At 64.2% G+C, this 42,183-nt stretch carries 9 protein-coding genes; 3 read left to right on the forward strand and 6 right to left on the reverse strand.

Annotated elements, in window-relative coordinates:
• Nucleotides 1-172 precede the first annotated feature (172 nt).
• On the reverse strand, nt 173-727 hold the full coding sequence (locus CER19_RS02700) for a hypothetical protein (protein ID WP_116665302.1): 555 nt from the start codon (nt 725-727) through the stop codon (nt 173-175).
• Between the two features lie 72 nt (nt 728-799).
• A complete protein-coding gene (locus CER19_RS02705; protein WP_116665303.1) occupies nt 800-2,611 on the reverse strand; it encodes a monovalent cation:proton antiporter-2 (CPA2) family protein in 1,812 nt (603 codons plus the stop codon).
• A 426-nt stretch (nt 2,612-3,037) separates the two neighbouring features.
• On the opposite strand from CER19_RS02705, the gene CER19_RS02710 reads away from it, so the two are divergent.
• Nucleotides 3,038-14,425, forward strand: coding sequence for an autotransporter-associated beta strand repeat-containing protein (locus tag CER19_RS02710; RefSeq protein WP_116665304.1), 11,388 nt, complete (start codon nt 3,038-3,040; stop codon nt 14,423-14,425).
• 204 nt (nt 14,426-14,629) lie between these two features.
• Here the strand turns inward: CER19_RS02710 and CER19_RS02715 are convergent, their stop codons facing one another.
• The 4 genes from CER19_RS02715 to CER19_RS02735 all read right to left on the reverse strand — a co-directional run bounded on the left by CER19_RS02715 (nt 14,630) and on the right by CER19_RS02735 (nt 17,460).
• Nucleotides 14,630-15,019, reverse strand: a complete 390-nt coding sequence (locus CER19_RS02715) for a hypothetical protein (protein WP_116665305.1) — start codon at nt 15,017-15,019, stop codon at nt 14,630-14,632.
• Nucleotides 15,016-15,261, reverse strand: a complete 246-nt coding sequence (locus CER19_RS29330; protein ID WP_330211271.1) for a PAAR domain-containing protein — start codon at nt 15,259-15,261, stop codon at nt 15,016-15,018. The genes CER19_RS02715 and CER19_RS29330 overlap by 4 nt, the downstream gene beginning before the upstream one ends.
• Nucleotides 15,262-15,676: 415 nt before the next feature.
• On the reverse strand, nt 15,677-16,069 hold the full coding sequence (locus CER19_RS02730; RefSeq protein WP_116665307.1) for a hypothetical protein: 393 nt from the start codon (nt 16,067-16,069) through the stop codon (nt 15,677-15,679).
• Nucleotides 16,066-17,460: a PAAR domain-containing protein gene (locus CER19_RS02735; protein ID WP_116665308.1), complete on the reverse strand. Its 1,395-nt coding sequence runs from the start codon at nt 17,458-17,460 to the stop codon at nt 16,066-16,068. The genes CER19_RS02730 and CER19_RS02735 overlap by 4 nt, the downstream gene beginning before the upstream one ends.
• Nucleotides 17,461-17,825: 365 nt before the next feature.
• On the opposite strand from CER19_RS02735, the gene CER19_RS02740 reads away from it, so the two are divergent.
• On the forward strand, nt 17,826-30,749 hold the full coding sequence (locus CER19_RS02740) for a non-ribosomal peptide synthetase (RefSeq protein ID WP_116665309.1): 12,924 nt from the start codon (nt 17,826-17,828) through the stop codon (nt 30,747-30,749).
• Complete coding sequence (locus CER19_RS02745) at nt 30,746-42,073, forward strand: non-ribosomal peptide synthetase (RefSeq protein ID WP_116665310.1); 11,328 nt, start codon at nt 30,746-30,748, stop codon at nt 42,071-42,073. The genes CER19_RS02740 and CER19_RS02745 overlap by 4 nt, the downstream gene beginning before the upstream one ends.
• The last annotated feature ends 110 nt before the right edge of the window (nt 42,074-42,183 follow it).

Raw genomic sequence — 42,183 nt, forward strand, 5'->3', positions numbered from 1 at the left:
GTAGGAGCGAGCTTGCTCGCGAAAAACGTCAACGATAACGCGTGCTCGCTGAATGAACGCGGCGCCTGTAAGTTTTTCGCGAGCAAGCTCGCTCCTACAAAAAAGCCTTAACTGACTGGCATTAGGGCAATCCCGCTCCCACATGGGTTTTGTGTTGGCTGGTAGAGGGGGGTTACTTGCCGCCCGTAATCTGTTTCACCAACTGCGCATGCCCCTTCACATCATCCGCCCGGGAAATGGCCTGGATCACCAGCAAGTGGTTGCCCGAACCACCCAGGAATGTGGAGTTCAAGGTCTTGCCACCACCTTGGGTGGCGCTGCTGTCCACTTGGCGCAGGCCCAGGCCCTTGTAGGTGAGTTTCTTCTCGCCCAGTTTCTTGAAGTCAGGCAGCGCAGCGCTCTGGTCCTTGACGAAATCGGCCACGGCGCCGTCTAGGAACTGCGGGTCGTTATCCTGGATAGTTGCCCCATCGTTGCGCACGGTTTCGGCGACGATCACTACACTTTTCGTCGTCGAGTTGGCGTACAGGGTGCCTTGGGTGTCGGCGGTGCCGTCTTGCGCCGTGCCGGAGGGCAGGGTGTCGGCGCTGTAGGCCTTGGGCAGTTTGAAGGTGAACTTGCCACCCAAGGTGGAGATGGTCTGTGTGGCGGGCTTGGCAGCAGCGAACACGCTGCCGGCGGTCAGGGCGAGGGCCGGCAGCATTGCGGTCTTGGTGAACGTGGCCATGAAGCACTCCGGGGATGAACGAAATTGCGGCGTATTCTGTCAGAAAATTCGCAATCTCGTTCATCGGCCCCGTCACACTTTGTCGGAAGATTCTTCCTCAAGCCTGTCCATTTCAAACAAGCGCGCCAGTTCCGCACGGGCTTCCTGGGCGGTTTGCATGACCTTGGCCGCGTCGTCGTACACCGCGTGTTGGGCGGCGAGTACCTGCTGGTCATGGGTCTTGAAGCGGTTGATGCGCGCATCGGCCTGGGCCTGGCTCAAACCGAGACCGACCAGGGTACGGCGGCTCATTTCCAGGCTGGAGTAGAAGGTTTCGCGCACCGGTGAAGCGTCCAGGTCCACCAGGCGGTGTACGTGCTGGCGGTTACGCGCACGGGCGATGATCTTCATGTGCGGGTAGAGGTTGCGCACCAGCTCGGCGGTCTTGATGTTGATCTCCGGGTCGTCCATGGCGATGACGAAGAACTCCGCTTGATCGACTTTGGCCGCATGGAGGATTTCCGGGCGCTGGGGGTCGCCGTAGAACACCGGCATACCACCGAAACTGCGGGTCAGCTCGATGGTTTCCACCGAGGTGTCGAGGGCGATGAACGAGATGTTCTGCGCGCGCAGGATACGCGCCACGATCTGGCCCATGCGGCCCATGCCGGCGATGACCACGCGGGGCGCATCGCTTTCGATGGCGCGGTATTCCTCGGGCACTTCCACCGGCTTGGCCTTGGGCTTGAACAGCTTGGGGCACACCAGCAACAGCAGCGGGGTCACGGCCATGGACAGCGTGATGGTGAGCACCAGCACGTCGTACAGCTGCGGTTCGAACAGGCCCTGGTCGCGGCCGATCTTGAACACCACAAAGGCGAACTCACCCCCCGCCGCCAGCACCACGCCCAGGCGTAAAGCGCTTTCGCGGTTGAGGTCGCCCACCATTCGCCCGACGGCGTACAGCAGCGGCAGCTTCAAGCCGATCAGCAGCAGGGTCAGGCCGATCACCACCAGCGGTGTGCTGAGCAGCAGACTGAGGTTGGCGCCCATGCCCACGCTGATAAAAAACAGCCCCAGCAGCAGACCCTTGAACGGCTCGATTTGGGATTCCAGTTCGTGGCGGTATTCCGAATCCGCCAGCAGCAGGCCGGCAAGGAAGGCCCCCGGGGCCATGGACACGCCCACCAATTCCATCAGCCAGGCGGTGCCGATCACCACCAGCAGCGCGGTGGCGGTGGACACTTCGCGCAGGCCGGTCTTGGCGACAATGCGAAACACCGGGCGCAACAGGTAGCGCCCGCCGATGATCACCACGGCGATGCTGCCCAGGATCTGCAGCACATGTTGCAGGCCTTGGGCCTCGGTGGTCGGATGATCGCTGCCGGCCAGCAACGGCACCATGGCGATCAGCGGGATGGCCGCGATGTCCTGGAACAACAGGATGGCAAAGGCCAGACGCCCGTGGGGTTGGTTGAGCTCCTTGCGCTCGGCCAGGCTTTGCAGGCCAAACGCCGTGGAGGACAGCGCCAGACCCAGGCCCAGCACGATGGCGCTGTTCCACGACTGGCCAAACAGCCACAGCGCGACCGCACCCATCACCACGCCGGTGAGCAGTACCTGGGCCAGACCGACGCCGAACACCGCCTTGCGCATTACCCATAAACGTTTGGGTGACAATTCCAGGCCGATGATGAACAGCAACAGCACCACGCCCAGTTCAGAAAACTGCGCCACGCTTTGCGGGTTGCCGATCAGGCCAAGTACCGACGGGCCGATGATCACACCGGCGAACAGATAGCCCAGCACCGCGCCCAATTGCAGGCGCTTGGCCAGGGGCACGGTCAGCACGGCGGCGAACAGGAACACCACGGCTGCTTGTAACAGGTTGCCTTCATGGGGCATTACGAACTCCATCGTTTACGTGGATCAACTCGGGGGGCCATTGTGGCCAGAGATTGCTCCCGCTGGGCTGCGAAGCGGCCCCAAAAAACTGCGGGCGCTGCGCACCCGAGCGGGAGCAATCTCTGGCCACAAAAGTGTTCCACAGCAGGGGAAATAGAGCGCTATTAGAGCGCTTTTTCACATTTTGAAACTTGTATTTTTGTCGCGACAGTCAATGGATGTTGGCTCTCATCCCATTCTTACGCCGGTTTTACGAAAGTATTAATACCATTTAATTCAATGGCTTTCGCGCAGGTCTACTAACGTTTCGAAAAACTGGATCAGTAGTCACCACGGTCAGGTGTTTCGAAGTCGATGCGTGTGGATCGTTGAAGCAAGGCGTGCACGCAGTCACGGACGAAAGGCTTGGACCACAAGGAGTAGGACGTGGATAGAAGACTTGCGACTGCCGCTTTACCTCGTATTTCTGCACTTTCTCTCGCAATCCGCCTGGGAGTGGCCGGGCTGGTGATGGGGCTGGCGAGCCCGGATGTGTTTGCCGCCTGTAGCCCGGCAAGTCCTACGGCCGGCGCGACGGTGACCTGTACGGGCGTGCCGTCATTGCCATTGTTCCTCAACACCTTCAGCAGCGCGGTCAACAACCTGACGGTCAACGTCAACGCCGGGGCGCAGCTCAACGCAACGCTGGGCGGCAAAGCACTGACCCTGACCGGCAACAACGCCACGTTGAACAACTCCGGCACTATTGACCCGGCACTCCTGGGATTGGTTTCAGTGTTGAGCGGTGGGGTGGTGATCGGCAACACGGCAGCCAGCGTGTTGAACATCACCAACAGCGCCACCGGCATCATGCGCGGTACTGGCGCGTTGCTGGGGCTGAACCTGGCCTCGCTGGACGGCATGGCCCTGAACGCCACCAACGGCGCAGGCGGCACCACCACGATCGTCAACAACGGGGTCATTGGTTCTTCCTCGTTGCTCGGCCTGTCGCTGTTCACTTCCGATACCCCGGTGGTGGCAGTGCAGGGTGGCGGGCAGGTCAATATGACGAATAATGGCACCCTGACCGGGCGCGTGGCGTTCGAGAGCTCCACTACAGGGAACACGTTCCGCAACACCGGCACGATCTCTGGCGGCGTGTCGATGGGGACCGCCAGTACCAACACCTTTACGGCAGTCACGGGCTCGCAAGTGACCAATGGCGGCGGCCTCGGCGTAAGCCTGGGCGGACTGATCGGCGTGAACCTGACGTTTGCGCCCACCGGCCAGGTGGACGGCGGCGCAGGCGGCAGCAACTCGCTGATCCTTGAAAACACGACGGGTGTCGGTGGTGGCAGTACAGGCACCGGCACGGCTTCCAGCGCCAACTATGTCAACTTCAACAACCTGGCCATCAACAGTGGCACCTGGACGTTGCAGGGGCCGTTGGTCAGCGGCAGCACTACGCTCAATGGCGGTGTGGCGCAATTCAATAACAACGCGACATTTGGCAGCGGTGTGCTCACGTCTAACGGCGGCGCTATCGAGGCCACCGGCAACGGCTTGACGCTGGCTAACCTGACGACCCTCGGAACCGGTGGCCTGACGGTGCAGGGGGCTGCTACCGGGCTGACTTTGAGTGGCCTGATCTCGGGCACTGCTGGCCTGAACAAAGCCGGTACCGGCGAGTTGATCCTTAGCGGCGCCAACACCTTTCAGGGCGGCACCACCTTGAATGCCGGGACGCTCACATTGGGCAATGCCGCAGCGCTAGGCTCCGGTGCCTTGACCGTAGCGGGTGCGGGTACGTTGCAGAGCAATGCTGCGCTGACCACCAGCAATGCGATTACCTTGAACGCCAATCTGACCGTAGACGGCGTGAACCCGCTGACCCTTGGTGGGGTTGTCAGCGGTGGTTCCGGGCTGATCAAGGAAGGCGTATCGAGCCTGGCGCTTACGGGCAACAATACTTACACCGGCGCCACGGCCCTCAACGCCGGTTCGCTGGTGGTTGGCTCCAATACTGCGCTCGGCGCCAGTGTGTTGAACGCCTCGGCGGGTACCACGTTGGATGCCAGTGCAGCAGTGAGCCTGGGCAATAACCTCAACCTGGGCGGTAACCTGACCCTTGGCGGCAGCAACGCGCTGACCCTTGGCGGCGTGGTGGCGGGCCTTGGCGGGTTGATCAAAAACGGCCCGGCTGACCTGATCCTCAATCAAGCGAACACTTACCTGGGCAACACGGCACTCAACAGCGGCAAGCTGGTGATTGGCGCTACCGGTGCCTTGGGTGCGGGTACGTTGAATGCAGCCGCAGGCACGACCCTGGACGCCAGCACCAGTGCTACGCTGGCCAACGCGATCAACCTGGCCGGTAATCTTGGAATCGGTGGCAGCGCCAACCTGACCCTGGGCGGCACGGTCAACGGTGCAGGCAGCCTGACCAAAAACGGCACGGCCGGCCTGACACTCAGCGCCAGCAATAACTTCCTGGGCGGCACCACGCTGAATGCGGGCAGCCTGACCGTCGGCAGCAACACGGCGCTTGGCCTGGGCAACTTGACCGTCGGCGGCGCCGCCACCCTGGACAGCACCTCGGCGGTGACGCTCGGCAATGGCATTGCCCTCAACGCCGGGCTGACCGTCGGCGGCACCAATGGGCTGACCCTGGGCGGTGTGGTCAGCGGCGCGGGTGCGCTGATCAAGGATGGCCTGGCCAACCTGACCCTTAACGGCACCAACACGTTCACCGGTGGCACCAGCCTCAACGCCGGTACGCTGACCTTGGGCACGGGAGGCGCATTGGGCGCAGGCCCCTTGACGGTCGGCGGTGCGGCAACCCTGGATAACAGTGCGGCCCTCACCCTGGGCAACGGGATTGCCCTGAATGGTGACCTGACGCTCGCGGGCAACAATGACCTGAACCTCAGCGGCGTGATCAGCGGCGCCAGTGCGCTGATCAAAAATGGCTTGGCTGACCTGACCTTGAGCGGCAGCAACACTTTTACCGGGCCATTGAATATTGTCTCCGGCAGCGTCACCACCGGCAGCACCGGTGCATTGGGCAGCACCTCCGGCGTTGATGTCAGCGCTGGCGCTGCGCTGAACCTGGGTGTCGATTCCAGCCTGGCTGGCCTCAGCGGTGCAGGTGGCGTGGCAGTTGGCGGCGGTTTTAACCTCACTGTGGGTGGCGTCAGCACCAGCAGTACCTTTGACGGTGATCTCAGCGGCGCTGGCGGCTTGATCAAGGTCGGCACCGGCACCCTCACGCTCAACGGAATCAATGGCATCACCGGTAACACGGCGATCAACGCGGGTACCCTGGATGTCGATGGTTCTCTGGGCAGCGCGTTGGTTAACGTGAATAGCGGCGGCACCCTCACCGGCAGTGGCTCGCTATTGGGTACGGCGAATATCAATAGCGGCGGGCACTTGGCGCTGGGCAGTGGCACGACCTTGTCGGCCGCTGGCCTGAACATGAGTGCCGGGGCCAGTCTGGATGTGGCCCTTGGCGCACCGTCGCTGACCTCGCTGATGAATGTCGGTGGCAACGTGAATCTGGCCGGTGACCTTAATGTGAGCGATGCCGGTGGCTTTGGCGCCGGTGTGTATCGCTTGATCAACTACACCGGCGGCTTGACCGGTGCGTTGAACGTCAACACGGTGCCGCTGGGCTTCGGCCTAGGTGATCTGCTGGTACAAACCTCCGTGGGCAGCCAGGTCAACCTGGTGGTATCGGCCCCGAACATTCGGTTCTGGGACGGCAGCAACGCCATTGCCAACGGCACTGTTGACGGTGGCAACGGCACCTGGACAGCGGGGGGCACCAACTGGACCTCGGCCGACGGCCTTTCCAACCAGACCTGGGGCGGCGGCTTTGCGGTGTTCCAAGGCGCGGCGGGTACTGTGAGCGTGGATGGCGTACAAACCATCACCGGTCTGCAATTCGCCACCGATGGCTACAGCCTGGTCAATGGCACCGGTGGGCAGTTGAGCACTGGCAGCGGCAACTTCGCCGTGCGCGTCGACCCACTGGCGACTGCCACCCTGGGCGTTGATATCACCGGCGCGGGCGTTCTGAACAAACTCGATACCGGCACGCTGGTGCTCAATGGCGCCAACAGCTACACCGGCGGCACCTTGCTCAATGGCGGTACGTTGGTGGTGGGCAGCAACACCGCGCTGGGCACTGGCACGCTGACCGCTGCGGCGGGCACCACACTGGATAGCAATGCCCCGGTGACCCTGGGCAATGATGCGGTACTCAGCGGCACCCTGACGGTCGGTGGCAGCAACGCATTGGCGCTCAATGGCGCCATCAGCGGCATCGGTGGCCTGGTCAAGAACGGCGCGGCAGACCTGACACTCGGCGGCACCAACACCTTCCTGGGCCCTGTGGCCTTGAACGCAGGCGGGCTGATCCTGGCCAGCAATACGGCGCTGGGCGCGGGCGTATTGAACGCGGCAGGCGGTACCACCTTGGACGCCAGCACGGCGGTCACCACCACCAACGCGATCAATCTGGCGGGCAACCTGGGCATCGGCGGCAGCGCTGACCTGACCCTCGGTGGCGCAATCAACGGTGCGGGCAGCCTGACCAAGGAGGGCACGGCCAATCTGATCCTCAGCGGCGCCAACGCCTACCTGGGTGGCACCACCCTGAACGCCGGTACGCTGACCTTGGGCAGCGCCACCGCCCTTGGTCTGGGCAACCTCACCGTTGGCGGCGCGGCGACCCTGAATAACGCGGCACCGCTGAGTGTGGGCAATGGCGTCGTGCTTAACGCCAACCTCGCCGTCACCGGCAGTAACGACCTGACCCTCAATGGCCTGGTCACCGGCACGGCTGGCCTGAGCAAAGACGGCGCGGCCAACTTGACCCTCAATGGCGTCAACACCTTTCAAGGCGGCACCACGCTCAACGCCGGCACGCTGACCCTGGGCACGGCAGCGGCCCTGGGTACCGGCGCCTTGAACGTAAACGGCGCGGCCACTCTGGCCAACAGCACACCGCTGGTATTGGCCAATGCGGTCAACCTCAACGCTGGGCTGACCGTGGGCGGTCTCAACAATAACCTGACCCTGGCCGGCGTGCTGGCCGGCAGCGGTAGCCTGGTAAAAACCGGCACGGCGGATGTGAGCCTCACCGGTACTAACACCTTCAACGGCCTGTTTGATGTGCAATCGGGCAGCCTTACCACGCTGGGCAATGGTGCACTGGGTGTCGGCGCCGGGGTCAACCTGGCGAGCGGTACTTCCCTGAACCTGGGCGGTAGCGCCAGCCTGGGCGCCCTCACGGGTACCGGGATTGCAACCGTAGGCGCCGGCAGCACCTTGAGCGTCGGCAATAATAATCTGGACAGCACTTTCGACGGGATCGTGGCAGGCCCCGGCAATCTGGCCAAAGACGGCACAGGCGCCTTGACCCTCGGCGGCCTCAGCGTGGTGACCGGGGACGCCCAGGTCAACGCCGGCAGCTTGCTCGTCAATGGTTCCCTGGCCAGCGCCAACGTGGCGGTGGGCAGTGGCGCCACCCTCGGTGGTACCGGCACTTTGTTGGGCAACGTGACCATCGCCGACGGCGGCCACCTGGCCGTCAATTCCGGCGCGACCCTCACCACCGGTTCGCTGCTGCTCAATGCCAACTCCAACCTGGATGCGGGCCTCGGTGCGCCCGCCACGGGCGGCACGGCGCTGGTTCAGGTCAACGGCAACCTGACCCTGGACGGCACCCTCAACGTCACCGATATCGGCGGCTTCGGTGCGGGCATCTACCGCCTGATCGACTACACCGGTGGCCTGACCAACAACGGCCTGCTGCTGGGCAGCCTGCCGGTGAACATCCCGGCCAGCGACCTGGACCTGCAAACCGCCATTGGCAACCAGGTTAACCTGCTGGTCAACGGCAGCACCAACGTGCAGTTCTGGGACGGCAGCCAAACCACGGGCAATGGCACCATCGAAGGCGGCAACGGCACTTGGAGTGCAGGCGGCAGCCAATGGACCGGCGTCAACGGCGCATTCAACACCGCCTGGACCCCGAACAGCTTTGCCGTGTTCCAAGGCACGGCGGGCACCGTCACGGTTGACGGCGCGCAAGCCGTCACCGGTTTGCAGTTCGTCACCGATGGCTACACCCTGGCGGGCGGCGCAGCGGGCGCCTTGACCCTGTTCAATGGTGTGGGTGGCAACACCGCCGTACGTGTCGATCCCGGCGTCACCGCCACCCTGGGCGTGGCGCTCAACGGCGGCGGCACCCTGGCCAAGCTCGACACCGGTACCCTGGTGCTTAACGGTGCCAACAGCTACACCGGCGGCACCGCCCTCAATGGCGGCACCCTGGTGGTCGGCAATAACACTGCCCTGGGCAGTGGCGCCCTGAACGCGGCCGCCGGCACCACCCTCGACAGCAGCACGGCGGTCCCCCCGGCCAATGCACTCAACGTCAACGGTAGCCTGACCTTCGGCGGCAGCAATGCCCTGACCCTGGCCGGCACCGTGGCGGGCACGGGCAGCCTGATCAAGAATGGCATCGCCAACCTGACCCTCAGTGGCAACAACACCTATGCCGGCCCAACCGCACTCAACGCAGGCGGCCTGATCCTGGCTTCCAACACTGCCCTGGGCAGCGGCGCCCTGAACGCGGCCGCCGGCACCACCCTGGACAGCAACACGGCGGTCGCCCTGGCCAATACGGTCAATCTGGCCGGCAACCTGGGCATTCTGGGCACCGCCGACCTGAGCCTGAACGGCCTGGTCAGCGGTAGCGGTGGGCTGACCAAAACCGGCGCGGGCAACCTCACGCTCAACGGCGCCAACGCCTACTTGGGCGGCACGCAATTGAATGCCGGCTCCCTGACCCTGGGCAATGCGTCGGCCCTGGGCAGCGGTGCCTTGGCGGTCAATGGGGCAGCCACCCTGGACACCAACACGGTGTTGGCCCTGGCCAATAACACCAGCCTGAATGCCGCGCTCACCATCGGCGGCAGCAACGACCTGAGCCTCAACGGTGTGGTGGACGGCAGTGGTTCGTTGACCAAGGCCGGTGGCGCCAACCTGACCCTCAACGGCGCCAACACCTACAGCGGCGGCACGGCGCTCAATGCCGGTACGCTGACCGTCGGCAGCACCACGGCCCTGGGCTCGGGCGCATTGACCGTCGGCGGTGCGGCGACCCTGGTCAATAGCACGCCGCTGGTGCTGGCCAATGCGGTTAACCTCAATGGCGACCTCACGGTTGCTGGCAACAACAACTTGACCCTGGCCGGTGTACTCGCTGGCAATGCAGCGCTGATCAAAAATGGCGCGGCGGACCTGCTGCTGACCGGCAACAACAGCTTCAGCGGCCCACTGACCGTGGCGGCCGGCAGCGTGACCACGGCGGGTAATGGGGCGCTGGGCACCACCTCCGGCGTCACTGTCGGCAGCGGCGCGAGCCTCAACCTGGGTGGCAATGCCAACCTCAACAGCCTGGCCGGCACCGGCACGGTGCAGGTGGCTGGCGGCGCTACGCTGGCGGTGGGTGGCAGCAATCTGGATAACAGTTTTGGCGGTGCGCTCAACGGTGCCGGCAACCTGGATAAAAACGGCAGCGGGGTGCTCAACCTGAGCGGCACCAATGGCATCAGCGGCGCGGCCAACGTCAACGGCGGTACCTTGAATGTCACAGGTTCCCTGGCCAGCGGCACGGTGGCGGTGAACAGCGGCGCAACCCTGGCCGGCAGCGGCTCATTGGGCGGTGCGGTGACCGTGGCCGACGGTGGGCACATCGGCCTGGCCTCCGGCAGCACGCTGTCGGTGGGCTCGTTGGTGCTGGGCGGCAACTCGAACCTGGATGTCGGTCTCGGCACCCCGGTGCTGGGTGGCGGCACAGGCCTGCTGAATGTCGGTGGCGACCTGACCCTGGACGGTAACCTCAATGTTACCGATATCGGCGGCTTTGGCAGCGGCGTCTACAACCTCATCAACTACACCGGGGCCTTGACCGATAACGGCCTGGCGCTCGGCACACTGCCAGGCAGCGTGGTGCCGGGCGACCTGCAAGTGCAGACCGCGGTCACCAACAAGGTCAACCTGCTGGTGACTGCGCCCAACACCACCGTGCAGTTCTGGGATGGCAGCAGCCTGATCGGCAACGGCGCGATTGACGGCGGCAACGGCACTTGGAACGCCGGTAATACCAACTGGACCAATGTCGACGGCACCCTCAACCAAGGCTGGGCCAACAGCTTCGCGGTGTTCCAAGGCGCGGCAGGCAACGTGACGGTGGACGGCACGCAAAACATCACCGGCATGCAGTTCGTCACCGATGGCTACACCCTGGGCGCCGGCACGGCGGGCGTGCTCAACTTAGTCAATGGCGGCACCGGCAACACCGCGGTGCGCGTCGACCCCAACGCCACCGCGACCCCGGGCGTGACCCTCAACGGCGCTGGCACCCTGGCCAAACTCGACAGCGGCACCCTGGTACTCAACGGCAATAATGGCTACACCGGCGGTACCGCGCTCAATGGCGGCACCCTGGTGGTGGGCAATAACAGTGCCCTGGGCACAGGCGCTCTGACGGCGGCCGGCGGCACCACCCTGGACAGTAACGCGGCGGTCAGCCTGGCCAATGCGGCCGTGCTCAACGGTGCCTTGGCGGTGGCAGGCAGCAACGCGCTGAGCCTCGACGGGGTTATCAGCGGCAGCGGCAGCCTGGTGAAAAACGGTGCGGCAGCGCTGACGCTCAATGGCGTCAACAGCTACAGCGGCGGCACAGGCCTGAACGCCGGTCAATTGATCCTCGGCAATAATGCTGCCCTGGGCAGTGGTGCCTTGACGGTCGGCGGCGCAGCGCAACTGGATGGCAGCACCGACCTGCAACTGGCCAATGCCCTCAACCTGGGCGGCCCGCTGACCCTGGCCGGCAGCCACGACCTGGCCCTCAACGGCGTGGTGAGCGGCAGCGGCAGCCTGGTGAAAAATGGCAACGGCGCGTTGTTGCTGACCGCTGCCAACACCTACAGCGGCGGTACCACGCTCAACGGCGGCACCACCACCGGCAACACCACCAGCCTGCAAGGCGCTATCGCCAACAACGCGGCGTTGACCTTTGAGCAAGCCATCGACGGCACCTACACCGGCAACCTCACGGGTACCGGCGTGCTGAACAAAACCGGCACCGGCGCGTTGCTGCTCAGCGGCACTAACACCTTCACCGGCAACACCAACGTCAACACCGGCAGCCTGCTGGTCAACGGCACCTTGAACAGCGCCGCAGTGCAAGTCGCCAGCGGCGCGACCCTCGGCGGCAGCGGTACCCTGGGCGGTGCGGTGAACATGGCCGACGGCTCGGTGCTCCAGGCCGGTGCCGCGACGCCGCTGTCGGTGGGTTCGCTGGCGTTGTCGTCGGGCACCACCCTGGACTTCGCCCTCGGTGCGCCGGGTGCCTCCAGTACAGCGGTGAACGTGGCGGGCAACCTGACCCTGGATGGCACGCTTAACGTCAGCGATACGGGCGGCTTTGGCGTCGGCGTGTACCAGCTGTTTCGCTACGGCGGCAGCTTGACCGATAACGGCCTCACCTTTGGCACCTTGCCGGTGGCGCTGGGCAACCTGAGCCTGCAAACGGCGCTGGCCAACCAGCTCAACCTGGTGGTGCAAACCGCGCCAGGGCAGATCCAGTTCTGGAATGGCGGCACCACCAACCCCGATGGCAGCATCAGCGGCGGCAGCGGTACCTGGGGCCCAGGCACCAACTGGACCGACCCCACCGGCACCCAAGGGCAGGCGTCCACCAATCAGTTCGCGGTATTTGGCGGGCAGGGCGGCACCGTGACCGTAGTCGGCAACCAAGGCTTCACCGGCCTGCAAGTGCTGGACGCCGGCTACACGCTGACCGCCGGCGCAGGCGGCAGCTTGAGCCCGACCAATGCGGCGGATGGCAGCCTGGCGCCAGTGCGGGTTAATTCCGGCGTGACTGCCCAGATTGATGCACCGCTGGTGGGAGCCGGGGGCATCAACAAGCTGGATGCGGGCACCTTGCTGCTGACTGGCGCCAATACCTACACCGGCGGCACCACCGTCAGTGGCGGTACGCTGGCGGGCACCACCCCCAGCCCGCGTGGCAGGATCCTCAACAACGCGCGGTTGTTGTTCGCCCAACGCACCAATGGCCAGTTCAGCGGTACCTTGAGCGGCACGGGTGCGCTGATTAAGCAAGGCGCGGGCGCGCTGTTGCTGACCGGCAACCAGCCGTTCAGCGGCACCGTGGCAGTGGAAGAGGGCGTGTTGCAAGTGGGTAACGCGGCCAACCCAGGCGCGGTGCTTGGCGGCCAAGTCACTGTGGCCAACGGTGCGGGGCTGACCGGCAACGGCAGTGTCGGTTCGCTGGTCAACAACGGCTCGGTGACGCCCGACGGTGGCAAGCTGACCGTGGCCGGCAACTTCACCAACGCCAGCACCGGTGCGCTGAACCTGGTGATCACCCCATCCACCACCGGCTCCCTGGCCGTGGGCGGCACCGCCAACCTGGGCGGCACCTTGAGTGTGATCAACCTGGCACCCTATACCGGCGCCACCACCTACACCCTGCTGACGGCGGGCGCGGTCAACGGCACCTTCGCCACCACCAACCTGGAGAACCTGGCATTCCTCACGACCGCGTTGAACTACAGCCCAACCCAAGTGGCCCTGGCGGTCAGCCGCAACGACGTCAGCTACGCCAGCGTGGCGGCCACCGGTAACCAACGCGGCGTGGCGGCGGCGTTGGGCACAGGTACCGCAGTCGGTGGCGCAGCGGTGCAAAATGCACTGCTTAACGGTGATGCAGCGGCGGCACGTGCGGCCTTCGACAGCTTGTCCGGCGAAATCCACGCCAGCACCGCCAGCGCTATGCTTGAAGACTCCCGTTACGTGCGTGATGCGGTCAACGAGCGCCTGCGCCAACCCGGTTGCTACCGCGAGGACGACCCGCGCAATACCCTGGCACCCAGCGAGAACCACCTGAGCAGCGCCGGTTGCCATGGCGAGATGGTCGGTTGGATGCGCGTGCTCGGCACCTGGGGCCACATGGGCGGTGACAGCAACACCGCCAAGCTGGACCGCAACCTCAGTGGCTTCCTGCTCGGTACCGACAAGCAAGTGGACGACGCCTGGCGCGTGGGCGTGGCCGCCGGCTACACCCGTAGCGACCTGGACGCCAAGCGCCGCAATTCCAGCGCCGATGTGGACAGCTACCACCTGATGGCCTACACCGCCTACCAGCAGGAAGCCTTCGCCGCACGCATGGGCGTGGCGTACAGCTGGCATGACGTCGAAAGCAAACGCAACGTGGCAGTCGGCGGCGAGGGCCAACGCCTCAAAGCCGACTACAAGGCACGCAGTGCGCAGGTGTTCGGTGAAGTCGGCTACACCATCCAAACCCCTAGCGTGGCCCTGGAACCGTTCGCCGGCCTGGCCTACGTCAACTACGACAGCGACACGATCAAGGAAAAAGGCGGCTCGGCAGCCCTGCGTGGCGATGCCGACCAGGACATCACCTACTCGACCTTGGGCGTGCGCATTGGCCAGACCATCACCCTGGGCAACGGCTCGAAAATCACCCCACGGGGCAGCATCGGCTGGCGCCATGCCTTCGGTGACACCAAGCCCGACGCCGACCTGAGTTTTATCAATGGCGGTGGCTCGTTCAGCACCCAGGGCGTGCCGATTGCCAAGGACAGCGCGGTGGTGGAAGCAGGCCTGGATTACCAGATCAGCCAGAACGGCAGACTGGGCCTGGGCTACTCGGGCCAACTCTCGCGCAACGACAAGGACCACGCGGTGACGGTGAGTTTCACCCTCGGTTTCTGATCACGGCCGAGTTTTCTTGAACCGCCCGCAAGGGCGGTTTTTTTTGCCCCATGTAGGAGCGAGCTCGCTCGCGAAAAACGTCAACGATAACGCCGGCATCCTGATTAAACGCGGCGCCTGTGATTTTTTCGCGAGCAAGCTCGCTCCTACAGGAGGTTGGACTTGGCCGTGTTGATGTGGTGCCTCGGGTGAGGCCCGTTTGGGTTACCTGAACTCCAGCAGAATGGATATAGCCGCCAACCAAATCGCAGCGGTGAGGATCATCGTCGTAACGATTGTGAGAAGACGTTTTAGATAGGGAGGGAAGTTCTCATAGTCCACCGGATCCAATTTGCCATGCCGGATATGCAACTTTGGCATCAGGATCATTCCGGCTATTTGTGACATTTCCAAAAGAGACCAAATCAAACCGCGCTTCCCAAGGCTGTCTCCCCAAAGATAGATATAACGACTGTTCTTCAACGCTTCCTTTATGGCGTTCAGATGACGATGGGTAAGATACAGGCTAAGTCCGAGACCCGCATAGCCAAGGACAAGCCAGCCGCCCGCGACAATAATCGCAACCCAGGGAGACCAATTGTCGATACTGGTCATGGTTGAGAAATCTCATAAATCTTGTCTCCCACATCCAGCGTACCGGCAGTACGCCGGCCATGACTGTGAATGAAATGAATACCTCCGACGATCCGATAGATTTGCCCATCTTTCCCGCAACTGACTCGATCCCCTGCACGGGCATGGAGCAGGCCATACATGTTGACTCTGTCATCACCGTCCAGCACTTCGTCGCCGCAGGTGGTCTTGTCACCTTTGCCAATGAGATAACCCACGCTCATTGTTTTGCCCTTTATCCATTAGAGGTTTTGGCCGCACTTTCCGAGGTGGCCGAGTAAGAGAAAGTCAGCGGCAAACCAAATTTTGGAGAGGGATTTCCTGAGGGTAAAGTCAGACGTTTCCGGGCTTTTCGTCGTACAAATCTGATCGTCCCGCAGCACCCGATACAGTCCCCCGCGCGAGCAGTACCGCTCCTTGTCCCCGCTTCCCATGTCACCCCCCAGCCCACAGATCCCTTAATTTTCAAGCCTGCCGGAAGCCCCTCCAGGCCTACGGCTGCGCCCGCAGTTTTTTACAGGCGCGCGCTACTGCCGATCCAAGCGGTAAAACTGAATACGGACAGTCTCGTCAACCGTGAATTACAGGAGATTGCACTCGGCTGTGTTGATGTGGGGCCTCGGGTGAGGCCCGTTTGGGTTACCTGAACTCCAATGCAATGGCTACAACAGCCATCCAAATCAGGGCGGTAGAGATCATCGTCGTAACGATTGTGAGAAGACGCTTTAGATAGGGTGGGAAGTTTTCATAGTCCACGGGGTCCAATTTGCCATGCCGGATATGCAACTTTGGCATCAGGATCATTCCGGCTATTTGTGACATTTCCAAAAGAGACCAAATCAAACCGCGCTTCCCAAGGCTGTCTCCCCAAAGGTAGATATAACGGCTGTTTTTCAAAGCTTCCTTAATGGCGTCCAGGTGACGGTGGGTGAGGTACATACTGAATGCGAGGCCGGCAAAGCCAAGCAGAAGCGGTCCCCCGGCAACCATCCAGAAAGCCAGCCAGGACTTCCAAAACTCTTCCGTCGTCATGGCAAAGATTTCTCATACAAAATTTCTCCGCCCATTTCGCCACCTTTGCCACCGATCGTCGTACCCGCCCAAGCGCCTGTGCCAACCAGAGCCGCTACACAGATAACGCCCCCTATACCTGTCGTAACACCCAGCCCCAGGCAGATCGTACTACCAGCAACACCACCGACCCACCCGCCAGCAGCACCGCCGCCAACCGAGCCAGCGAACTTTCCAGCCTCGGTAAACTTGATCTTTTCGCAAGCCGCTCCGGAATCGTTATTGCAAACCTGCTGTATTGCCAATGAGGCGGATACGCCGCCAAGGGCAATTCCGATATACCCACCTGCCTTCATGTATCTGGCCGCACGGCTGGTGGCTTCCACATGCGCCGAATACCCCGGAATCTGCCCAGGCCCACCCGCTTTGTCCCAGTGATGTACCAAGCTGCGACTGGATATACCTAGGGCCGTTTTCAACTTGGGGTGATCGCCCAGGGTGGTTTGGCCACGTAAGCGCGTGGAGTTAAGCAGGTGGGCATCCAGATGGTTCATAAGACGCTGTCGATCCGCGAAGAACTGGGGCGATTTAAGGTGACCGTGCTGACGATAAGTTTGTTGATGCAGGCGCTCGATGGCTTGGAGGGTGTCGCGTAGGTTGTTCATGTGCGTTTCCATCACCACAGCGCTGACGCCGAGCCAGGTTGAGGTATGACCGATAAATCCAGCGATCTCGGCACCGTGGCGATAGAGAAAGTCAGCCTCGTCCGGCGTCAGCTCCTCCAGAGATGCGCTGACGTGTTGTGCAGCCTGCATCAGTTGCGCTTCCTGATAGGTGCAGGAGTTATTGTTCGGATCGCTGAGCACGATCATCGAGCCGGCTTTGACGTGGCTCGTATTGGGATTCAGTGCTTGAAACTTGCGCATTACAGCCGTGTCGAGCGCTGGAAAAAGTATGGCTTCCAGCGCTTCGCGACTCATGCTTTTGGGCACGATGTAAAAACCTGGCTCCTGGCCCATCACACCGTTAAAGACATTCGCAGCCCCATTGCTTGAAGGGGTGTAGGTAGGCTGAGAACGCGCCACTGGGGTGCTGTTCGCCGTTTCCGCGGTGGTGGTTGGCAGGGCTGCGTTTCGGCTCCTATACGTAGCCTTGTGAACCGAAGGGATCAGCCGAGCTTTACAGGGGCAGTCACTGTGGCTGTCCAGCGTACCGGCAGTAAGCCGGCCATGACTGTGAATGAAATGAATACCTCCGACGATCCGATAGATTTGCCCATCTTTCCCGCAACTGACCCGATCCCCTGCACGGGCATGGAGCAGGCCATACATGTTGACTCTATCATCACCGTCCAGCACTTCGCCGCCGCAGGTGGTCTTGTCACCTTTGCCAATGAAATAACCCACGCTCATTGTTCTGCCCTTTATCCATTCGAGTGTTTGGCCGTACTTTCCGAGGTGAGAAAGTCAGCGGCAAACCAAACTTTGGAGAGGGATTACCTGAGGGTAAAGTCAGACGTTTCCGGGCTTTTCGTCGTACAAATCTGATCGGCTCGCAGCACCCGATACAGTCCCTCGCGCGAGCAGTACCGCTCCTTGTCCCCGCTTCCCATGTCACCCCCCAGCCCACAGATCCCTTAATTTTCAAGCCTGCCGGAAGCCCCTCCAGGCCTACGGCTGCGCCCGCAGTTTTTTACAGGCGCGCGGTACTGCCGATCCAAGCGGCAAAACTGAATACGGACATTCTCGTCAACCGTGAATTATCAGGCAGGTTCCCCATGCAGTTCAGCGACTTACTGGCAGCGATCTCCACCCACGCGATCCGTCTGCAAACGGAAGAAGACGATCTGATCGTGCTTGGCGATGACCAAGCGTTGGACGACGCGCTCTGGGATCAATTGATCGCACACAAATCCCAACTGCTGGAGTTGGTCGCCGAACATGGCGGTGACTGGCTGAGCCCGGCCTACCGCATCACCCCGGACATGCTGGCCCTGGTCAACCTCGACCAGCCGGCCATCGACCGCATCGTCGCGGCGGTCCCCGGCGGTGTGGCGAATGTGCAGGATATCTACCCCCTGGCACCCCTCCAGGAAGGCATGCTCTATCACCATCTTTCGGCGCAAAAGGGCGACCCCTACGTGCTGCACGCGCAGTTCGTGTTCGACAGCCGCGCACGCCTTGACGCTTTTGCCGAGGCGCTGCAATGGGTCATCGACCGTCACGATATTTTGCGCACTTCGATGGTCTGGGAGCGCTTGGACGAACCGCTGCAAGTGGTGTGGCGCAAGGCTGTGTTGGCCTGCGAAGAGGCGCATCTGGACGGTGCTGACCGCCTCGCTCAATTGCTCGCTCGCTATGATGCCCGCGCCTATCGCATGGACCTGGGCCAGGCGCCGCTGCTGCGCCTGGTATTCGCTGATGACCCGGCCAACCAGCGGGTGGTGGCGATGCTGCTGTTCCACCACACCATCCTCGATCACACGGCCCTGGATGGGGTGCGGCATGAAATCCAGCTGTATCTGGCCGGGCAGCAAGCCCAGGCCGCTGCACCGGTAGCGTTTCGCAGCTATATCGCCCAGGTGCGCCATGGCGTCAGCGAGCAGGCCCATGAGACGTTCTTCCGCGACATGCTGGCGGATATCGATGAACCGACGCTGCCGTTCGGCCTGCAAGATGTGCAGGGCGACGGTCAGGGTATCGACGAAGTGCGCATTCTCGTCGACAGCGCTTTGAGCCGCCGCCTGCGCAGCATGGCGCGCCCGCTGGGGGTGAGTGTGGCAAGCCTGATGCACCTGGCCTTGGCGCGGGTGCTGGGTGCAGTCTCCGGTCGGGAGGCGGTGGTATTTGGCACCGTGATGCTCGGGCGCATGGGCGCGGGTGAGGGCGGTGAACGGGCTTTGGGCATGTTCATCAACACCTTGCCGCTGCGCGTGGATGTCGGTGAGCAGGGCGTGCGCGCCGCGGTCAAGGTCACCCATGAGCGCCTCACTGGCTTGCTCGATCACGAACATGCGTCCCTGGCGCTGGCTCAGCGCTGTAGTGGCGTGGCAGCGCCTGCGCCGCTGTTCAGCGCGATACTCAACTACCGTCACAGCGCCGCCACCGATATGTCGGCGGTGATCGAAGTCGCCGACGGTATCCAGGTATTGGGCGCCGAAGAGCGCACGAATTACCCGTTGACCGTCAACGTCGATGACCTGGGGGAAGACTTCGCCCTGACGCTGATGGTGGATGCGTCCATCGGCGCGCAGCGGGTTGCGGGCTATCTGCATACGGCCTTGGAAAGCCTGGCCGACGCCCTCGAACAACGACCGGATATGCCGCTCTGCGGCCTGAACATCCTGCCTGACGCTGAACGCCATCACTTGCTGCACGCTTTGAACTACTGCCCCACGCACTACGCCGACACCCAACTGATTCACCAGCAAGTCGAAACCCATGCCGCCGCCCAACCCGATGCCATTGCGTTGCGCTTTGAGCAACACGCCCTGACCTACCGTCAACTCAACGAACGCGCCAACCAGGTCGCCCACGCGCTCCTGGCCCACGGCGTGTGCCCTGACGCGCGCGTGGCGATTTGCGTGGAGCGTGGCCCGCAGATGATCATCGGCCTGCTCGGCATCCTCAAGGCCGGCGCCGGCTATGTGCCCATCGACCCGGCCTATCCCCAGGAGCGCATCGCCTACACCCTGGCCGACAGCCAACCGGTGGCGGTGCTGGTGCAGGCCAACACGGCGCAGCGGGTCGGCGCGCTGGCCCAGATCGACCTCGACCACCTGGGCCCGTTGCCCATCACCAACCCACGGCTGCACCTGAGCCCGGCCAACCTGGCCTATGTGATCTACACCTCTGGCTCCACCGGCCAGCCCAAGGGCGTGATGATCGAACATCGCCAGGTCGCGCGCCTGTTCAGCGCCACCCAACAGTGGTTCGGTTTCAACCCGCACGATGTGTGGGCGCTGTTCCATTCCTTTGCGTTCGACTTTTCCGTGTGGGAAATCTGGGGCGCGCTGATGCACGGCGGCCAGTTGCTGATCGTGCCGCAACTGGTCAGCCGCTCGCCGGATGAGTGCTACGCGCTGCTGTGCGACGCCCGGGTGAGCATCCTCAACCAGACGCCGAGTGCGTTCCGCCAGTTGATCGCGGCCCAGGGCAACAGCGCCCAGTCCCATTCCCTGCGCCAGGTGATTTTCGGCGGCGAAGCCCTGGAACCGGGCATGCTCAAGCCATGGTACGCGCGGGCAGTGAATGCCGGTACGCAGCTGGTGAACATGTACGGCATCACTGAAACCACCGTGCATGTGACCTACCGTGCGCTGGAAGCGGCCGACGCGCACTTGGTCGGCGTGAGCCCGATTGGCGTGCGTATTCCCGATTTGCAGTTGTACGTGCTGGATGAACGCCGTGAGCCCTTGCCCCTGGGTGTGGTGGGCGAGTTGTACGTGGGCGGTGCCGGGGTGGCGCGCGGTTACCTGAACCGCGAGGCGCTGAATGCCGAACGCTTCCTTGCCGACCCGGCGACCGGCCTGCGTATGTACAAGACCGGCGACCTCGGCCGCCTGCTGGCCGACGGCAGTGTCGAGTACCTGGGGCGTAACGATGACCAGGTCAAGGTCCGTGGTTTCCGTATCGAACTGGGTGAAATCCAGGCGCACCTGGCCACTGCCAGCGGCGTGCGTGATGCGGTGGTGATAGCCCGTGAAGATCAGCCGGGCGACCAACGCCTGGTGGCCTATGTGCTCAGCGATGGCGAACTCAACGTGGCTACCCTGCGTGACCATCTGCTGGCGAGCCTGGCCGAACACATGGTGCCCAGCGCCTTCGTGCGCCTGGATAAGCTGCCGCTGACCACCAACGGCAAGCTTGACCGCAAGGCCTTGCCCGCACCTGATGCCGACGCCGTGGCCCGGCGCGAGTATGCGGCGCCCCAGGGTGCGGTGGAAACCACCCTCGCCATGCTCTGGCAAGACCTGCTCAACGTCGACCGTGTCGGTCGTGAGGACAATTTCTTCGAACTCGGCGGCCATTCGCTGTTGGCGGTCAAACTGATCGAGCGCATGCGCCAGGTCGACCTCAGCGCCGATGTGCGCGTGCTGTTCGGCCAACCCACCTTGGCGGCGCTCGCTGCGGCGGTGGGCGGCCAGCAGACCGTGCAGGTGCCGGCCAACTATATTCAAGCAGACACGCAAGCCATCACCCCGGACATGCTGCCTCTGGTCGAGCTGGATCAGGCCGCTATCGACCATATCCTTGAGGCCGTGCCCGGTGGCGTTGCCAACGTGCAGGACATCTACGGCCTGGCGCCGTTGCAGGCCGGCATTCTCTACCACCACCTGGCGACCACCGAGGGCGATCCCTACGTGTTGCAGGTGCAGTTGCGCTTTAACGACCAGGGCGCCGTCGACGGGTTTGTCAACGCGCTGCACACGGTGATCGAGCGCAACGATATCCTGCGCACCGCCATCCTCTGGGAGGGCCTGGAGGAGCCGGTGCAAGTGGTGTTGCGCCAGGCGCCCTTGGTGGTCGAACGCCTGGATGCCCTGGGCGGCGATGCACTGGCGCACCTGCAACAGCGTTTCGACCCACGCCACTATCGCCTGGACCTGTCACGCGCCTCGCTGATGCGCCTGGCGTATGCGCAGGACAGCCACGGCGTGGTCGGCATTTTGCTGCTGCACCATATCCTCCTCGACCACACGGCCCTGCATGTGCTGGTCGAAGAAATGAGTGCCAGCCTGCACGGCCACAGCGCGCAATTGCCTGACGCGGTGCAGTATCGCAACTACGTGGCCCAGGCCCGTCTCGGTGTCACCCAGGCCCAGCACGAGGCTTTCTTCAGCCAGATGCTGGGCAACATCGACGAGCCGACCCTGGCCTTCGGTTTGCAGGACGTGAATGGTGACGGCAGCGGCATCCATGAAGCGCGCCTGCCGCTGGAGCCGGCGCTCAACCTGGGCTTGCGCGAACAGGCGCGCCAACTGGGTGTGAGCATCGCGAGCCTGGTACACCTGGCCTGGGCCCAAGTGCTGGGCCAGGTGTCCGGCCAGCAGGAGGTGGTATTCGGCACCGTGTTGCTGGGCCGTATGCAGGGCGGCGAGGGCGCGGACCGGGCGCTGGGGATGTTTATCAACACCTTGCCGCTGCGAGTCAGCCTTGGCAGCGTCGGCGTGCAGGCCGGCGTGCGTGCCACCCATGCGCGCCTGGCGCAACTGCTCGGGCACGAACATGCCTCGTTGTCCCTGGCCCAGCGTTGCAGCGGCGTGCCGGGCTCACTGCCGCTGTTCAGCACCTTGCTCAACTACCGGCACAGCGCAGCCGATGAAGCCCCGGGGGACAACCCCTTTGCCGCCTCCGGTATCGAAATTCTCAGCTCCGAAGAACGCAGCAACTACCCGCTGGTGCTCAACGTCGATGACCTCGGCACGGGCATGCGCTTGACCGTGCAAGGCGTGGCTGAACTGGATGTGCAACGGGTGGGCAACTACATGCTCACTGCGCTGCGCCACCTGGTGACTGCGCTGCAACAGGCGCCGACCACCGCGTTGCACAGCGTATCGATCGTGCCACCGGCGGAGCGGCGCAAACTGCTGCTGGACTTCAATGCCAGCGCCCGTGAATTTCCGTCGCACCTCAGCGTCGCCCAACTGTTTGAAGCCCAGGCACTGGCCCGGCCTGAAGCTACGGCGGTGGTGCATGGCGAACGCGCCCTGAGCTACCGCGACCTCAACCACCGTGCCAACCGGCTCGCCCATTATTTGCTCAACCAGGGCGTACAGCCGGGTGAGCCGGTCGCCCTGGCGCTGCCGCGCTCCATCGACCTGATCGTCGGCCAATTGGCTGTACTCAAATGCGCGGCGGTCTACGTACCGCTGGACATTAACGCGCCACCTGAACGCCAAGCCTTCATGGTGCAGGACAGCGGCGCCCGCCAGCGGCTGGACAACCTGGCCGAGCTGAACCTGGACGCATTGCCAGCGAGCAACCCCGCTGTGGCCCAGAGCTCGGACAGCGTGGCGTACATCATGTACACCTCCGGCTCCACCGGAACGCCCAAAGGCGTGTTGGTGACCCATCGCGGCATCAGCCGGCTGGTGATCAATAACGGCTATGCCGACTTCAACCCCCATGACCGCATCGCCTTTGCGTCCAACCCGGCGTTCGACGCCAGCACCATGGATGTGTGGGGCGCGCTGCTCAACGGCGGCCAGGTCCAGGTGATCGACCACGCCACCTTGCTCGACCCGCTGGCGTTTGGCGCTGAACTCAAGGGTGCTACGGTGCTGTTCGTCACCACCGCGCTGTTCAACCAATATGTGCAGCTGATTCCACAGGCCTTGGCCGGCCTGCGCATTTTGCTGTGCGGCGGCGAACGTGCCGACCCGGCGGCCTTCCGCAGCCTGTTGGCGCAGGCCCAGGCTTTGCGTCTGGTGCATTGCTACGGGCCGACCGACACCACCACCTACGCCGCCACCTATGAAGTGCGTGCGCTGGCCTCAGATGCCGACAGCGTGCCGGTGGGGCGGCCCATTTCCAATACGCAGATCTATGTGCTGGACCCACAGTTGCAGCCGGTCCCGCTGGGCATCACCGGTGAAATCTGCATTGGCGGGGGGGGGGTTGCCAAGGGCTACTTGAACCGTGCGCAGTTGACCGCCGAGAAGTTCGTGAACAACCCCTTTGTCGATCAGCCTGGGGCACTGATGTATCGCACTGGCGACCTCGGGCGCTGGTCGGAAGATGGCCTGCTGGAGTGCCTGGGGCGCAATGACGACCAAGTCAAAATCCGCGGTTTCCGTATCGAACTGGGCGAGATCGAGGCGCGCCTGGCCAGTTGTGCGGGCATTCAGGAAGTTGCCGTGCTCGCCCGTGAAGACGTGCCGGGGGACAAGCGCCTGGTGGCCTATTTCACCTGGGCCGGCGCAGACCTGGGTATTGACCAGGTACACGCGCACCTGCAAGGCCAACTGCCGGACTACATGCTGCCGTCGGCCTATATGCCGCTGGCCAGCCTGCCGTTAACCAACAACGGCAAGCTGGATCGCAAGGCATTGCCGGCGCCCGACCAGGCCGCCTTGATCAGCCGTGGCTACGAGGCCCCGCAAGGCGAGGTGGAAAGACTGCTGGCGCAGATCTGGCAGGACGTGCTCAAGCTTGAACGCGTGGGGCGCCATGATCATTTCTTCGAATTGGGCGGGCATTCGTTGCTGGCGGTCAGCCTGATCGAACGTATGCGCCAAGTGGGCCTGAGCGCCGATGTGCGCGTGTTGTTCAGCCAGCCAAGCCTGGCCGCGCTGGCGGCAGCCGTGGGCAGCGGCAGGGAAATTGTGGTGCCCGCCAATGGCATCCCCGCCGGCTGCACACAGATCACACCGTCGATGCTGAGCCTGTTGCAACTCACCCCGCAGGCCATCGCGCGCATTGTTGCCAGCGTGCCGGGTGGGGCAGCGAATATCCAGGATATCTACCCGCTGGCACCGCTACAGGAAGGCATTCTCTACCACCACATCAGCGCCGAGCAGGGCGACCCGTACCTGCTGCAATCGCGCATGGCCTTTGACACTGTTGAGCGCCTGCACGCCTTTATGGGCGCGCTGCAACAGGTGGTGGCGCGCCACGACATTCTGCGTACCGCTGTGGTGTGGGAAGGTCTCGACAGCCCGGTGCAAGTGGTGTGGCGCACCGCCCAGTTGGGGGTGCACGAAGTGATGCTCGACCCGGCCGGCGGCGACGTGATGGCGCAACTGCATGGGCGTTTCGATGCGCGTCACTACCGCCTGGACATTACCCAGGCGCCCTTGCTGCGCATGGTCTATGCCCAGGACCCGGCGCACAACCGGGTCGCGGCGATCCTGCTGTTCCACCACCTGGCGCTGGACCACACCGCCATGGAAGTGGTCGGCCAGGAAATGCGTGCCTTTATGTTCAACCAGGCCCAGGACTTGCCCGCTGCCGCACCGTTTCGCAACTATGTGGCCCAGGCGCGACTGGGCGTCAGTGTGGCGCAGCATGAGCAGTTTTTCCGCGACATGCTCGCCGAGGTCGATGAACCTACCTTGCCGTTTGGCCTGCAAGATGTGCAGGGCGATGGCCGTGCAATCGAAGAAGCCGAGGTGCACCTGGAAGCGGGCCTGGCCCGGCGCGTACGCCAGCAGGCGCGCCAACTGGGCGTCAGCGCCGCCAGCCTGATGCACCTGGCCTGGGCCCAGGTGTTGGGCCTGGTCTCGGGCCGCGATGAGGTGGTGTTCGGCACGGTGCTGATGGGCCGTATGCAAGCCGGCGAGGGCGCAGACCGTGCGCTGGGGATGTTTATCAATACCTTGCCGCTGCGGGTCGATGTTGCAGGCGGCGCAACGCAGGCGGTCAAAGCCACCCATGCGCGCTTGAGCGCCTTGCTCGGGCATGAGCATGCGTCACTGGCCCTGGCCCAGCGTTGCAGCGGCGTGCCAGCCAGCACGCCGTTGTTCAGCGCCTTGCTCAATTACCGCCACAGCAACCCTGGCGAAATGGCCCGCGACGGCCATGGCATCTGGGAAGGTGTGCAACTGCTGGGCGGTGAAGAGCGCAGCAACTACCCGCTGACCCTGAGCGTGGATGACCTGGGCGCAGGCTTTGGCCTGAGCGTGCTGGCCGTGCCGCAGATCGGCGCGCAACGCCTGTGCGACTACATGCTCAGCGCCGTGGAGCAATTGGTTGCCACCCTTGAGACGGCGCCCCACAGCGCGCTGCGCCAGTTACCGATTCTGCCCGCCGCAGAGCGCGACATGGTGCTGCGCGAGTTCAACGCCACTGCCCACGACTTCCCCCGTGGCCAGACTGTGCACGGTGCGTTTGAGGTGCAGGCCGAGCGCCAACCCCATCGCATTGCCGTGCAGCAAGGCAGCGAGGCGCTGACGTATCAGCAGCTCAATCAGCGGGCCAACCAGTTGGCTCGTCACTTGCTGGAACTCGGCGTGCAAGCCGATGACCGTGTGGCACTGTGCTGCCGTCGCGGCCCGCAGATGCTGGTGGGGCTGTTGGGCATTCTCAAGGCTGGCGCGGGCTATGTGCCGATCGACCCGGCGTACCCCGCCGAGCGTATCGCCTACTTGTTGCAAGACAGCGCGCCCGTGGCGGTGCTGGCCGAGACCAGCACCCGGGACCTGCTGGGGCCCGTCGCCCTGGTCGATCTGCAGGACCCCAGTTGGCAGCGCCACGCCGTCAGCAATCCGCAACTGCCCGCCCTGACGCCTGCGCACCTGGCGTATGTGATCTACACCTCCGGCTCCACCGGCCAGCCCAAGGGCGTGATGGTGGAACACCGCACCGTGGAAAACCTGGTGCATTGGCACTGTGAAGCCTTTGGCCTGACGGCGGTGAGCCACACCAGCAGCGTGGCCGGCATGGGGTTCGATGCCATGGCCTGGGAAGTCTGGCCGGCCCTGTGCGTCGGCGCGACCCTGCACCTGCCACCCGCCGAAGTCGGCAATGAAAACATCGATGAACTGCTGGCCTGGTGGCTGTCGCAGCCGTTGGACGTGAGTTTCCTGCCGACGCCGGTGGCCGAGTACGCGTTCAGCCTGCCCCAGCAGCACCCCACCTTACGCATCCTGCTGATCGGCGGTGACCGTTTGCGTCAGTTCACCCAGGAGCGGCGCTTTGCGGTGGTCAACAACTACGGCCCCACCGAAGCCACGGTGGTTGCCACCTCCGGCCGCGTGCGGGCCGGGCAGGTGTTGCATATTGGCCGGCCCATCGCCAATGCCTCCAGCTATGTGCTGGATGTGCAACTGCGCCCGGTACCGGTGGGGGTGGCCGGTGAACTCTATGTGGGCGGCAGCGGCGTGGCGCGGGGTTACCTCAACCGTGCCGAGCTGACGGCCGAACGCTTCCTGCAAGACCCGTTCAACCCAGGGCGCATGTACCGCACCGGTGACCTGGTGCGTTGGCTGCCCGATGGCAACCTTGAATACCTGGGCCGTAACGACGACCAGGTAAAACTGCGCGGCGTGCGGGTGGAACTGGGTGAAATCGAAAGCCGCCTGACGGCACTGGACGGTATCCGTGAGGCCGTGGTGCTAGTGCGCGAAGGTCGCCTGCTGGCCTGGTTCACCGAACAGCGCCCGCTGCAGATCGAGACCTTGCGTGCGCACCTGCAAGCCCAACTTCCCGAGGCGCTGGTACCGGTCGCCTACATGCGGCTTGACCAGTTGCCCCTGACCGCCAATGGCAAACTGGACCGCAAGGCATTGCCAGAGCCAGACCAGTGCGCCTTGCTCAGCCGTGAATACCAAGCCCCCCAAGGTGACGTCGAAACCACCCTGGCGCGGCTCTGGGCCGAGGTGTTGCAGGTGGAGCAAGTGGGCCGCCATGACCACTTCTTCGAACTGGGCGGCCATTCATTGCTGGCCGTCAACCTCATCGAGCGCATGCGCCAGGCCGGCCTCAGCGCTGATGTGCGCGTGCTGTTCAGCCAGCCAACCCTGGCCGCGCTGGCCGCCGCTGTCGGCAGTGGCCGCGAAGTGCCGGTGCCGGCCAATCGCATCAGTGCCGGTTGCCAGCGCATCACCCCGGACATGCTGGCCCTGGTGAACCTCGACCAGTCGGCGATCGATCAGGTGGTGGCTCAGGTGCCTGGCGGCGCTGCCAGCGTGCAGGACATCTACCCGCTGGCGCCGTTGCAGGAGGGGATTTTTTATCACTACCTCACGGCCGCTCAGGGCGATCCGTACCTGCTGCAATCGCACCTGGCGTTTGACAGTGTCGAGCGTCTGCACGCCTTTATGCGCGCGCTGCAACAGGTGATCAACCGCCACGACATCCTGCGCACCGGGGTGGTGTGGGAGGGCCTGGCGCAACCGCTGCAAGTGGTGTGGCGCCAGGCGCAGCTGTGCGTGCAGGAACTTAACCTGCAAGGCGACGTACTCGCCGGCCTGCACGAGCGGTTTGATGCGCGGCGTTATCGCCTGGAAATCAGCCAGGCGCCGTTGATTCGCCTGATGTACGCAAAGGACCCGGCCAACCAGCGCGTGGTGGCGGTGCTGCTCTATCACCATATCGTGTTGGACCACACCGCCTTCGACGTGGTGCTGCGCGAAATGCAGGGCCATCTGTTGGGCCACGCTGCGCCCACCGCCGCGCCAATGCCGTATCGCAACTATGTGGCCCAGGCCCGTTTGGGTGTCAGCGAACAGGAGCATGAGCAGTTCTTCCGCCAGATGCTGGGCGATGTCGACGAACCGACGTTGCCGTTTGGCTGGCAGGACGTGCGCGGCGATGGCAATGCCATCGACGAACATAGCCTGCAATTGGACAGCCAGCTCAACCGCCGCCTGCGCAGCCAGGCGCGGCTGCTGGGGGTCAGCGCTGCCAGCCTGTTCCATCTGGCCTGGGCACAGGTGCTGGCCGCGGTATCGGCGCGCCATACGGTAGTGTTCGGCACCGTGCTGGTGGGCCGTCTGCAAGGCGGCGAGGGCGCCGACCGCGCCCTGGGCGTGTTTATCAATACCTTGCCGCTGCGCCTGGACATCGACGCCCAGGGCGCCCGCGCCGCCGTGCGGGCCACCCATGCGCGGCTGACCGAATTGCTCGGCCATGAACACGCCTCCCTGGCCTTGGCCCAGCGCTGCAGTGGGGTAGCGGCCCCGGCGCCATTGTTCAGCTCGATGCTCAACTATCGCCATCGCGGCGCCGCCACCCGCTCGGTGGATGCGCAGTTGGCATGGGAAGGCATGCAAACCTTGGTCAATGACGGGCGCACCAATTACCCCCTGACCTTGAACGTGGACGACCTGGGCGACGGCTACGCGTTCACCGCCCTGGCCCAGGTGGATGCGCAACGGGTGTGCGGGTATATGCATAACGCATTGAGCGGCCTGGTCGAGGCTCTTGAGCAGGCGCCGCACCAGGCGCTGAACCGCCTGCCGGTGCTGGGGCTGCAAGAGCGGCAACAGCTGCTGGTGCAGTTCAACGCCACCGAGGTGAACTACAACCTCGACCAGACCCTGCACGGGCTGTTTGAAGCCCAGGTTGTACGTACCCCGCAGGCCGTGGCAGTGAAGGCCGGCGAGCACACCTTGAGCTATCAGCAACTCAATGAACGCGCCAACCGCCTGGCCCATCACTTGCGTGACAGCGGTGTGCGCCCGGACGCGCGCGTGGGCATCTGCGTCGAGCGCGGCCTGGACATGGTCATCGGCCTGTTCGCCATCCTCAAGGCCGGCGGTGCCTATGTGCCGCTGGACCCGGCGTACCCGCCAGAGCGCATCGCCTACATGCTGCACGACAGCGCACCGGTGGTGGTGCTGGCCCAAAGCGCCACCCGCGCCTTGCTGGGTGACGCGGTGGTGATCGACCTCGACCACAGCACCTGGCAGCACCAACCCGTCACCAACCCGCAAGTACCGGGCCTCCTTGCCCGGCACGCGGCCTATGTGATCTACACCTCCGGTTCCACCGGCCAACCCAAGGGCGTGATCAACGAACATGCTGGGGTGGTCAACCGTCTGTTGTGGATGCAGGACGCCTACGGCCTCGAGGCCCACGATGCGGTGTTGCAGAAAACCCCGTTCAGCTTCGACGTGTCGGTGTGGGAGTTCTTTTGGCCGCTGTTCACCGGGGCGCGCCTGGTGATGGCGCGCCCTGAAGGGCACAAGGACCCGGCGTACCTGTGCGAGGTGATCGCCGCGGAGCAGATCACGACCTTGCACTTTGTGCCGTCGATGCTTGATGTGTTCCTGGCCCACGGCGATGTCAGCCAAGCGGCGGGGTTGGTGCGGGTGATGTGCAGCGGCGAGGCCCTGCCGGGCAGCCTGGTGCGGCGTTTCAAGCAGCAGTTGCCGGGGATTGGTTTGTACAACCTGTATGGCCCCACTGAAGCGGCAGTAGACGTGACGGCCTGGAACTGCGCCCGCCCTGAGGTGCCGGACAACACCCCGATCGGCAAGCCGATTGCCAACACCCGTCTGTATGTACTCGACGGGCAGTTACTGCCGGTGCCGTTGGGCGTGGTCGGTGAGCTGTTCATCGCAGGTGTGCAAGTGGCGCGGGGTTACCTGAACCGCCCTGAGCTGACCGCCGAACGCTTCCTCGACGACCCGTTCACCCCTGGGCGCATGTACCGCACCGGTGACCTGGGCCGCTACTTGCCCGACGGCACGCTCGAGTACCTGGGGCGCAATGACGATCAGGTGAAGATCCGTGGCCTGCGCATTGAGCTGGGAGAAATTCAGGCGCGCCTGATCGAGCATCCGGCGGTCAAGGACGCCGTGGTCGTCGCCCGGGAACAGCGCCTGGTCGCGTATTACACCGGCGCGCCCACCGATATCGAAAGCCTGCGCGCCCAGCTGTTGCAGCACCTGCCTGACTTTATGGTGCCGGCGCTGTTCATGCACCTGGACGCCTTGCCCCTGAGCCCCAACGGCAAGCTCGACCGCAAGGCCCTGCCTGTACCGGGTATGGACGCGTTGCAGGTACGTGAATACGCAGCGCCCGAAGGCGACACCGAGGTCCTCCTGGCCCAGCTCTGGGCCGAGCTGCTCAAGGTGGAACGGGTAGGGCGCCACGACAACTTCTTTGAACTGGGCGGGCACTCGCTGCTTGCCGTGAGCTTGATCGGGCGCCTGCGCCAGGAAGGCATGGAAGCCGATGTGCGGGGCTTGTTCGAACAACCGACCCTGGCCGGCTACGCCGCAATGACCGAACGAATGGAGATCGTCCTGTGAACATCCTCGAGCTGCTGGCAACCCTGAAAACCAAGGATGTGCAACTGGCGCTCAAGGGCGAGCAGTTGTCGGTGAACGGCAACAAGCAAGCCTTGAGCGACCCGGCGATCTTGGCCGCCTTGCGTGAACACAAGCCGGCGCTGATCGAACTGATCAAGGCCGGTGAATACACCGCGACCAAGGCCGGTGAGGTGCAGGTACCGGCCAATGGCATCCCGGCCAATGCCGAGCGCATCACCCCCGACATGCTGACCCTGTCGACCCTGAGCCAGGACGAGATCGAGCGCATTGTCGCCACGGTGCAGGGCGGCGTGGCGAATATTCAGGACATCTACCCGCTGGCGCCGTTGCAGGAAGGCATCCTGTTCCACCATGTCAGTGCCGAGCAGGGCGACCCCTATGTGATGCAGTCGCAGTTCGCCTTTGACAACCTTGCGCGTTTCGATGCGTTTGCCCAGGCGCTGCAACGGGTGATGGACCGTCACGATATCCTGCGTACCGGGGTGGTCTGGGATGGCCTGACGCAACCCTCGCAAGTGGTGTGGCGCCAGGCACGCCTGCCGGTGCAAGCCTTGAGGCTGGACCCGGCCGACGGCGATATCGCCACGCAACTGCATGACCTGTTCGATGCCCGCCATTACCGCCTCGACGTCACCCAGGCGCCGTTGCTGCGCCTGGTGCACGCTGAAGACCCGGCCAACCAGCGCATCGTCGCCACCCTGTTGTTCCATCACATGGCGCTCGACCACAGCGCCCTGGACGTGGTGTGCCACGAAATGCAGGCGTGCCTGTTGGGCCACGGCGCGGCCCTGGGCCAGGCCGTACCGTTTCGCAACTATGTGGCGCAAGCGCGGTTGGGGATCAGTGAGCAGGAGCACGAACGTTTCTTCCGGCAGATGCTCGGCGATATCAGCGAACCCACCTTGCCGTTCGGTTTGCAGGACGTGCAGGGCGATGCGCGCGGCATTGCTGAAGTCAGCCTGGCATTGGCACCGGCACTGGCCCAGCGTTTGCGGGTACAGGCGCGCCAACTGGGCGTGAGCGCCGCCAGCCTGTTTCACCTGGGTTGGGCCCAGGTGCTGGGGGTGGTGGCCGGCAAGGCCCAGGTGGTGTTCGGCACCGTATTGATGGGGCGCATGCAGGGCAGCCATGACACCGACCGCGCCCTGGGCATTTTCATCAATACCTTGCCGTTTCGCGTGGACGTAGACGCCCAGGACGTGCGCACCGCAGTCAAGGCCACCCACGCGCGCCTGACCACTTTGCTACGCCATGAACACGCGGCCTTGGCCCTGGCCCAGCGTTGCAGTGGTGTGCTCGCGCCGACGCCGCTGTTCAGCGCGCTGCTCAACTATCGCCACAGTGCGCCCGCCGCCAGTGCCGAGGCGGTGTCGGCCTGGCAGGGTATCACCGCACTGCGCGCCGAGGAGCGCACCAACTACCCGCTGACCCTGAGCGTGGATGACCTGGGCGAGGGCTTCGGCCTGAGTTTGCTGGCCAGCGCCCTGGTCGACCCTCAGCGTGTCTGCGCCTACCTGAACACCGCGTTGGAAAACCTGGTGAGCGCACTGGAGCAGGCCCCCCATACCGCGCTCGACCAACTGTCGGTGGTGCCCGCTGCCGAACAGCGCTTGCTGCTGGAACAGTTCAACACCACCCAGACCGTCTTCCCCCAAGGCACCACCCTGCATGGCCGCGTCGAAGCCCAGGCTAGGCTCACGCCGGACGCCATTGCCGCTGTGCATCAGGGCCGGCAACTGACCTACGCTGAATTGAACCAACAAGCCAACCTGCTGGCGCATCATCTGTTGGCGCTGGGGGTCAAGCCCGACGACCGCGTGGCCATTGTCGCGCGGCGCGGCCTCGACACCCTGGCCGGGTTGCTGGCGATTCTCAAGGCCGGTGCCGGTTATGTGCCGGTGGACCCGTCCCACCCGGCTGAGCGTCTCCACTATTTGCTCAGCGATAGCGCGCCAGTGGCGGTACTCACCCAGCACGCGTTGCTGGGGCGCCTGCCGGTGCTGGAAGTGCCGGTGATCAACCTGGACCGCTTCACCTGGCAGCACCACTCGGCGAGCAACCCCACAATCGCCGTCGGCCCGACGAACCTCGCCTATGTGATCTACACCTCCGGCTCCACCGGCTTGCCCAAGGGGGTGATGGTGGAACACCACAGCGTCGCCAACCTGGTGGACTGGCATTGCAGCGCCTTCGACCTGCGCGCCGGGCGGCATACCGCCAGTGTTGCCGGTTTCGGCTTTGACGCGATGGCCTGGGAGGTGTGGCCGGCGCTGTGTGTGGGCGCTACCTTGCACCTGCCACCGGCCCATGAGGGCAGCGAAGATATCGACGCACTGCTGGCCTGGTGGTGCGCGCAGCCTTTGGACGTGAGCTTTCTGCCAACGCCGGTGGCGGAATACGCCTTCAGCCAGAACATCGAACACCCGACCTTGCGCACCTTGCTGGTCGGTGGGGACCGCCTGCGCCAGTTCGGACGGGCACAGCGCTTTGAGCTGATCAACAACTACGGGCCCACCGAAGCCACGGTGGTGGCCACTTCCGGCAAGGTCGAGGCGGGCCAGCCGTTGCATATCGGCAAGCCGATCGCCAATGCCAAGGTCTACGTGCTCGACCCCTACCAGCGCCCGGTGCCGCTGGGGGTGGCGGGGGAGTTGTACGTGGGCGGCAAGGGCGTGGCACGCGGTTACCTCAACCGCCCGGAACTGACCGCCGAGCGCTTTGTGCGCGACCCGTTCAATGCAGGGCGCATGTACCGCACCGGCGACCTGGTGCGCTGGTTGCCGGACGGCACGCTCGACTACCTGGGGCGCAACGATGACCAAGTGAAAATCCGTGGCGTGCGCATCGAACTGGGCGAAATCGAAACCCAGCTCAACCAATTGCCCGGCATCCTGGAAGCAGTGGCGGTGGTGCGTGAGGAACGGCTGGTGGCCTACTTCACCGAAAACCCACAACTGGACCCGCTGACGGTGGCCCAGATTCGCGCCCACCTGGTGGCGCATCTGCCGGACTACATGGTGCCCGTCGCGTTCATGAAGCTCGATGCACTGCCACTGACTGCCAATGGCAAGCTTGACCGCAAGGCCCTGCCGGCGCCGGACATGGCCGCAGTATTTACCCGCGAGTACGCCGCGCCCCTGGGCGAAATCGAAACCGTGCTGGCGCAGATCTGGGCCGAGGTGTTGCAGGTGCAGCGCGTGGGGCGCTATGACCATTTCTTTGAGCTGGGCGGGCATTCGTTGCTGGCCATGCGCATGGTGTCTCAGGTGCGCCAGCGGCTGGGCGTCGAATTGGCGCTGGGCGACCTGTTTGCCAACGCCGAACTGGCGGCGGTCGCCGAGGTGCTGGCCCAGGCCGGTCGCAGCACCTTGCCGGATATCTTGCCGGCCAACCGTGATGAGGACCTGCCGCTGTCCTTCGCCCAACAACGCCTGTGGTTCCTGGCCTTGATGGAAGGGGCCAACACCGCCTACAACATTCCCATCGGTCTGCGGTTGCGCGGGCAGTTGCATGTGCAAGCGTTGCAACGGGCCCTGGCGCGCATTGTGGCGCGGCATGAAACCCTGCGCAGTCGCTTCGCCCAGCAGGGTGACCAGGCCCGGGTGCTGGTCGTGCCGGCCGAAGAGGTGTTGGCGCTGCAAGTGCAGGACCTGCGTCGCCACCCGCAACCGCAACAGGCCCTGGACGCGCTGATCCACGGCGAAGCCTCGGCACCGTTCGACCTTGAGCGCGGCCCGTTGCTGCGCGGGCGCCTGGTGATGATGGCCGATGATCACCATGTGCTGTTGCTGACCCTGCACCATATCGTCTCTGACGGCTGGTCCATGGGCGTGCTGACCCGCGAGCTGATGGCGCTGTACCAGGCCTTCAGCCACGGCCACGCCGACCCGTTGCCGCCCTTGCCGATCCAATACGCCGACTTTGCGGTGTGGCAACGCCTGTGGCTGAGCGGTGAGGTGCTGCAGCGCCAAAGCAGCTACTGGCAACAGGCGTTGGTCGGTGCGCCGGCGTTGCTGACCTTGCCCACCGACCGCCCGCGCCCGGTGCAGCAGGACTACGCTGGCAGCAGTGTCGAAGTGCGCCTGGATGAGCGCCTCACCGCCGGGCTCAAGGCCTTGAGCCAACGCCATGGCACCACCTTGTACATGACCTTGATGAGCGCCTGGGCTTCGCTGTTGGCGCGCTTGTCCGGGCAACCCGAGTTGGTGATCGGCACGCCGGTGGCCAACCGCATGCGCACCGAAGTCGAAGGGCTGATTGGCCTGTTCGTCAACACCCTGGCGCTGCGTATCGACACCTCGGGCGAGCTGAGCACCGAGGTGTTGCTGGCGCGGGTCAAGGCGCTGACGCTGCAAGCCCAGGCCCATCAGGACTTGCCCTTCGAGCAGGTGGTGGAAATCACCCGGCCGCCGCGCAGTCTGGCCCACAGCCCACTGTTTCAGACCCTACTGAGCTGGCAGGACAGCAGCGCGCCGACCCTGGCCCTGGGCGACCTGGCCTTGGAGAGCATTGTCGAGCACAGCCATTTCGCCAAGTTCGACCTGTCGTTGAACCTGGGGGAAGTGCAGGGCAGCATCCTCGGTGCGCTGGAATATGCCGTGGCCCTGTTTGACGAATCGACGATGCAGCGTTACGTCGGCTATTTCACCCGCGTGTTGCAGGCCATGGTCGATAACGACCAGGCGGTGCTTGCGCAGGTGCCGCTGGTGGATGCGCGCGAACGTCGGCAACTGCTGGTGGATTTCAACGCCACCGCCGTTAGCTACAACCTCGACCAGACCCTGCACGGCATGTTTGAAGCCCAAGTGCTGCGCACACCCCATGCCATTGCGCTGAAGGCGGGCGAGCAGCAACTGAGCTATGCCGAACTGAACGCGCGCGCCAATCAACTGGCTCATCACCTGCAAGCCCTGGGTGTGCAGTCACAGGCGCGGGTGGCGATCTGCGTGGAGCGTGGCCTGGACATGGTCATTGGCCTGTACGCGATCCTCAAGGCCGGTGCCGCCTATGTACCGCTGGACCCGGCCTACCCGCTGGAACGCATCGCCTACATGCTGCACGACAGCGCGCCGACGGTGGTGCTGGCCCAGGCCAGCACCCTTGGGTTGCTGGGCAAGGTGCCGGTGGTCAACCTCGATTCACCCACCTGGCAGCACCAGCCCACCCATAACCCGCAGGCGGCCAGCGTGGCGGCCTACGTGATCTACACCTCCGGTTCCACCGGCCAGCCCAAGGGCGTGATCAACGAACACCCTGGGGTGGTCAACCGCCTGCTGTGGATGCAAGACGAATACGGGCTGACCGCCCGCGATACGGTCTTGCAGAAAACCCCGTTCAGCTTCGACGTGTCGGTGTGGGAGTTCTTCTGGCCGCTGTTCACCGGCGCACGCCTGGTCATGGCTCGCCCTGGCGGGCATAAAAACCCCGACTACCTGTGCCCGGGGATCGAGGCCGAACGGGGCACAACGCCGCATTTTGTGCCGTCGATGCCCGACGTGTTTCTGGCCCACGGCGATGTCAGCCAGGCCGCCGGGCTGGTGCGGGTGATGTGCAGTGGCGAAGCCCTGCCGGGCAGCCTGGTACGGCGCTTCAAACAGCAATTGCCGGGGGTTGGCTTGTACAACCTGTATGGCCCCACCGAAGCGGCGGTGGATGTCACCGCGTGGGACTGCGCAGGCGCTGTGGTGCCGGATAACACCCCCATCGGCAAGCCGATTGCCAATACGCGCCTGTATGTACTGGACGAGCAGTTGCAGCCGGTGCCGTTGGGGGTGGTCGGTGAATTGTTCATCGCGGGCGTGCAGGTGGCGCGGGGTTACTTCAACCGCCCCGAGCTGACCGCCGAACGCTTCCTCGACGACCCGTTCACCCCGGGGCGCATGTACCGCACCGGTGACGTGGGCCGCTACTTGCCTGACGGCACTCTCGAGTACCTGGGGCGCAATGATGACCAAGTGAAGATTCGTGGCCTGCGCATCGAACTGGGGGAAATCCAGGCGCGCCTGACCGAGCATCCAGCGGTGCAGGAAGCCGCCGTGATTGCCCGCGAGCAGCGCCTGATCGCCTATTACACCGGCGTGCCGAGCGAGGTCGAAAGCCTGCGCGCCCACCTGCTGCAACACCTGCCGGAATTCATGCTGCCGGCGAGCTTTGTGCATCTTCAGGCGCTGCCGCTGAGCCCCAACGGCAAGCTCGACCGCAAGGCGCTGCCGGCGCCGGGCCTGGATGCGTTGAGTGTGCGCGACTATGAAGCGCCCGTGGGTGATACGGAAATCACCCTGGCCGCACTGTGGGCCGAATTGCTCAACGTGGAGCGCGTGGGCCGGCATGACAATTTCTTTGAATTGGGTGGCCACTCATTGCTGGCAGTCAGCCTGATGGGGCGCATGCGCCGCCTGGGCTTGTCGGCAGATGTCAAAGTGCTGTTTGGCCAACCGACCTTGTCCGCCCTGGCCGCGGCCTTGGGCGGTGGGCGTGAAGTGGCGGTGCCGGCCAATCGCATTGTGGCCGATTGCACGCGGATTACGCCGGACATGCTTACGCTGATCACCCTGGACCCCGCTGCCATCGAGTGCATCGTCGCCTGCATCCCCGGCGGCGCGGCCAATGTGCAGGACATCTACCCGCTGGCACCCTTGCAGGCCGGCATCCTGTATCAGCATCGCGCCGTGCAGGGAGACGACGCCTATGTGCTGCAGGCGCAGTTTGCCTTCGACAGCCGCCTGCGCCTGGACGCCTTTGCCCATGCCTTGCAGGCGGTGATCCAACGCCATGACATCCTGCGTTCATCCTTCCACTGGGACGGGCTGGAGGAACCGGTGCAAGTGGTGTGGCGCACCGCCTCATTACGGGTTGAAAACGGCCCGGTGCCGCCACGCCTGGACCTCGCCCAGGCACCCTTGATGCGCCTGGTGTATGCCGAGGAGTCGCAACGGGTGGTGGCGACGTTGCTGTTCCACCATCTGGTGATGGACCACATCGCGTTGGACATCCTGCAACACGAAATGCAGGCCTTCCTGTTGGGCACGCAAGACACCTTGGCCGCGCCCGTGCCGTACCGCAACTACGTGGCCCAGACCCGTCTGGGCGCTGAGGACCACGAGACGTTTTTGCGCGAGATGCTCGCTGAGGTCGACGAACCCACCGACGTACCGCACCTGGGTGCCGATGAGCATGCGCATCTGAACCTCGACCTCGGGTTGAGTCGGCGCCTGCGCAACCAGGCGCGTCAAGCGGGAGTCAGCGCCGCCAGCCTTATGCACCTGGCCTGGGCTCATGTGCTGGGCACGGTCTGCGCCCGTGAACAGGTGGTGTTCGGCACGGTGATGCTCGGCCGCCTGCAAGGTGGCGAAGGCGCCGAGCGTGCCATGGGCGTGTTTATCAATACCTTGCCGTTGCGAGTCGACCTGGGTGAACACTCGGTACTGACCGCGCTGCGCGCCACCCATGGGCGCCTGACCCAACTGCTCAGCCATGAACACGCGCCTTTGGCGCTGGCCCAGCGTTGCAGCGGCGTACCCATGGCCACGCCGTTGTTCAGCGTGCTGTTCAACTATCGCCACAGCGCGCCCCAGGCCGGGGGCGTGGCCGAGGCGTGGCAGGGGATCGAGGTGCTCAAGACCGAGGAACACACCCACTACGGCGTGTCGGTGAGCGTGGATGACCTGGGTGAAGGTTTCAGCCTCACGGCCATGGGGCAGGGGGCCCGACGCTTGGGCGACTACCTGCATAACGCCTTGGCGCAGGTGGTGCAGGCACTGGAAGAGCGCAACGACATCGCCCTCAGTTGCTTGCCGATCCTGCCCCAGGCCGAGCGCCAGCAATTGCTTGAAGGCTTGAACGCCACGGCCCGCGCGTTCCCCCGTGAACACAGCGTGCAACACCTGTTCGAAGCCCAGGCGCAGGCGCGCCCTGACGCGGTGGCGGTGCTGCATGGCGAACAACGGATAAGCTATGGCGAACTCAACCGCCGCGCCAACCGCCTGGCCCATCACCTACTCGGCCTGGGTGTGTGCCCCGGCGATAACGTGGCGATCCTGCTGCCACGCTCGGTGGCGTTGCTGGTCAGCCAACTGGCGATTCTCAAATGCGCCGTCGCCTATGTGCCTCTGGACATCAGCGCGCCGGCCGAACGCCAGGGCTTCATGCTGCGAGACAGCGGCGCGGCCTGGCTGTTAACCGGCAGCGACTGCAGCGTGGAGAGCGCGACGCAGCGCCTGGACCTGGACACCCTGGCCCTTGACTCACACCCCGACCACAACCCGGGCCTGCCGCAATCCTCGCAGAGCGTGGCGTACATCATGTACACCTCCGGCTCCACCGGTATGCCCAAAGGCGTATTGGTGCCTCACCGTGGCATCACGCGCCTGGTGCTCAACAACGGCTACGCCGATTTCAATCCCAATGACCGCGTGGCCTTCGCCTCGAACCCGGCCTTCGATGCCAGCACCATGGACGTCTGGGGGCCGTTGCTCAACGGCGGTCAGGTGCAGGTGATTGACCACGCCACCTTGCTCGACCCGCTGGCGTTCGGCGCGGCACTTAAGGGCGTGACGGTGCTGTTCGTTACCACGGCGCTGTTCAACCAGTATGTGCAACTGATTCCCCAGGCCCTGGCCGGCTTGCGTATTTTGCTGTGCGGCGGCGAGCGTGCCGACCCGGCGGCGTTCCGCAACCTGCTGGCATTGGCACCGGGGCTGCGCCTGGTGCATTGCTACGGGCCGACCGAAACCACCACCTACGCCACCACCCATGAAGTGCGCACCATTGCCGCTGACGCCGACAGCGTGCCGGTAGGGCGACCCATTTCCAACACGCAGATCTACGTGCTGGATGCGCAGTTGCACCTGCTGCCCCTGGGGGTGAGCGGCGAAATCTGCATCGGCGGTGACGGTGTCGCCCAGGGCTACCTGAACCGCCCTGAGTTGACGGCGGAAAAGTTCGTGCAGAACCCGTTCAACCCAGGCGCCTTGCTGTACCGCACCGGCGACCTCGGACGCTGGACCGCAGACGGCCTGCTGGAGTGCATCGGGCGTAATGACGACCAAGTGAAGATCCGCGGCTTTCGCATTGAGTTGGGTGAGATCCAAGCACGCTTGGCTGCGTGCGACGCCATCCGCGAAGGGGTGGTGCTGGCCCGCGAAGACGTGCCGGGGGACAAACGCCTGGTGGCCTACTTCACCTGGACGGGCGAGCCGGTCGGCATCGAGCCGGTGCGTGCTTATCTGCAGGCGCACTTGCCGGCCTACATGGTGCCCTCGGCCTTTGTGGCACTGGAGCAACTGCCGTTGACGGCCAATGGCAAGGTCGATCGCAGAGCCTTGCCGGTACCGACGTGGGACGCTTCGACCAGCGGCACATTTGAAGCTCCGGTCGATGCACTGGAACAGACCTTGGCCCAGCTGTGGGCCGAGGTGCTGAAGCTTGAGCAGGTGGGGCGCCATGACAGTTTCTTCGAACTGGGCGGGCATTCCTTGTTGGCGATTCGCCTGGTCAATCGGCTGGACGAGGCCGGGTTGCCGGTGTCGTTGGCCGAGCTGTTCGAGCATGCCAGCGTGGCCTCGGTCGCTGCGCTGCTGCGCCTGCGCGGTGACGACGTGCTGCCTGAGACGGCGGTGATCACAGTGCGCAGCCGTGGGGCGCAGGCACCGTTATTCCTGGTGCATGAGTTCAGTGGCATGGACGTGTACTTCCCGGCGCTGGGCCAGCACCTGCCTGGCGATTACCCGATTTATGGCCTGCCGGGCCTGGCGCTGGGTGAGGCGCATCTGGACAGCATGGAAGGCTTGGCCGCGCGCATGGTCGGGCTGATTCGCCAGATCCAGCCCCACGGCCCTTACCGGCTGGCGGGGTGGTCCTTTGGTGGTGTGCTGGCCTATGAAGTTGCCATGCAGTTGCTGGGGCAGGATGAGGCCGTGGCGTTTCTCGGCTTGATCGACAGCTACGTGCCGCGCATGACCGACCAGGGCAAGGCCCGCTGGAGCGGGCCGGACGCCCTCAAGCGGCATTTGTTGTTGCAGTGCACGGCCTATTGGAAGGCACAGGGAGGTGTGGATGAGCTGGCGAGCCTGGAACAACTGGAGGCAGGCCTTGGACAGCTGGACATTGCGGCTCTGCTGCAACGCTGTCGCGATCAAGGTTTGCTATACGCGCAAATGGCAGCGGCGTCGGACGCCGACCTGTTGAGCTTTTTGCAACGGGAAGTCGGCCATGGGCATGCGTTAGCCCACTACAGCCTGTTCCCGCTGCCGATCCCGGTGCACCTGTTCAGCGCCGAGCAGCGGCCCACCGAACTGTCGCGCCGCAGTGCCGCGCTGGGGTGGGACACCGCCCTGGCGCCTGGGCAACTGCGCCAGGTGCAGGTCCCGGGGGATCACCAGAGCATGATGCAGGCACCGCATATCCAGAGCCTTGGCCAGGCCATGAGCCAAGCGCTGGCGGCGAGCACCCCGGTGAGTTGCGCGGCGCACTCACCCTTGCTGCGTATCCAGAGCGGGCGCGCCGGTTATGCGCCGGTGTTCTGCGTGCCAGGCGCGGGAGACAGCGTCACCGGCTTTGTAGGTTTGAGCGAAGCGCTGGGGCGCGACTGGCCGCTGTATGGCTTGCAGCCGCGAGGGCTGGATGGCGAGGCGGTGCCCCATAGCCAGGTGGAAGCAGCGGCCCAGTGTTACCTGGCGGCGCTGGAACAGGAATGCCCCGAGGGGCTGGTGCATCTGGTCGGGCATTCGTTCGGCGGCTGGGTGGCGCTGGAAATGGCGCTGCGTTTACAGGCGATGGGGCGTGAGGTGGGCTCTTTGACCGTGATCGACAGCGATTCGCCGGGGCGTGCGGGCAAGCCTTATACCTCGACGGCGGCGTTGTTGCGGTTGATCGAGGCGATGCAGTTGGCGGCTGGGAAGTCGCTGGGGATTGATCCTGCGGACTTTGCCGGGCGCGATGAGGTGGCGCAGCGACAAGCGTTGCATGGGGGGATGGTGAGTGTGGGGTTGTTGCCGGCGCGTGCGGCGGTGGAGGCGATGGATGGGCCGGCGCGCACTTACGCGGCGGCGTTGCGCACGGTGTATCAGCCGCAAGGGCGGTATGACGGGGTGGTGCGCCTGGTCTTGGCGCAGGACCCGGCGTTGGATGCGGCGGGGAACCAGCGTGAGCAGGGGGTGATGATCGAGGGGTGGCGAGGGCAGGGGGGGGCGTTGGAGGTTTGGTATGGCGCGGGGAATCACTTTACGTTGCTCAAGGCGCCGAATGTTTTGGGGGTGGCCAGGTGGTGGTTGGAAGTTGTTGGCGTTGGGGAGGTGGTGTCTTGACGGGTGTGCACCGATTCAAATGTGGGAGCTGGCTTGCCTGCGATAACGGTTTGTCTGCGTACATATCCATTGCTGCGGTAACGGCCACTTATGGTTCCGCTCTTACAGCG

Source organism: Pseudomonas sp. GL93 (genome assembly GCF_003408955.1).
GTDB lineage: Bacteria > Pseudomonadota > Gammaproteobacteria > Pseudomonadales > Pseudomonadaceae > Aquipseudomonas > Aquipseudomonas paracarnis.

Excerpts from the sequence above, each read along its gene's own strand:
- CER19_RS02700 (WP_116665302.1), bottom strand. The coding sequence starts at position 727 with ATGGCCACGTTCACCAAGACCGCAATGCTGCCGGCCCTCGCCCTGACC.
- CER19_RS02705 (WP_116665303.1), bottom strand. The coding sequence starts at position 2,611 with ATGCCCCATGAAGGCAACCTGTTACAAGCAGCCGTGGTGTTCCTGTTC.
- CER19_RS02715 (WP_116665305.1), bottom strand. The coding sequence starts at position 15,019 with ATGACCAGTATCGACAATTGGTCTCCCTGGGTTGCGATTATTGTCGCG.
- CER19_RS29330 (WP_330211271.1), bottom strand. The coding sequence starts at position 15,261 with ATGAGCGTGGGTTATCTCATTGGCAAAGGTGACAAGACCACCTGCGGC.
- CER19_RS02730 (WP_116665307.1), bottom strand. The coding sequence starts at position 16,069 with ATGACGACGGAAGAGTTTTGGAAGTCCTGGCTGGCTTTCTGGATGGTT.
- CER19_RS02735 (WP_116665308.1), bottom strand. The coding sequence starts at position 17,460 with ATGAGCGTGGGTTATTTCATTGGCAAAGGTGACAAGACCACCTGCGGC.
- CER19_RS02740 (WP_116665309.1), top strand. The coding sequence starts at position 17,826 with ATGCAGTTCAGCGACTTACTGGCAGCGATCTCCACCCACGCGATCCGT.